Genomic DNA, 55,247 nt, shown 5'->3' with positions numbered 1-55,247 from the left:
TCGCCACGACCGCGTTGACGGCGAACGGGTCGAGACCGAGCAGCCGTACGGCCGCGCTCGCGGGTCCGCTGATCGCGAGATACGCCACCGCCATCGCCGCGTCGAAGGGCACTCCGATCAGCGCTCCGGCCACCACCGGATGATGCGGTCGCGGGGTTTCCTTCAACAGCTGGGACAGCACCGGCGACGGCCAAGCCGCCTTGCCCGCCCTTGCCGTCCCGCGGCCTTGCGCACGGGACGCCTCGCGCTGGGCGAGCGACGGCGTCCTGGCGTCGAGTTCGACGTCGAGCCGCCGCCAGTGTCCACTCTGGACATTCCGCGCGGCGGCGTGCGCCGACGCGGCGGCGAACACCGCGGCCAGCGAACCGGCCGTGCGCAAGCGTCCGGACAGGAACCCCGGCAGATCGCGCTCATGCGTGATCAGCTTCCGGGTGACGGCTTCTTCGAGTCCGCCGGAGTGGACGTGCCCACCCCCGGGGAACCGGGAGTCGGCGATGATGAGCGCGGCGAGGTCCATCAGAACAAGAAGTACCTTTGCGTCATCGGCAGTTCGGTCACCGGCCGCGGCTCGATCAGCTCGCCGTCGACGTGCACGGCGAAGCTGTCCGGATCCACCCGGATGTCCGGCGTCGCGTCGTTCAGCACCATGTCGGCCTTGCCTCGCGAGCGCGTGTTCGAGATCGGCACGAGCTTCCGCGTGATACCGAAGCGCTCCGCCACCCCGCTTTCCAGTGCTTCCGGTGCCACGAAATGGAAACCGCTCGCGGCGGCGACCACCGGGGCCGCGCCGAACATCGGCCGCGCGAGCACCGGCTGCGGCGTCGGGATGGACGCGTTCGCGTCGCCCATCGCCGCCCACGCCGGGAAACCGCCCTTGAGCACCACATGCGGCCGGACACCGAAGAACTTCGGCTCCCACAGCACGAGATCCGCGAGTTTCCCGACCTCCACCGAGCCGATCTCGCGGTCCATGCCGTGCGCGATCGCGGGATTGATCGTGTATTTGGCGACATAGCGACGAGCCCGCAGATTGTCGGCCGCGCCGTCGCCGGGCAGGGTGCCACGCCGCCGTTTCATCACGTGCGCGGTCTGCCAGGTCCGGATGATCACCTCGCCGATACGGCCCATCGCCTGCGAATCCGAGCTCATCATGGAGATCGCGCCGAGGTCGTGGAGGACGTCTTCGGCCGCGATGGTCGTCGGCCGGATCCGGCTTTCGGCGAACGCCAGGTCCTCGGGCACCGACGGGTTCAGGTGGTGGCAGACGACGAGCATGTCGAGGTGCTCGTCGAGGGTGTTCGCGGTGTGCGGACGCGTCGGGTTCGTCGACGACGGCAGGATGTTGGGCAGCCCGGCGACCTGGATGATGTCCGGCGCGTGCCCGCCGCCCGCACCCTCGGTGTGGTACGCGTTGATCGAGCGGCCGCGGATGGCGTCCACTGTGGACTCCAGAAAGCCCGCTTCGTTCAGGGTGTCGGTGTGGATCGCCACCTGGACCCCGGACTCGTCGGCGACGGTGAGGCAGGCGTCGATCGCGGCCGGGGTGCTGCCCCAGTCCTCGTGCAGTTTGAACCCACCCGCACCGGCGGCGAGCTGTTCCCGGAGTGCCTCGTGCCGGACGGTGTTCCCCTTGCCCAGCAACAGGACGTTGACCGGCTGGCCGTCCATCGCCTGCAGCATCCGGCCGAGGTTCCACGCGCCGGGGGTGACGGTGGTGGCCTTGCTGCCTTCGGCCGGGCCGGTCCCGCCGCCGACGAGGGTGGTGAGGCCGGACGCCAGCGCGGTCTCGGTCAGCTGCGGGCAGATGAAGTGGACGTGGCAGTCGATCCCGCCCGCGGTGAGGATCTTCCCGTTGCCGGACAGCACCTCCGTGGACGGGCCGACGACCAGCGCGGGGTCCACGCCGTCCATGATGTCGGGATTGCCCGCCTTGCCGATGCCGACGATCCGGCCGTCGCGGACGCCGACGTCGGCCTTGACGATCCCCCAGTGGTCCAGGATCACGGCGCCGGTAATGATCAGATCCGGCGCGCCTTCGGCCCGGGTCGCCATCCCCTGGCCCATGGACTCGCGGATGACCTTGCCGCCGCCGAACAACATTTCGTCGCCGCTGCCGGACGGCCCCATACTGCGGTCTTCGGTGACTTCGATCAGCAGATCGGTGTCCGCGAGGCGGATCCGGTCGCCGGTCGTCGGGCCGAACAGTTCGGCGTACCGCTCGCGATCGATCGACGGCATCAGTACCCCGTCCGCAATCCGGGCACCGCGCGGTTCCCGGCCAGCGGGACGAGATCGACTTCGCGTTCGACGCCCGGTTCGAACCGCACCGAGGTCCCCGCGGGCACGTCGAGCCGATGTCCACGCGCGGCGTCGCGATCGAATTCGAGTCCCGGATTCACCGCCGCGAAATGGTAGTGCGATCCGACCTGGACGGGCCGGTCGCCGAGGTTCCGCACGAGCAACCGGACCCGCGGCCTGCCCGGATTCAGCTCGACCGGCCCATCGCCGGTGATGATCTCCCCTGGTCGCACTCGCGGCCCTCCCTAAACGATCGGGTCGTGCACGGTGACGAGCTTCGTGCCGTCCGGAAAAGTGGCTTCGACCTGCACGGAATCGACCATCTCCGGTACTCCGCCCAGTACCTGCGCCCGGGAGAGCACCGAACGCCCGCTCGCAACGAGCTCACTCACCGTCCGGCCGTCGCGGGCGCCCTCCAGGACGTGGTCGGTGATCAGCGCGACCGCCTCGGGGTAGTTCAGCAGGACCCCTCGTTCCAGACGTTTGCGCGCTACGTCCGCCGCGACGTGGATGAGCAGTTTGTCCCGCTCCTGGGGGCTCAGGTGCATGGGAAAGGTCTATCACCGGAAACCGCCCGCCGCCGGTTCTCGAAACACAGGATTTACCTCGGCCCCCGGTACACGGAAAGTGAACGGAACCGTAACTCTTCGCGTACGAGCACCGATTTCACTGAATCGTTCTCGTAATCGTGACCGAAAGCACCACATCTTTCGATTGCCCCGCGCCGCGACGTGGAGCAAAGTTTGTCCATCCGTGCGATGAGGCGCGCCTTCGCTGCGTGCAACCCGTCCACGCATGAAACACAAAGCCGGGGAATGCGCATCGAAAGGTTTCACCACAGTGAGTGCCTCCACGATCAGCACCAAGCCGTCCGACCAGGTCGACGACGGTTTCCGACCCGGTCTCGAAGGCGTGGTCGCCTTCAAGACCGAAATCGCCGAGCCCGACCGTGACGGTGGCGCGCTGCGCTATCGCGGTGTCGACATCGAGGATCTCGCCGGCAAGGTGACCTTCGGTGACGTCTGGGGACTTCTCGTCGACAGCCGCTTCGGCCACGGGCTACCGCCCGCCGAGCCGTTCCCGCTGCCGGTGCACACCGGTGACGTCCGCGTCGACGTCCAGGCCGCGCTGGCCATGCTCGCCCCCATCTGGGGCTACCGGCCGCTGCTCGACATCACCGACGACGAAGCGCGCGACCAGCTGGCCCGCGCCTCGGTGATGGCGCTTTCGTACGTCGCCCAGTCCGCTCGCGGCATCGGGCAGCCCGCCGTCCCGCAGACCAGGGTCGACGAGGCGAAGTCGATCACCGAACGGTTCATGGTCCGCTGGCGCGGCGAGCCCGACCCGGCCCACGTCAAGGCCATCGACGCCTACTGGGTCTCGGCCGCCGAACACGGCCTCAACGCCTCCACCTTCACCGCCCGGGTCATCGCCTCGACCGGCGCCGACGTCGCCGCGGCGCTGTCCGGCGCGATCGGCGCCATGTCCGGCCCGCTGCACGGCGGCGCGCCGGCGCGGGTGCTGCCGATGATCGAAGAGGTCGAGAAGACCGGCGACGCGGTCGGCCTGGTCAAGGGCATCCTGGACCGCAAGGAACGGATGATGGGCTTCGGGCACCGCGTGTACCGCGCGGAGGACCCGCGGGCGCGCGTGCTGCGCCGCACCTGCCAGGAGCTCGGCGCGTCGCGTTACGAGGCCGCCGCGGAGCTGGAGCAGGTGGCGCTGAAGGAGCTGCGCGAGCGGCGTCCGGACCACCCGATCGAGACCAACGTCGAGTTCTGGGCGGCCGTGATCCTGGACTTCGCCGAGGTGCCGCCGCACATGATGCCCGCGATGTTCAGCTCGGCGCGCACCGCCGGCTGGGCCGCGCACATCCTGGAGCAGAAGAAGACCGGGCGCCTGGTGCGGCCGTCGGCCAAGTACGTCGGCCCCGAGCCGCGGAAGCCGGAAGAGGTCGAAGGCTGGGACCTGGTGATCAAGCAGTCCTGACAAGCGCTACGAACGGGCCGTTCCTTGCGAAATTTGCCAGGAACGGCCCGTTCATAGCAGCTGCGGGACCGAAGAATCGTGGGCGGCGGTCGCCGAGAGCATGGCCGTGAGCTGGTCGACCAGCCAGCCGTCCAGCACCTCGCGTGGCACGGCGCGCTCCTGCAGCCAGCTCAGCAGCGAACCCTCCACCACCGCGGTCCAGCAGCGCAAGGTCAGCAGCACCATAGGCGAGGGCTCCGACACTCCCAGCGCGTCGAGGATCAGCTCGACGGCCCGGTTGCGGACCTCGTCGATCGCGGCGTCGGTCTCCGAAGTCGCGATCACCGAGCCGCTGCGCAACAGCGCGACATAACCCGCTCGGTAGTGATCGGCGACGTCGATCAGCCCGCGGACGGCGGCCCGCAGCCGGGTTTCGGGCGGGCCTTCTTCGAGTCCGGCCAGGCCGTCGATGAGCCCTTCGGTGACCGTCTTCAGCGCCTCGACCTGCAGTTCACGCAGGCTCGAGAAGTACCGGTAGAACAGCGGCCGCGAAACCTCGGCGCGGGCGATGATGTCGTCGACCGTGACGAGTTCGGGCGCGCGCGAGCCGAACAGGTCCAGCGCGGCGCGGATCAGGTCCTCGCGGCGCGCTTCGGGCGACATCCGGCGAGGGCGCCGGGTCACGGGGTGACGTCCAGTTTCGCCGCGGCCCGCAGCAGTCCGGGGGTGAGCCGGGAGAGGACGAGCGCGGCCTTGGCCTCCGGCGTCGACGGCTGGATCGCCTTGTCCTTCTCGACCGCGCGCAGGATGTCGCGCGCGACCTTCTCCGGGCCGAAACCGCGTTTCGCGTACAGCTTGCTGCTCGACTTCTGACGCCGCTTCTGCTCGATCTCGTCGACGCCGACGAAACGGGTGGTGCTGGTGATGTTCGTGTTCACGATGCCGGGGCAGATCGCGGTGACACCGATGTGCTCGGCGGCGAGCTCGGCCCGCAGACAGATGCTCAGGGTCAGTACGGCGGATTTCGTGGTGGCGTAGGCGGAAAGGATCTTCGACGGCAGATAAGCGGCGGCCGAAGCGACGTTGACGATCTGGCCGCCTTCGGCCCGCTCGCGCATCTGCTCGGCGAAGACGCGGCAGCCGTGGATGACGCCCCACAGGTTCACGTCGATGAGGCGTTCCCAGTCCTCGACCGTCGTGTCGAGGAACGGGCCGGACAGGCCGATCCCCGCGTTGTTGACGACGATGTCCGGGACCCCGAACTCCTCCTTGACCTGATGGGCGAACTTCTCGACCGCCTCGGCGTCGGAAGAGTCCACTGTGTACTCGCCGACGGTGGCGCCCTTGTCCCGCAGGAGTTTCGCGGTGTCCGCCGCGGCCGAACCGTTGATGTCGGTGATGATCAGGTCGGCGCCCTTGTCCGCGAACGCGAGCGCCGTCGCGCGGCCGATCCCGCTGCCGGCGCCGGTGACGACGACGAGCTTGTGCGCGAAGCCGCCGGACCGGGCGCGTTTGAGCGCACGACTCTCCTCGCCGCCTTCGACGTGGTCGATCAGCTCGGCGGTGGCGTCGGCGATCACCTGGGGCTTCTCGCGGACCACCCAGTGCGTGCCGACGATCCGGCGGATCCGGAGGTCCGGCGCCCAGCGCTCGATCTCGGTCTGCAACGGCGTGGTGACGAACTTGTCGCCGGTGGGCGCGAGCACCTGCACCGGGATCTCGGCGGGCCGCGGTCGTGGCCGGGAAAGGCGGGTGAACATGTTGGCGCGGTAGAGGTTGAGTCCGTACAGACCATCCGAAGTGGACGGCGCCGCGGCCGCCGGGTCCATCCGGCCGATGAGCGCGCCCATCGCGCCGGTGCGCCAGAGCAGCTGCGGGATCAACGGGATCTGGAAGCCGAGGATGTAGGTCGAATGCGCCCCTTGGACGAGGGCGTTCTTGAGCCTTTTGGGGCTCGGTCGCACCTGCGCGCGGAACCACGCGCCGGCGTGGTCGAGGCTCGGCCCGGAGATCGACGTGAACGACGCCAGCCGTCCGCGCAGCCTGTCGCCGGTGACCGAATGCCAGGTCTGGATGGAGCCCCAGTCGTGCGCGAGCAGGTGGACCTTACCCTCGGGCTGAACCTCGTCGACGACCGCGGCCAGGTCATCGGACAGCTGGTCCAGCTTGTAGGACGCACGTCCCGAAGGCTTGTCCGAACGGCCCGCGCCGCGGACGTCGTAGACGACGACCCGGTAGCGGCGTTCCAGCTGGGCGGCGATGCCGTCCCACATGGACCCGTTGTCCGGGTAGCCGTGGACGAGCACCACCGTGGGCGCGTCGTCGACGCCGGTCACCCGGACCGAAAGGCGGACACCGTCGCTGGCCGTCACCCACTTGTGAGACATGCTGTCATGTTAGACAACTTGTCAATAAGGCCGCTTTTTCAGGATCAGGCGCCCGATGGTCCACGCCGTGTCGATCACCAGGATGAAGGTCCAGATCCGGCCGATGTTCAACAGCCAGTGACCACTGGAGTTCCAGTACCAGTCGGCAGGGCGAGAGCCGCCGAACAAGGCTTCGACGGGCCAGCTGTAGCCGGCGAACGTCAGCGCCACCTGCGCGACGACGTACACCGCGACATGGACCGTCCAGTTGCGGAGCGGGTTCGCGCGCTTGTTCGGCTCCTCCGTCACCGATTCGGCCGCTTGCGAACTCTCCTCGACCGTGCAGATCACCGGACTTTCCTTTTGTGACACCGTTTTTCGTGGTTCCACGGGAAACTCCGCAACTCCGACACGCCGTACGGCGCCGCGAACCACAAAGGATCCGAAGAGCAGGAGAGCCGCCGCGCCGAAGCAGGCGACACGCCATCCGGCGTCCGAACCGTAGAGCTGCCCCGCCCCGAAGGTGCCGATCGTCGCTCCGAGTAGCGTCGCGCTCTCGTAGATCCCCATCGCACGGCCGAGACTGAGCCCGGCCGCCTCGGCGACCACCGCCTGCTCCACCGGAATGGCTGCCGCGAACGCCGCCGCGGACAGCACCCACATGACCGCGAGTACCGGCGGACTCGGCGCGAAGGACAATCCGACGGCGAAGATCGCGCTCGCCACCATCGCCAGCGCGAGCACCCGCGTCCGGCCGACCTTGCGGACGAAGCCGTGCAGGTAATCCGGCAGCAGGCTGTACACGATGAAGCCGGGGATGAACACCGCGGCGATCTCGCCGAGTTGCAGCTGATGCCCGCGTTGCAGGTGCATCGGGAGCAGGAGGGCGACCCCGGCCTCGGCCATCGCGGTCAACGCGACGAGCCCGAGCATCGGGCGCATCCTCTTGCCCAGTTGCAACAGCCGCGGCGCGCCTTCTTCGCGTACGGGCGCGGATTTCGCGTTCAGCAGGACCACCGCGGCCACCGCGCAGGCCGCCGCGCCGAGCCAGAACACGCCCCGGTAGTCGATCCAGGCGATGGCGGCGAGCGCGACCACGAACGCGATCCACGTCCCGCCGCCTTCGGCCGCGAACAGCTTGCTGAACGCGCCGTCGTCCCTCGCGAGCCCTTCCCCCACGCGAGCCCGCAACGCGACCCAGAACAGCGCGCCGCCCGCGCCGCCGAGAACCGCTGCCAGATAGGCGATCCCGATCCCCGGTGTCACCGCGTAGACCACAAAGGACAGTCCATAGAGGACAGCGCCGACGGCGGCGATCCGACCGCGGTCGAACCGGTCCGCGAGGGAACCCGCGATCGGCCGGACCACGAACGACACCAGTGTCTCCAGCGCCGTCAGCGCCCCGACCTCGGCGGCCGACGCGCCGAGCTGGCTCCCCACCCACAACGGCAGGAGGAAATCGAGAACCTCCGCCGGTCCTTTGGTCAGCGCGGCGGCGAGCTGGTTCTCCTCCGCCCTGCGTTTCTGCGCTACTTCATCCACCCAGTACCCCCTGTTCGAATACGACTGTATTCTAAAGGGCGTCGGGCGGGCAAGCGAAGCGGAGGGGTGACGCAGAGTAAGAGCTGTGTGGAAATAGGGACGCTCAACGTCTCTATTTCCACACACCCCCTCGCGATAGGGACCGTGTGGATTTCAGTGCGTTGGACGACCTGAAAACCACACGGTCGCGGTCCGACCGCCACGGGAGAGGAGGATGCGTCCGTGCCGAAGATCGTGGACCGCGCCGAACGTCGCCGCGAGATCGCCGGCGCCCTCCTGCGCATCGTCGCACGCGAGGGCGTCGAGGCCGTGAGCGTGCGTTCCGTCGCCGTCGAAGCCGGAGTGTCCGCGGGCGCGGTGCAGAAGTACTTCTCCACCAAGGAAGACCTGTTCCGGTTCGCCCTCGACATGACGAGCGAGTTCCTGGAACAGCGCTGGAACACCCTCGATCAGTCCGGCAACCTGCTGGACCTGCTGCTGCGCCTGCTGATCGAGGCGATGCCGCTCGACGAGCAGCGCCGCGCGGAGGTGATCGTCATCAACGCCTTCACCGCCCGCGCCGCCGTCCGGCCGTCGTGGGCCGAGTTCATCCGCACCGGCTACGACGAACTCGCGGAGATCACGACGCAGTACCTCTCGAAAGCGCAGTCGGCGGGCCATGTCCGCGACGACCTCACGGCCGCCGACCTGGCCGATGCCGTCCTCGCCCTCACCGACGGCTTCGCGAACCGGATGCTCACCTCCGCCGACCCCGCCGCACTCCTTCCTTCCCTCGAAACCTCCGTACGCACCCTGCTCACTCCCCGCAATTAGTCACCTACTTGCGCCAGGTCAGACGAGTTACGCACAGGCGTGGGCCGTTGTGGACAACTGAGCCGAAGTCGATCTTGGGACGGCCTTGGTGTCAGCGACGGATGTCATCGTCGGATCATGTCCAGAAGCCACTACGCGGAAGTCGCCGACTTCAGCGGTCCCTTCCTTGGCAGCCGCGCCATCAGCGAAGGTGACATCACCCGTTCACAGCTCCGATCGGGGCCCTACAACCGGCTGTTCCAGAACGTCTACGTGCCGATCCGCATCCCGCAGGATCATGTGCTCCGGTGCAAGGCGGCGATCCTCGCCGCACCCTCCGGCGCGGTACTGACCGGCTGTTCGGCCGCGACAGTGCGCGGTTTCCCGTTCGCCCTCGACAACGATCCGGTCGAGTTCGTCATACCTGAGGAGGAAGGGTTCCATTTCCAGCGTGGGATGTACTTGAAACGATCCCGGTTGATCGGTGAGGATTTCGAGCCTTGGCGAGACGGCCGGATCGCGAGCCCGCTGCGCATGACCATGGACATCTTGTCCAACACCCGGCTCCATCGCTCGTTTCCCCGGGCGGTCGGTCTGGTCGACGCGCTGCTTCATGCCGGATTCATCGAACGCGAACAGCTCGAAAACTACCTCGGGCATCGTCACGACCACGGCATCGTCAGGGCGCGGAAGGCGCTGGCGCTTTCCGACGCGAGAGCCGAATCCATCCCCGAATCCGAGGTCCGGGTCTGGCTGTGGATTCACGACATCGAGGCGGAACCGCAGGTGGAGGTGTACCGCGATCGACGGTTCCTCGGACGCCTCGACCTCGCGATCCGGAAGGCGAAACTCGCCATCGAGTACGACGGCGCTTGGCATTTCGAAGGGGAGCAACCCCACTTCGACTCCGAACGACGGGCACTCATGGAAGCCGACGGCTGGAGATTCGTCGTGATCACGAAAGAGGAGCTGTACGGGGATCCGAAGGGCATGGTCGCTCGCGTCAAGACCGCACTCCGGGCCGGCCGACGCAAGTAGGTGACTAATTGCGAAGCAGGGGGTACACCGGTGTCCATCGATCGGTTGACAACCGGGTTCAGTCCAGCGGACGTCCCGCGCGACCGGGCCCGCACAGCACGATCGAGGTATGAAAACGGCAGTGAGAGTGCGCGGCCTGCGCAAGGAGTATCCGGGCCACACGGCCGTCGGGGGTATCGATCTCGACATCGAGCAGGGCGAAGTGTTCGCGCTGCTCGGCCCCAACGGCGCGGGCAAGACGACGACGGTCGAGATCCTGGAGGGTCACCGCGAACGGACCGAAGGCGAGGTCGACGTCCTCGGCGAGGATCCCGGCACGGCGGGCCGGGCTTGGCGGGCGCGGCTCGGGATCGTGTTGCAGACGGCCAACGACGCCGCCGAACTCACCGTCGCCGAGACGGTCCGGCATTTCGCCCGCTATTACCCGAATCCCCACGACACCGATGAAGTGATCGAGAAGGTCGGACTGACCGAGAAAGCCGGCGCCCGCGTCAAAAGCCTTTCCGGCGGGCAACGGCGTCGTGTGGACGTCGCGCTCGGGATCATCGGGCGGCCCGAGCTGGTGTTCCTCGACGAGCCCACGACCGGGTTCGATCCGGCGGCCCGCCGCCAGTTCTGGGAACTGATCAGGAATCTCGCCCGCGAAGGCACCACGATCCTGCTCACCACCCACTATCTCGACGAGGCCGAGGCGCTGGCCGACCGCGTCGCGGTCATCACTCGCGGGGAGATCGTCGCCGAAGGGACGCCGCAGACGCTCGGCGGCCGGGCGACCGCGGAGGCCACCGTCCGCTGGACCGACGAGCGCGGCGGCCACCAGGAGCGCACCCACTTCCCGGCCAAGCTGATCCGCGAGCTCTCCGCCGACGGCCGCGAGCCGCCGGAGCTGACCGTCCACCGCCCCACCCTCGAAGACATCTACCTCGACCTGATCGGAGAAGCCCGATGAGCACGCTGACCCTGCCGGGCACCTTCTCGCTCGGTCTCGCCCGGGGCGCCGCGGAGATCAAACAGTTCTTCCGCATCCGGGAGCAGGTGATCTTCACCTTCGCCTTCCCGTCGCTGCTGATGATCCTGCTCGGCTCGATGCTGAACACCTCGATGCCCGGCATGGCGATCACCACCGGCCAGGTGCTGGCCGCGGGCATGATCGGCTCCGGCATCGTCTCGACGTCCTTCACCAGCATCGGGATCAACCTCGCGTCCGATCGCGAGCTCGGCGCGCTGAAACGGCTGCGTGGCACGCCGATGCCTGCAGCGTCCTACTTCCTCGGCAAGATCATCCTGGTCGGCTTCACCAGCATCGCGCAGGTGGTGCTGATGTCGATCGTGGGCAGCCTGCTGTTCGATCTGGAACTGCCCACCGATCCGGCGAAACTGCTGACCGCGCTTTGGGTCTTTCTCCTCGGCATCACCGGTTGCACGCTGCTGGGGATCGCCCTCGGCTCGGTCACCAGGACGGTCAGCGGCGCGGTCGCGGTGACCAACCTGATCTACCTCGCGCTGCAGTTCATCTCCGGGGTGTTCGTCACGCCGATCACCACTCTTCCGAAGGTTATGGTCGACATCGCTTCGTTCTTCCCGGTGAAGTGGATCTGCCAGGGCTTCCGCTCGGTGTTCCTGCCGGCCGAAGCCGCGACACAGGAGATGGCGGGGACATGGGAACTTCCGATGGTGGCACTGGTGCTGACGGCGTGGTGCGTCGCGGGGTTGCTGCTGGCGAAGCTGACGTTCCGCTGGTCGAACGAGGGCAGGTGAACGCCTGGGAGCGGTTCTACTGGCTCTGGGAAGTCCTCTTCGGGGTCACCTTCGTCGCGACGACGGCCTTGGTCCTTCTCGAAGACGGGGCGACGACGGGCAAAACGGTCGCGCTCCTGTGCCTGGCCGGGCTCGGCGTGACCTACCTGGTCCGGGGACGCCGCCTCGTCAAAGGCCCGGATTACGACCACACACCTTGGTTGTTCGCCGGGGTGATGATGCTCTTCACACTGGGGGCCGTGTTCGCGTCGGGCACCTCGAGCTTCGTCCTGTTCCTGGTCTGCCCCGTGCTGTACATGACGATGCCGACGAAGACCGCGTCGATCCTCACCACGGCTGCGGTGCTGTCGAGCCCGGCTTCCCTGCTCGTGCGGGGCGGGCTCGACGAACAGCCGGTCTTGCTGCCGATGACGGCGATCCTGATCATCTTCAGCCTCCTCGCCGGCCGCTACACCACCCAGATCATCCAGCAGAGCAAGAGCAGGGCGGCGCTGATCGAACAGCTGAAAGCCAGCCAGGCGGAGGTTTCCCGGCTCTCGCGGGAGGCGGGGACGGCCGCCGAACGCGAGCGCATGGCCCGCGAGATCCACGACACGCTCGCGCAGGGCTTCACCAGCATCGTCACGCTCACCCAGGCGATCGAGTCCGAAATGGACACCGATCCGAAGGCGGCCCGCCGTCACCTGGAACTCGCGGCCCGGACGGCGCGGGAGAACCTGGCGGAGGCGCGGGCGATGGTCGCGGCGCAGGCACCGTCGGCGCTGGCCGCCGCTTCGCTGGAAGAAGCGTTGCGCCGTCAGGCGGAACGGCTGACCGAGGAGACCGGTATCGAGGCGTCGATCGACGTCGACGGCCCGCTGCCCGCGCTCCCGATGGCCACCGAGGTCGTCCTGTTGCGAGGAGCGCAGGAGGCGCTGAGCAACATCCGCAAGCACTCCCGCGCCACCACGGTCTCGCTACGTCTGTCCGTTGTAGACGGACGAGTCCGCCTCACCGTGACCGACGACGGCGCCGGATTCGACCCCGTGGCGCCCGCCGGCGGCTTCGGTCTGCCGGGGATTCGGGCGCGCACCGATCAGGTCGGTGGCATCGTGAGACTGACGAGTCGGCCCGGCGCGGGGACGACGCTGGAACTGGAGGTGCCCGCGTGATCACGATCATGCTGGTCGACGATCACCCCGTGGTGCGGGAAGGCCTGCGCGGCATGCTGGAGGCCGAGCCGGACCTGAGCGTCGTCGGCGAAGCGGGCTCCGGCGACGAGGCCGTCGCGCTGAGCCGGGTCAAGCAGCCGGACGTGATCCTCATGGACCTGCGGATGCCCGGTCTCGACGGCGTCGGCGCGACGCGGAAGATCCTCGCCGACCGGCCTGGCCAGCGGGTCGTCGTGCTCACCACCTACGAGACGGACGCGGACATCCTGCGCGCTGTCGAAGCAGGCGCCTCCGGGTACCTGCTGAAGGACGCTTCGCGCGCGGAGCTCGCCGGTGCGATCCGTGCCGCGTCACGCGGCGAGACGGTGTTGGCGCCTTCGGTGGCCGGGAAGCTCGTGAACCGCGTGCGCAACCCGACGGCATCGCCGTTGTCGGCGCGCGAGATCGAAGTGCTCCGGCTGGTGGCGCGGGGAAGCACGAACGCCGAGATCGGCCGGACGCTCCACATCAGCGAGGCGACGGTCAAGACCCACCTGCTGCGCACGTTCGGCAAACTGGACGTTTCGGACCGCACGGCCGCTGTGACCACCGCTATGCGACTGGGCCTGCTCGGGTAGGCAGAATGCGTCCCATGCTTGCCTCGACCGAATTGGCGCTGCTACGCCGCCTCGCGCACGAGCAATCCTCGTGCCGCGCCCCGTCGATCGTCGCCGCCGTCGTCCGCGACGGGGAACTCGCCTGGTCAGGAGGGCGCGGACGCGTCGACGGCGAGACACCCGGCGCCGACACGCAGTACCGGCTCGGCTCGATCACCAAGACACTCGTCGCGACGGCGGTCATGCGGCTGCGTGACGAAGGCAAGCTCGACCTCAACGACCCGCTGGAGCAGCACCTGCCGGGCACCGCGTTCGGCTCGGCCACCATCGCGCAGCTGCTGTCGCATACCTCCGGGCTGACCGCGGAATCGCCCGGCTCCTGGTGGGAGCGCACGGTCGGCGCCGACTGGGACGCGCTCGTCGAGAGCCTCAAGGACGGCGCGACGCGGCTGCGGCCGGGCAGCAAGTTCCATTACAGCAACGTCGGCTACGGCGTGCTCGGCGAGCTGGTCGCCCGCCACCGTGGTCAGTCGTGGCTCGACGTCGTCCGCGCCGAGATCCTCGGCCCGCTCGGCATGACCCGGACGTCGCCGCATCCCGAAGGCGCGCACGCGAGCGGATTCGCGGTGCACCCCTTCGCCGATCTCCTCATGCCGGAGCCGTCGCCGGACGCGGGCGCGATGGCACCCGCCGGGCAGCTGTGGTCGACGATCACCGACCTCGCCCGCTGGACGTCGTTCCTCGGCGGCCACACCGGCGGCGTGCTCAGCGAGCAGACCGTCGCGGAGATGCGCGAAATGGTCACCGTGGACGACGGCGACGCCTGGACCACCGGGTTCGGCCTCGGTGTCATGCTGGTCCGCACGGAGGGCAGGCGGCTGGCCGGGCACACCGGGTCGATGCCGGGGTTCCTCGCCTGCTCGCTGGTCGACGCGAACGCGGGCATCGGCGCGCTGGTGCTGACGAACTCGACGGCGGGCGTCGGCATCACGCAGCTCTGCCTCGACCTGATGAAGCTGACCGAACAGCACGAGCCCGCCATGCCCGCGGAATGGCAACCGTCCACTGTGGACCCGAAGCTGCTAGAGCTGACCGGGCTGTGGCACTGGGGGCCGACGCCGTACCACCTGCGCCTGCTCCCGGGCGGCCTGTTCTCCCTCGCGCCGACCGACGGCCCCGGCCGCGCGTCACGGTTCGCACCGGTGGGCGAGGACACCTGGGTCGGGCTCGACGCCTACTACGCGGGCGAAACGCTGCGAGTCGGGCGGGACTCGGCGGGGAAGCCGAACCACCTCGATCTCGCGACGTTCATCTTCTCGCGGACCCCGTTCGACCCGGCCGCGCCCATCCCGGGCGGCGTCGACCCCGAGGGCTGGCGCTAACGAAAGCGGATGGCGGCGGTCGTGAACTCACGGCCGCCGTCCGCGCATACGAGGACGTCGCCGTAGTAGGCATCGCCGACGACCCACATCCGGCGCGTTCCGCGCAGTGATTGGGCGAGTTCGTCCGCACAGTCCTCGATGACGAACTTCGCCGGACGGCCGTCGAGAACGACCCACCCGCGCGCGGTCTCGGCGTGCGGGTCCAGCGTGGCGGTGGCCAGCGCCCACGGCCCGAGTACCACGTCGAGGACACGTTCACGGCGGCGGATCGTGTACCGCAGCGCCGCCCACCACTGGCGGATCCTCGGCGAAGAGCGCTCCCCCGGGAGGTCTCCGTGCATCCAGGGCGGCAGGCCCGGGACGAACACGAGCACGAGCGCGCCCACGAAACCGACGATCGCGCCGATCGTGGCGGTGTCGTCCCAGTCGCGGAAGATCCAGTGCCCGCCGAGCCCGAGGAAGTACAGGAGCAGGAAACCCCATCTAGGTCTCCACGGGCCGGGCATCAGGCCGCCGGGGTGTGCCCGACCGCCGCGCCGACGGCCGCGATGAACTTGCGGGCGATGCGCTTGCCCTCGCCCCAATCGACGAAGCCGAACTTCAAGCTCGTCTGGATCGCCAGACCGGAGCCCTCCGTCGTCCGCTCCACCTTCACGGTGACCGTCTGCCCGTAGCTGAAGAAGCCGAGCTTGGTCGAGAAGGTGACATACCCGGCCGCCGCGTCGTAGAACGGGGCCTGCCCCTTGACCGCGTCGACCCCGTTGGGAAGGGCCTGCCACAACGCCTCGGGGGGCACGGGGAAACGTTCGTGCACTGTCGCCATGAAGCGAGAAGCTACCCGCCGGTCGGCGCTGCCGGGAGCCGGTCCGCGAATCCCACATGCCGGACAGGCCGCACCGACTTTCAGCAGGCCCGTCCCGACCTGAGAGACTGGGCACATGACCGACGCACCTGAGTTGACCCTCCCCGCGGACCTGAAGCCTGCCGATGGCCGCTTCGGCTGCGGACCGTCCAAGGTCCGTGACGAGCAGCTCGCCAACCTGGCGAAATCCGGTGCCACCTACCTCGGCACCTCGCACCGTCAGAAGCCGGTGAAGTCCCTCGTCGGCCGCGTGCGTGCGGGTCTGTCCGAATTGTTCTCCCTGCCCGAAGGCTACGAAGTGGTCCTCGGCAACGGCGGGACGACCGCATTCTGGGACGCCGCCGCCTTCGGGCTCGTGCGGGAACGTGCGCAGCACTTCACCTACGGCGAGTTCTCCTCGAAGTTCGCCACGGTGACCAAGGGCGCCCCGTTCCTCGCCGACCCGATCGTCGTCAAGGCCGACCCGGGCAGCGCACCCGAGATCGCCTACGAAGCCGGCGCCGACCTGGTCGGCTGGGCGCACAACGAGACTTCGACCGGTGTCGCGGTGCCGGTGCGCCGCCCCGAAAACCTCACAGCAAGCGATGACGCGTTGATCGCCATCGACGCCACCTCCGGCGCGGGCGGCCTGCCGGTCAAGGCCGAGGACTTCGACGTCTACTACTTCGCGCCCCAGAAGTCCTTCGCCTCCGACGGAGGCCTCTGGATCGCGCTGGCCTCGCCCGCCGCTGTCGAGCGCATCGGCGAGATCGGCGCGAGCGACCGCTGGATCCCCGAGTTCCTGTCGCTGACCACCGCGCTGGACAACTCCCGCAAGGACCAGACGTACAACACCCCGGCGGTGTCGACGCTGTTCCTGCTGGCCGACCAGATCGAGTGGATGAACTCGAACGGTGGTCTCGAGTGGACCACCTCGCGCACCCGCGACTCGTCGACCCGGCTGTACGAGTGGGCCGAGAAGACCGGCTACACGACGCCGTTCGTCAGCGACCCGTCGCTGCGCTCGCAGGTCGTCGGCACCATCGACTTCGCCGACGAGGTGGACGCTTCGGCGGTCGCGAAGGTGTTGCGCGCCAACGGGATCGTCGACACCGAGCCGTACCGGAAGCTGGGCCGCAACCAGCTGCGCGTCGGCCTGTTCCCGGCCATCGACCCGGACGACATCACGAAGCTGACCCAGAGCATCGAGTACGTCGTCGAGCGCCTGGGCTGAGCTAGCTAGCTGTCCGTGAAGGCCTCCTTGAGGGACTCTGGGTCCCTCAAGGAGGCCTTCACGGACAGCAGCACCAGCAGTAGCAGAAGGCCGTACAGCACGAAGGACTCCGTCGCCAGCCACCAGCCGAAGCTCCCGGCGGGCCGCGGCGCGAGCCACATCGGCGCGATGACGAACAGCGCCACCGTCACGGCCGCGAGGGCGTAGGAAACGACCGATCGCGCCCAGATCAGCAGCGCGAGGATCGGCACGCACCAGATCCAGTGGTGCGTCCAGGACACCGGCGACACCAGCAGCCCGCCGATCGCGCACGCCGTCAGCGCGAACACCGGCTCCGCGACGCGCACGATCACGAACGCGGTCAGCGCGACCACGGCGATCGAGGCCAGCACCCACACGACGTCTTCCGCCGAGCCGAGCCCGAACCGCGCGAGCATCCCGCGCAGCGATTGGTTGCCGACGTAGCCGCGATCGCCGATCCGGCCGGTGTCGAAGAGGATGTTCGTCCAGAACTTCGCGGACGCGGCCGGCGCGACCAGGAACATCAGCGCGCCCGCCCCGAGGAATCCGGCCACGACCCGGGCCGCGGAGCGGAAGTCCTTGCGGAACAGGAAGAACAGGATGAAGAAGGCCGGGGTCAGCTTGATCGCCGCGGCGACGCCGATCAGCAGGCCCTTCGTGCGGGCGCGGCCCGGCAGCAGGGCGTCGAGGACGACGATCAGCATCAGCAGCGTGTTGACCTGGCCGAAGCCGAGCGTCGAGCGGACCGGCTCCATGATGCCGCCGACGGCCTGCGCCCCGATCGCCGCCAGGACGGCGATGGCGCGACCCCTTACCGCGGTTCGGTCGGCGAGCGAGCCGTTGAGCGTCGCCACGAAGACGTACACGACGATGCCGCCCGCGATGATCGACGCGAGCCCGACCAGTCGCGTGGCCAGCGCGGCGGACAGCAGCGTGCCGGGCAGGAACACCGCGGCCGCGAACGGCGTGTAGGTGAAGGGCAGCCAGCCCCCGTGCGTCTGCACCCACGCGCCGTAGGGGTCACCCGACTCGACGAGGAGCCGCGCGCCGCCGATGTAGACCTCGAGGTCCTGGCCGTCGAACACCTTGAGGGTGAACAGCACGCCGACCACGACGACTTCGAGCGCGATCAACGCCCCCGCGAGTTTCCGCCCCGACAGTCCCACCAGCACCCGGCGAGATTACCCACCGCTACCCCGCAATTCGGCACCTGGTTGCGGTAGTACGCGCTGCGCACTTTCGCAACCAGGTGCCGAATTGCGTGGTCAGGCCAGGGCTTGGGTCGGCGGGAGCCGCGCCGCGCGCATCGCCGGATAGGCGCCGGCGACGGCACCGACCAGAGCCGAGACCCCGACCCCGCCGAGCAGGGCGCCGACGGGGAGCACCGCCGGCCAGCCCTGGCTCAGCGCGTACCCCGACGTCACCAGCACGCCGACCAGGACACCGGCGATCCCGCCGAGCCCGGACAGCAACACCGACTCGGCCAGGAACTGGCCTCTCACCTGCCGTTTCGTCGCGCCGAGCGCGCGACGCAGGCCGATCTCCCGGCGTCGTTCCAGCACCGAGATCACCATCGTGTTGGCCACCCCGACGCCGCCGACCAGCAGCGCCACCCCGCCGAGCCCGAGGAACAGCGCGCTGTAGGTGTCCTCCGTCAGCTTCTGCGCCTCCAGCGCCTCCGACGGACGGCGCACCTCGACCTCGTTCGGCGCCTCCGGGTTCATCGTCTGCGCGAGCACCGAACGCACGTTCTCGACCTGCGCGTCCTTCGCCCGCAGGTACACGGTGGTCGGATGCCCCTCGAAGTCGAGGAGCCGCTTGGCGGCGTCCCAGCCCACCAGTACCGAGCGCTCGATCTCGGGCGCCAGCGGCGTCGGCCCGAGGATGCCGCCCACGGTGAACCACTTCCCGTCGATGAACACCTGCGGCGGCTTGGCCGGGTCGATGTGGTCGATTCCGAGCCGCGCGGCCGCGACCGACCCCAGCACGACGACCGGGTAGTCGCGAGTGGCGTCACGGAGGAACTGCCCGTCGCGGACGGCCCCACCGATGACGTCGAGAAGGTCCGGGGTCGCCGCGTAGACACCGAGACCGGACGTCTCGTCCTTGTCGATCTTGTCGGTACGCCGCACGGTCGCGCTGGTGATCCCGGTCGCGGAGGCCGCCGTCACCGGGGCGATCCGCTTCGCCATCGGCACCGCGCTGTCCGGCAGGGTCGCGTCGCCGCCGAACATCGTCTTGCCCGGCCCCGCGGTGAGCAGGTTGGTCCCGAGCGCGGCCAGCTGGTCTTGCAACGCCTTCGCGCCCGACGCCGGTATCGCGAGCACCGCCACCATCGCGGCGATCCCGATCCCGATGCCGAGCGCGGACAGCACCGCCCGCATCGGCCGCGTCCGCATCCCGTGCGCGCCGAGATTCAGCACGTCATGCGGGCCGAGCCTGGCCGGATTCGGCGTCGGCGTCTTGTCGGCGACGGGCGCGCTCACACCAGCACCCCCGTCCCGGTGTCGAGCCTGATCCGGCCGTCCCGCAGCTCGATGCGCCGCGGGATGCCCGCCGCGATCTCCCGGTCGTGCGTGATGATCACGACCGTCGTCCCCTGCGAGCTCAACGTGGCCAGCAGATTGAGGATCGCCGCCCCGTTGCCCGTGTCGAGGTTCCCGGTCGGCTCGTCGGCCAGCAGGATCGACGGCGAGTTGACGACCGCCCGCGCGATCGCCACCCGCTGCCGTTCCCCGCCGGAGAGCTCGTTCGGGAAATGGCCGGCCCGATGCGCGAGACCGACCCGGTCGAGCGCGGCCAGTGCGCGCTCATGCCGTTTCCGCCGCGGCACCCCCGCGTACAGCAGCCCCGTCGCGACGTTGTCGACCGCGCTCACCCCCTCGCTGAGGAAGAACTGCTGGAACACGAACCCGATCCACCGCGATCGCAGCGCGGAAAGCTTGCGGTCGGGCAGTTTCGCCACGTCGTGCCCGCGCAGTTCGATGACGCCGCTGGTCGGCCGGTCGAGCGTGCCCATCAACTGCAGCAGGGTCGACTTGCCGGAGCCGGACGGGCCGACGATGGCGACCATTTCTCTGTCCTGAATGGACAGGGAAACCTCGTGCAGTGCCCGGACCCCACCGGGATAGGTACGCGAGGCGCCGCGCACGTCCAGCACCGGGGTCATGAGGTCGTCACCACCCGCATCCCGGCGACGAGGCCGGCACCGCTGATTTCGACGCGGCCGCCGGAGAACAAACCGGTCTTCACCGCGATGAGACGCCGGTTGCCGCCTTCGTCGACCTCGACGGCGTATCCACCTTCGGCGAGCGCGAGCAGCGCTCCGACGGGAACCGCCAACACTCCATTGTGGACTTCCTTGGTGAAGCGCACGGACACGGGCGTCGAATCGAGCGATCCGACGGCGGCGGCATCGTCCAGCTTGATCTTCACCTTGATCTTCGGCTTGCCGTCGTCCTGTCCGGCGCTGTCCTTGCCGGTTTCCGCGACCTTGCCGACCTCGGTGATCGCACCGGTCGTGCGCTTGCCGCCGGTGATGTCGACCCCGACCTTGTCCCCCTCCTTCGCGATGGCCTGTTTGGCGGCGTCGAGCTTGACCTCGACGAGGCGCTCGGTGCCGGTGTACTTCAGGAGTTCGCCGCCGCCGGGACCGCCGAGTTGCGCGGTGACCTGCGAAACCCGGATCTCGCCGGGCGCGAGGACGACGTCGCCCTGTCCGAACGCCCCGGTCTGCTCCAGGCCCAGCGACTTCTGCCACTTCTTGAGCGCGGCGGCGGTGGCCGAGGTGAACTTCTTGTCCGGGGTGCCGAAACCGCCGAAACCGAGCGCCTTCAAGTTCTCTTCCAGCTGCTTGACGTCCGGGCCGTCCGCGGCCCCCTCCGCGAGGTCGCGGAAGAACGGCAACGTGCCGTAGAACAACGGCACCGGTTTGGCGTCGACGCCGTACACGGTCTTGCCCCGGGTGAGCACCGCACCCGCGTCCGGCAGGGACGTGATGGTGCCCTGTTTCCGGCCGGCGAGGGAGTTTTCCGCACCGTAGCCCAGAGTTCCGTTCGCTTCCTCTTCCTCCTGCAGGTCGGTCTTCTCGACCTTCGCGGTCTCGACCGGCGGCGGCGCCTGCCCGACCTGCTGGGCCTCCGACGTGACCCTGGTCAGCACGACCACGGAGATCGTCCCGACCACGACGACGAGTACCGCCGCGATGACGAACCAGCGCGTCCGGCGCGAACGCCGTGCGCCGCCGGGTCCTTCGTGTTCGCTCATTTCGCCGGGGCCGCCCTCATCGTCATGCCGAGACCGCAGGCCTTCGCCGCTTCTTCGAACTTCTTGGGATCACCGCTCGCGTCGCCCAGCGCGATGGCGGCGCCCTTGCCACTGGGCTCGGGATCCGGGAAATCGATGCCGTGCTCGCGCATGCACTTGGCTTCCTTGCGCATCTTGTCGAGCTCTTCCGGCGTGGGCGGCTTGATCTCGCCACCGTTCGGCAGCAGCTTCCGGCACGCGTCGCTCGCGGCCTTCATCTTGTTCTCGTCCGGCCTGCCTTCGCCCGCCTCGATGGTGATCGAGTTCTGCCCGTCGCCATTGGTCTGGGGGTCCGGCATGTCGATCCCGTGCTCGCGCATGCACTTCGCGAAGTTGCGCATCTTGTCCTCGTCGGACACGTTGTCGGCCTGCTTCCCGTCACCGGCGGCGCCGGGCGCCTGCGGCGACGAGATCGAGGCGACCTTGTCGCCGCCGTCCCCGCCACCGCCACAGCCGGCCACCAGCGCGAGGACCGCTCCGGCGATCAGTACCGCCATCGGTCGTTTCCGCATCGCTGCTCCTTCGGTCGTCTTGGCGCACCGATTTCTACGGAGCGGGCGATTCCGGCGCGGTAAGCGAAGTCGCTTATGCCGCGCTTACCGTCCCAGTCAGCGGAACAGCCCTACAGCGAGGAGACGTGTTCGAAGTCGTAACTCGCGTGCTTGGAGCCGGATCACGCAGTTACGGCTCCGATCACGTGAGTTACGACTTCAAGCACGCGAGTTACGGCTCCGAACACGCGAGTTCCGTCTTCGACGCCACCCATCGGCTGATCCACGCTCACCGGAGCCGGCGATGTCGCGAAAGCCACTTTCGGGACATCTGACGTCCCCAAAGTGGCTTTCGCGACACCACAGATCGGCACCCCTTGGCGTGAAACGGGACTTCCGCCGCCCGCGCTTATCCCGCGCTTACCTCCCTCCGGGGCAGACTGGGCAGGTGAGAGTGCTGGTGGTGGAAGACGAGCGGCTGCTGGCGGACACGATCGCCGAGGGCCTGCGACGGTTCTCCATGGCCGTCGACGTCTGCTACGACGGCGCGCAGGCCCTGGATCGGGTCGGCGTGCACGGCTACGACGTCGTCGTCCTCGACCGGGATCTCCCCCTCGTGCACGGCGACGAGGTCTGCGCCGCGGTGATCGGGACCGGCGGCGAGGCGCGGGTCCTCATGCTGACGGCCGCGGCCGACGTCAACGACCGGGTCGCCGGGCTGGGTCTCGGCGCCGACGACTACCTGACGAAACCGTTCGCGTTCGCCGAACTCGTCGCGCGGGTGCAGGCGCTGTCGCGGCGCGCGCGGCCGGCGCTGCCGCCGGTACTGGAGCGCGGCGGCGTGGTCCTCGACCTGCCCCGGCACCAGGCGTCGCGCGACGGCCGGTTCCTTCCCCTGTCCCCCAAGGAGTTCGCCGTACTGGAAGTGCTCATGCGCGCCGAAGGGACCGTGGTCAGCGCGGAAGACCTGCTGGAGAAGGCCTGGGACGAACACGCCGATCCGTTCACGAACGCCGTCCGGGTGGCGATGATGACGTTGCGGCGCAAACTCGGTGAACCGCCGCTGATCGAGACCGTGCCCGGCGCCGGCTACCGGTTCGGATCGTGAAACCGCTCCGGCTCTCCGTCCGCACCAAGCTGACGGCGCTCTACGGCGGCGCGTTCCTGCTCGTGGGGCTCGCCCTGCTCATCGTCAACTACCTGCTGGTGAGTTCGACGCTGCCGGATACGGCGTCGTTCGCGAGCGACGCCGCCGGCATCGCGGTCCAGCGCGCGTACCCCATGGACACCACGGCCTTCCTTCCCGTGGAGCGCGCTCAGGCCACCCAGCTGGTCGCGACCTCGATCACCGAATACCGTTCGGATGTCCTCTCGACCCTGCTGTGGCAATCACTGGTGGCGCTGGCGATCGCCGGCGGCCTCGCGGTACTGCTCGGCTGGCTGATGGCGAGCCGGGTACTGCGGCCGCTGCACGCGATCACCTCCACCGCACGGAAACTCGAGGTCGAAAACCTCGACCGGCGTATCGATCTCGACGGCCCCGACGACGAACTCAAGGAACTCGCCGACACCTTCGACGGCATGCTCGACCGGCTCGCCGTGTCGTTCGACAGCCAGAAACGCTTCGTCGCCAACGCCTCCCACGAGCTGCGGACCCCGCTCGCGGTGCAGCGCACGCTGGTCGAGGTGGCCATGGCCGATCCCGACGCGAGCCCCGAGGTCCGGAAACTCGGCGAACACCTGATCTACACCAACGAACGCAGCGAACGGATGATCGAGGGCCTGCTCGTGCTCGCCCGCAGTGACCGGGGCCTGGCCGCGCGCGGGCCCGTCCGGCTGGACGAGGTCGCGGCGACGGTGATCCGGTCGGCGTCGGCCATGGCCGAGGAAGCGGGCGTCACGGTGGAGTCGAGGCTGCGGCCGCGGACGGTGTCCGGCGATCCCGTCCTGCTGGAGCGGCTGGTCACGAACCTGGTGCACAACGCCATCACCTACAACCGCGAGGGCGGCTGGGTCCACGTCGACATCGGCGTCGATCCGGCGCTGGTCGTGCGCAACACCGGCCCGCAGGTGCCGCTGGACGCCGTGCCCGCGCTGTTCGAACCGTTCCGGCGGTTGTCGGGCGACCGCACCGGCGACTCCCGCAACGCGGGGCTCGGGCTGTCGATCGTCCGGTCCATCGCGAAGGCGCACGGCGGGACCGCGGGCGCCGAGCCCGGCGGACGCGGCGGCGGACTGGCCGTCCGGGTGCGCCTGCCGTAGATTCCCCCGATCGTGACTGTGCGTGTCCGGCGCGTCACGCGGCGAGCCGCCCGTCGCTCCCGCAGAATTCCCCTTGCCGTCATGAACAAAATAGTGAGCAGGACACATGACATCGGCGCGCCTCACACGTCAAGGCGACGCGCCGTTTTAACGTGGACACCCACAATGGTGAAGAATCGGGGAGGCGAGAATGCGAGCGCTACGGGTGGTCGGGCTGCACGAGGACGGTAAGTCCATCGTGTGCGAAGACCCGGCGAGCCGCACGCGCTTCCTGCTCCCCGCGGACGAGAGGCTGCGAGCGGCGGCGAGGGGTGACATCACCCGCCTCGGCCAGATCGAGATCGAGTTGGAGAGCCAAATGCGGCCACGCGAGATCCAGGCACGAATCCGGGCCGGTGAGTCCGTGGAGCAGGTCGCGAGCAGCGCCGGCGTCACCGTGCAGCGCGTCGAGCGGTTCGCGTACCCCGTCCTCCTCGAACGATCCCGCACCGCCGAACTGGCCCAGCGGGCGCATCCGGTCCGCGAGGACGGCCCCGACGTCCAGACGCTCGGCGAGGTCGTGGCGCACTCCTTCGGGCAGCGCGGCCACGACTACAGCCAGGCGACCTGGGACTCCTGGCGAGGCGACGACGGCAAGTGGGTCGTCGTGCTGAGCTGGAAGGCGGGACGCTCGGACAACCGCGCGCACTGGGCGTTCGCGCCCGGCGCGCACGGCGGCACCGTGCAAGCCCTCGACGAGAACGCCGAAGTCCTGCTCAACCCCAACGCCTACCGCGCCCCGCGCACGGTTCGGGCGCTGGACCCCGGCAAGGAAGCCGCCGTCCAGCCCACCCTTGATTCGGCCCCCGAAGAGCCGGTCGCGAAGGTGATCGACGCGCCGATCGCGGAGCCCGAAGAAGAGACCGAGCCACCACTTCCGGCTGACGAGCCGGAGGAAGTGGCCGAACCCGCTCCACGGGCGAAGGGGAAGAAGAACCACCCCATCGTCCCATCCTGGGAAGACGTCCTTCTGGGCGTCCGATCACAACGAGGTTGAATCCGCACGTAATGGCCCCTTCCGGTGGAGGGGCCATTACGTGCGTCCGGGGACCTGCGCGATCAGGGATTTCGGCGCAACGAGGCAATACGCGTCGGTGACGATCCGCCCGATCTCGGCCCAGTCGACGTCCACGTCCAGCCGCACTCCGAGCCACCCTCGATGCCCGACATACGGCGGACGGAAGAACCGCTCCGGCTCGGCGCCCACCAGCTCCTCCTGCGCCCCCGGCGGCGCCGGGCACCAAAACGCGACCTTGTCGTCGTGATGACGGTCGGCGTACATGACGAACGTCTTCTTGCCGCGGACGAACCACGTCGGCTCGCCGTGACTGAGCCGCTCGGAGGTCTCCGGCAACGCGAGACACAGCCGTCTGAGTGAATCGAGCGGGTCACCGGTCATGGATCTCAGTATCGTCGGCATCCTCGGGCCAGGGGGATTCATGCAGGATTGGTACGCACGCGCTGTCCGATTGCGTTTACAGGTTTTCACCGGTACGCCGTACACACATGTCTCACCGATGGAATGGCGGATCGATCCCGACGCTCTCCGAGGTATCGCCCACAGCCGCGGTTACCTGGAGATCGCGCCGATGTTCCAAGGCTGCCTGAGCTTCCAGTTCGCGCCGCAGCACGTCCAGCCGGTCCCTGCCTTCGACGGGCCGGACAGACCGGACAAAGACCGCGAACGGTGGCTGCTGAACCACCTCAGCGGCTCCGACCGGATCTGGATCAGCCTCAAGCACGCGAACCTCTCCGCCCGGCGTGTCGCGGAGGTCGCCGAGACCGAAGGCCTGCGTGTCGCGGCCGACTTCACCGATCCGAGCGACCGGGTCCTCCTGCTCAGCCGGGATCCGTCACCACCGCGGCTTCCCCTGCCCGCACCCACGGGACTCCGGTTCCGCTACGCCTGGCTGAACTACATCGCACCCGTCACCGTCTTCGTCCTTCTCGGCGCGGCGGCGGCGATCGTCGGAATGCCGTCGGGCCACGAGGCCCCCATCGTCAGCCTCCTGTTCATGGCGGCTTTCGCCGGCGCCATCCCGGCCGCGTTCACCACCACCCTGTTCCCGCGTACCACCCGCGTCGGCTGGCTGGCCCGGGAATTCGACGGCAGCCCGCACGTGCAATTCGCGATGCGCTCCTATCAGATCCCGGCCGACCTGGTCGTGCAGATCGCCGCGTACCACGGTTATGAGCTTTACGGGCAGTCCGCGACACAGGCGGGCGGGCCGAGTCTCAGTTTCTACAAACGCGTGTGACTCGGTTACCCTCGGCGCCGGGGAGGGTGATCATCGGTGTATCTGTCGCAACAGGGCATCCAGCCGGTCTCGCTGGGCGTCGAGTGGGCGTGCCGACTGGGCTCACTGCGGTATCTGCACTTCGACGGCCGTCCCGTCGTCCATGTCTCGCCCTCGATATGGGCAATGGATCCGCAGGTGATCCGGCAAATGGCCGCCGATCGGCGGTATATCGAAATCCCGCCTTCCGATCCGAGCCTCCTGGGTTTCCAGTACGCGCCGGACAGCTTTCCGGGGCGCCTCTATGACCATTGGCAGCCGAAACCGGACCCCGCCGGGCAACGCGCCCTGCTCCGGCGGATCCGCGGCGAAAACGAGGTTTGGCTCAGCCTTCGGCACGTGAGGCTGGCTCGCCGGTACGTCGCCGAACTCGCCCATCAGAACGGCATGGTCATCACCCGGGAACTCGTGACCAGTGCCGACAGGCTTCTCCTGCTGCAGCGCGACCCGGCCGCACCGCCCCGGCACCGAAGCGGGTTCTACCCGGGCTCCCCACAGTTTCCCCTGTTCACCGGCGTGATCGCGGCTCTGCTGTGCGGCGTCCTCATGCTCGTGGGCAAGCTGACCCCGCACGAATGGCTGTTCTACCTCGGCGTTGCGCTGTTGCTCCCCGCAATCGTGGTCGCCGCGCTCTGGATTTACCTGGTGCCGCGTTCCACTCGCGTGGGGTGGCTCGCGAACCGGTTCACCGCCGGAGACCCGGCAGTCCACGTCAACACGATCGTCAGCGGACTCGATCCCGAGCTCGCGGCGCAGCTGGCCGCCGGTTTCGGCTACTTCTACACCGCCTGGCGCCGGGGCAAATACGAATGGCAGAACGAAATCGTCTTCGTCCGGGGAACGCGGATGAACGAACGATCGTCGGATTCCGGAACGGTCGAACGGCCCTGAGCCCTTCGACACCGATTCACAGGGGAGGACGGCATGGCCGGGTACGCAGTGAAGATCGCCGAGCTGGGCAAGCTCATCGGTGATCTCGAAACCGGCGCCGGCCGGATGGCGGACGCGAACAGGAAACTCGCCGGCGGAGGCGTATGGGGTGCGCTCGGCAACCCGGATCTCGCGAAATCCGGCATGGAGTTCGAGGAAGCCTGGGAATTCGGCATCGGAAGGCTCGGTGAAGCCGCGGAAGGCGTCACCGAAAGGCTGAAGACCGCTCAGCAGAAGTACCGGAAGATGGAAGAAGAGTTCGGCGAGGGCCTCGGCAAGCTCGGTGACCTGATTCCCGATCCTGCCGACGGCCCGCCGAAACCCAGTGGCACCGGTGGCCCCGATCCCTCGTCTCGATTTCCGCTCGGTGACGACGGCGGCCCGGTCGGCGGTGGCTACACCGGCGGCATCACCGACATCCTCGGAGGCGGCAGGTGACCGGGAACCCGTACCCCGCGCTCGGCTTCGACCCGGCTCCCGGTGACGTCGGGGGCGTCGGCGAGCTGGCCGAGAAGTACCGCACGGTCAGCCGCGACCTCGAAGAGGCCGACACCATGCTGCGCCAGATCGTCACCAAGCAGGGAATCTGGACCGGTGAAGCGAGCGAAGCGTTCGCTCGCCGGCTCGGCCCACTCCCCGAGTACTTGGACGGCGCCGCGCGGTCCATGGCGCAAGCCGCGTACGCACTCGAAGGCTGGGCTCGCGACCTCGGGGAAATGCAGCGTCGAGCAGCGGACTTGGAGCGCCGGGCCCAGGCTGCCGCCCAGGCCGCCGAGCAGGCTCGTGCCAACCCGGACTTCGCGCTGGCGAGCCAGACGTTCACCGACCAGCAGTCCCTGCAGATCGCGCAGGCGCTTCTCGACAACGCCGGACGTCAACTCCAAGCGGCCATCGACGGCTGCACGGAGGTTCAGGAAGCCGCAAAGGAGCTGTTCGCCCAGCACACCTCGGTCGCCGCTCGCGTCGCGGACTTGCTCCGGAAGGCGAAAGAACTCGCCCCCGACGAGCCTGATCTCCTGGACGACGTCGTCGACGCGGTCACCGGCGTCGTCAAGGATCTGGTCAATCTGACCGCCGACGTGGTGGACGCGGTCTGGGACGCCGTTCAAGACAACGCCGAGGTCCTGTCGAAGGTCTCGGACGTCGTGGGCGACGCGGGCAACCTCCTGGGCCTGGCCGGGGAGTTCATTCCGCCACCTGCTGGTGACGTCGTCTCCGCCGTGGGGACCAGCCTCGGGGTCGTCGCGACCGCGGGTCACGCCACGGCCGCCTTCGCCGGGGCCGACGTCTCGCCGGAGACGATCGCGTTCGACCTGGCCGGGGTGGCCACCTCCGGCCTGGGCGCCCTTTTCCCGAACAGTCCATGGATCAAGCCCCTGGGCCTGGGTTTGGTGGGCGCGCAGTTCCAGACCGACGCGGGTACCGAAGTGGCCGGGTTGAGCTTCGAAGGCCCGATCGACGACTTCAAGAACTACTGGTGGCCCAAGGACGCCGGGCAAGCCGCCATGGCATCGGCGTCGATCTTCAACGGGCTGCCCATCCTGTGGGGAGCCGTCGCGGTGGGCAACGCCGCCGAGGCGGGGGTCGCCGCGGACAACACCCCGGAGCGACGACGTGAACGCGCGGAAGACAAGGCTTGGAGCTGATCCATGACCTCGACCGAGACCGGCCTGCTCCTGGATCTGCCGCCCGGCTTCATCGGCATGCCGGTGACGGCCGACGACGGAACGAACGCGGGGATCGCGAAGGCCCTCGGCCAGAAGGTGGCCGAGGCCACCGGGACGGATGCCGAAGAGTTCAGTGCTCACCTGAGGTCGTTGACCCCTTACTTCAAGAAGAACGGCGTCTGCCTGTTCGGCAGGTTCGCCGTCGGCGAAGGCCCTGAGCACGTGGCCACACTGGCCCTCGGGACCGTCCGCTTGCCGTCCGTCCGCACCGGGCCGGCCGAACCGGACGGCGAAGTGATGACGAGTGCGTTGCTGAACGTCTATCGGCGAAATCACCCGCAGGCGGACGTTCGTGCGGTCCGGCTACCGCTCGGTCCCGCGCTGGCGGCGATCGAGGTCGGCGAATTCCGGCTTCCGCCCGAGCTCACCGGACGGGCGGACCAACTGGTCCAGCCCCGGATCAAGGCGGAGTTCCAGGTTCCACTGCCCACCGGCGACGGCGTCGTGATCCTTGCGGTGACCGCGGATTCGATGGAGGCGTGGCCCGCGGTCGCCGAGGCCGCGTCCCGCGTGGCGCGAAGCCTTCGCCCGGGCACCACGGAGGAATGACCATGGCGGATCTCAGCAATCCCCAGCTGATCGAGGAAATGCGCTGGCAGCTGCGCGAGATCGAGGCGCGCAAGGCCGAGAACGCCAAGGCGCTGGCCGCGGTGGGTGAGGTGACCGAGGTGACTTCCCCCGACGGGGTGGTGACGGTGACCGTCGAGCCCGGCGGGGTGATCGGCGAGGTCCGGCTCACCGACAAGGCGCTGGCGTCGACCGCGAGCGCACTCGGCGAGGTCATCACGGCGACCATCCGGCGGGCGCTGACCGGGGAGCCCGCGCCGCGGCCGGATCCCGTCGAGGATGACCACGACGAGCCGATCGACACGGTTTTCGATCTTTAGAAGACGACGATCAGCACGCCGATCCACGCGATCACGATGCCCGCCGCCGCGCCGAAGGAAGCCCATCGCACGATCGGCACCCGACGCGCGAGCCACAGCGACGGCGTGATCCCGGCGGTCACGACGGCGGACGCGAGCAGCGCGAGCCAGCCGTTGGTCTCGCGCGCGAGGGTGTTCGCCAGTGCCAGCATCGCCACGACGACCAGGGCCGCGGCGAACGCGGAGACGGTCAGCCCGGTCAGCCACGGTGTCGGTTCCCCGGCGGGGTCCGGCGTGCCGAAGAGCCGCCGGGCGAGTTCGTTGCGGGGTGCGGGGGCGGGTGGGTCGATGATGACGCCGTCACCGGAGACGGGATCGACGAACCGCACCGACGTGCCCATCGTGGCGGCGACCCGCTGGGCGAGCTGGCGGCCTCGCTGGGAGACCACGGAAGCCGCTTCGGTACCGGTGCCGCCGACGGCGGACGCGACCCTGGCCCATTCGTGCAGCGCCTGAGCGAGATCCGAACCGATCGCGAGTGAATGCGGGTCCACTTCGCGCGCGCGTTCGCCGCCCGGACCGGCCAGCACCGCGCGTCCCTCACGGATCCGCAATTCCATCGGTTCTCCTCGTGATCGCTCGGGTGCTCACGATAGCGGTGGACGGGTCTCGTAGAACGCGATCGCGCCCGCCGTGGCGACATTCAGCGAATCGACGCCCTCCGGCATCGGGATCCGCACCGCGACGTCGGCGGCGGCGATGGCCTCCTCGGTCAGGCCGGGGCCTTCCGCGCCCAGCATCAGCGCGACCTTCTCCGGCGTCTGGTCCCGCAACTGGCGCAGCGAAACGGAATCCGCACGAGGAGTGAGGGCGGCGATACGGAAACCGCGTTCCCGCAGCGATTCCAGGTCGCCGGGCCAGGAACCGAAGGTCGCGAACGGCACGCGCAGCACGTGCCCCATCGAGACGCGGACGCTGCGCCGGTACAGCGGGTCCGAACAGCCGGCGCCGAGCAGGACCCCGTCGACGCCGAGCGCGGCCGCGTTGCGGAACAGCGAGCCGAGATTCTCGTGGTCGCCGACACCTTCGAGCACCGCGAGCACGCGGGCACCGTCGATGACCTCCTCGACCGTCGGCGGCGGGACCGGCCGGTCCGCGACGGCCAGGATGCCCCGGTTCAGGTGGAATCCGACCACATCGGCCATCGTCTCGGCCGAAGTCACATAGCCGGGGACGTCGACACCGTCCAGATCGCCGCCCAGTTCGCGGAATCGCCGTTCCACGCCGAGCAGGGAACGGACCGGATAGCGGGACTTGAGCAGGCGCTCGACCACGACGGTGCCTTCGGCGATCACAAAGCCACGCCCACCCGGCCTATCGGGACGCCGATCGGCTGTGGACAAGTCGCGGAAATCGTCGAGCCGCGGGTCGTCGCGGTCGTCGATGGTGATCAGTTCTGCCACCAGGAGAGTGTGTCATCCGCCCGCTGCGCGCCGTTTGCGTCCGATCGCCTGCGGGTAAGTAGTACGAATGGCGGTATTTTGCTTTCGGTTAACCCCTGGTGACAGAGAGCACCAGTTTGGCCGCTAGCCGGGCGACAGCGATGCGTGAAACCGTTGGGCCGCCTGGCAGTCCCGCCTGGATCCCGCGGAGCGTGGCCAATGAGGAGCTCGACGAACATGGGTAAGAATCTTTCGGCGGACCCCTCCGAGCCGCAGGATCGCGGCCGCTATCGCCGAAAGGTCCAGCGCTGCCTCGACACCTTGGCCCGTATGCTCACCGACGGAAGCTTTTCCTTCCCTCGCAAGAACATCGGCCTCGAGGTCGAACTCAACCTCGTCGACGCGGAGCTGCGCCCGTCGATGACGAACACCACGGTGCTCGAAGCGCTGAACGACCCGTCGTTCACCACCGAGCTCGGCCAGCACAACCTGGAGCTCAACGTGCCGCCGCGGCCGCTGGCCGGCGAGTCCGCGCTGCAACTGGAGGACGATCTCCACGCCTATCTGGGCGCCGCCTCCCGCAAGGCCGAGGAATCCGGCGCCTCCCTGGCGATGATCGGCATCCTCCCGACGCTGCGGCACGAGCACTTCGACCAGAAGTGGCTGACCAACAACGCCCGGTATTCGCTGCTCAACGACCGGATCTTCGCCGCGCGCGGCGAGCGCACCGTGCTCTCGATGGAGGGCTCGCCGCTCCCCGGCCGTCAGCCCGAGCGGCTGCGCAGCTACTCCGAATCCATCCTGCCCGAGGCCGCCTGCACCTCCGTTCAGCTGCATCTGCAGGTCGCGCCGGAGGAGTTCGCGGCGCATTGGAACGCGGCGCAGGCGCTGGCGGGCGTCCAGGTCGCCGTCGGCGCGAATTCGCCGTTCCTGCTCGGCAAGGCGCTGTGGCACGAAACCCGGATCCCGCTGTTCCTGCAGGCCACGGACACCCGGCCCGAAGAACTGAAGAACCAGGGCGTGCGGCCGAGGGTGTGGTTCGGTGAGCGGTGGATCACGTCGATCTTCGACCTGTTCGAGGAGAACGTCCGGTACTTCCCCGGCCTGCTTCCCGAGACCGACCGCGAGGATCCGATCGAGGCGCTCGACTCCGGGCAGGCCCCGAAACTCACCGAACTGAGGATGCACAACGGCACCGTCTGGCGCTGGAACCGGCCGGTCTACGACGTCGTCGACGGCCTGCCGCATCTGCGGGTGGAGAACCGCGTGCTGCCCGCGGGCCCGACCGTCGTCGACATGGTCGCGAACGCGGCCTTCTTCTACGGCGCGCAGCGGGCGCTCGCCGAGGCCGACCGTCCTGTGTGGACACAGATGTCGTTCCAGGCCGCCGAGGAGAACATGTACGCGGGGGCGCGCCGGGGTTTCGACGCGCAGCTGTACTGGCCGGGTATCGGCTGGATCCCGCCGGACGAGCTGGTACTGCGGGTGCTGCTGCCGCTGGCGCACGAAGGGCTACGCCGATCGGACGTCTCGGACGAGGCGAGAGAGCGCTATCTGGGCATCATCGAGCAACGGTGTCTCACTCGGCGGACCGGCGCGGCGTGGCAGCGGGAGTACGTCTTGCGCGCGGAGGAGCGCGGCGCCGAGCGCGAGACGGCGCTGAACCGGATGCTGGGCCGGTACCTGGAGCTGTCGGCCACCGAGACGCCGGTGCACACCTGGTCGCTGGAGGCTTAGAGTTTCCCTCCAGGGAGGTGGCTCGTGCCCAAGATCATCGGCCGGTCGCTGGAGGAGCACCGGCGCGAGGTCCGCAGCAGGGTGTTCGACGTCCTGCGCGGGCAGCTGTACGAGCGCGGATTCGACGCGATCACGCTCGCGGGTGTCGCCGCCGAAGCGGGCCTCGGCCGCACGGCGATGTACAACCACTTCCCCGACAAGGAAAGCCTGCTGGTGGCCTTCGTCGAGGACGAGGCGACCCGGTACGTCGAACGGCTGACGGCGGCCGTCGCGACCGCGGACACCCCGGTCGAGAAGCTTTCGACCTTCGTCCGGCTTCAGCTGCGGGTGCTGGCCGAGTACCACCTGCCGCCGGGGACGGCGCTCGCGTCGGCGCTGGCGCCCGCCGCGTACCGGCGGATCAGCGCGCACGCCGATCCCATCACCGGCCAGTTGCGCGAGATCCTCGCCGAAGGGGTGCCGGACGAGGACCCCGACGTGCTGATCCCGATGATCACCGCCGCGCTGGGCAGCCGTCAGGTGGTCGACGTGCCACCCGAACGGCTGGACGACGCGATCGAAGGAGCCGTCCGCTTCGTGCTCAGAGCGGTCGGGATGACCGGGAAACCAGAAAAATTAGGGTAGCCTAACCCGCAGTTGTGCCTTACGCTCTTTCTGACAGCATGTCAGATCGATGCTTGGAGGCTCTGTCCATGCCGGTGACCACCGACGTCGAATCCGGGCCGTTCTCCGCGACCCTGCGCGCCTCCACCCTGCCCGCCCACGAGCGGGCCAACCACTCCGAGTACATGAACGCGCTGCTCGGCGGCGAGCTCACGCGCGACGGGTACACCCGGCTGGCGATCCAGTACTACTTCATCTACCAGGCCATCGAGCAGGCCGCCGACCAACTGGCGAAGGACCCGGTGGCGGGCAAGTTCGTCTTCGAGGAGTTGCGGCGGCTGCCGAGCCTCGAACGCGACCTCGAACACCTCGTCGGCCCGGACTGGCGCGAGACCGTCCGGCCGCTGCCCTCGACCGAGCGCTACGCGCGGCGCGTGGCCGAGGCGTCGGACTGGTCCGGCGGATTCGTCGCCCATCACTACACGCGCTACCTCGGCGACATCGCCGGCGGCCAGGTCATCCGGCGGCTGCTGGAGCGCAAGTACGAGCTGACGGACGCGGGTTCGCTGTTCTACCACTTCGATCAGCTGGGCAGCGCGCCCAAGTTCCGGGACAACTACCGCGAGCAGCTGAACTCGGCGCCGTGGACCGAGGACGAGCGCGCGCGGCTCATCGAGGAGGCCATCGTGGCCTTCGAATGCAACATCGCGGTGTTCGACGAGCTGGCGAGTGAGCTGGACGAGTACCGGGCCGCCTGACCTCGTGCCGGTCGCGGGGTAGGGCAGGCCCCACCTCGCGATCGGCGGCCCGCCGGATCCCTTCTCCTCGGGGAAATCCCTAACTTTCGGGATATGTTCCGGATCGCGGCCACCGCCGCCCTGCTGACCGTCGCGACGGCCCTGAGTGCCCCGGCCGCCCAGGCCGCGACACCCACCAGCGTCTTCGACGAAATCCTCCCGCGAAGCCTTGCCGAGCATCACATTCCGGGTGCCGCCGTGGTGGTCGTCAAAGGCGGCGAGACCGTGTTCTCGGCAGGCTACGGGGTGTCCTCAGTGGACACTCAGGCCAAGGTGGACCCCGCACGCACCGGGTTCCTGATCAACTCCGTCGGCAAGTCGATCGCCGCCACCGCCGCGATGCAGCTCGTCGAACAGGGCAAGCTGGCGCTGGACGCCGACGTCAACACGTACCTGAAGTCGTTCAAGATCCCCGAAACCTTTCCCGGCCGGCCGGTCACCCTGTTCTCCCTCTTGACCCACACCGCGGGTTTCGAGGACCGCGTGTACCGGATGTTCACGCCACGGGACGAAAAACTGCCGACCCTCGCCGAGCACCTCGCGAACGAGATACCCACCCGCGTCCGCCCGCCCGGCGATATCGCCATCTACTCGAACTACGGCTTCGCGCTGGCCGGGCATCTCGTGGAACTCGCGTCCGGGCAGTCCTATGCGGACTACGTGCGGCAGCACATCTTCGAACCGGCGGGAATGAAGGACAGCAGCGTCGCCCAGCCCACCCCGGACGTCCCGCTGGCGACCGGCTACCGCTGGGACGGGTCCGCGCAGGTCGTCCCGCCCGCCAACTTCGGTCCTGAACCACCCGCCGGTGACGGGAACGTCGCCACCCCGGCCGACATGGGCCGTTACCTGTCCGCGAACCTCGTCCCCGGCGTGTTCAGCCGCTCCCTGCTCGACCAGCTGCACGGCGCGCGGTTCCGCAACGACCCCCGACTGCCCGCGATGGGGTTCGGCTTCTCCGAGCGGTATCTGAACGGCCTGCGCATGGTGGAGAAGACCGGCGACTCACCGGGCTTCTTCAGCGTGCTGGAGCTGATCCCCGATAAGAACATCGGTGTGTACCTGGCGTTCAACGGCGGCGCGTTCTCCGGCGACGCCGCCGCGGTGACCGCCGAGGTGCTCAAAGCCTTCGTCGACCGGCTCCAGCCCGTCACTCCCGTTCCCGCGCCCGTGACGCTGCCGGGAGACGTCTCACGGTTCGAAGGCAGCTACACCAACACCCGGTTGGACTACGACAGCTTCACGAAGGTTCGTGCGCTCGCGGGCGGCGTCACAGTGACCGCCGACGGCGATGGAGCGCTGACGACGTCCGGCCTCGGCGAAGGGACCCGACGGTGGACACACACCGACTCGGGGTTGTTCATCGACGCGGCGGGCGAGCGGCTCGCGTTCCGCGAATCCGGCGGCGAGATGCTGCTCTTCGCGGGTGACGACCCGAACTCCTCCTACCAGCGCACGTCGTGGCTCGGATCGTCCTCCACCCACCTGCTGATCCTCGGTATCGCGCTGGTGCTCCTGCTGGGCGCGCTGGCGTGGTGGCCGATCCGCGCGTTCGTCCGGCGAGGCCGTGAGCGGAACCCGTCGGGTGCCCGGTTCGCGACCGTCGCCGCCTGGTCCGCGGCCCTCGCGGTCCTGCTGTTCACGGGCGGTTTCGCCCTCCTCATGAGCGACCTGAGCGCCGCGGCCGTCGCACTGACCTCCGGGCACTCTCCCTTGCTGAGCGTCACGCTGCTCCTGCCGAACGTCGTCCTGCTCCTGACCGGCGCGGCCGTCGTCTGCACGGCGCTCGCGTGGCTCCGCCGCTGGTGGTCCACCCCCGCCAGGATCACCTACACGGTGGTTTCCGTGGCCCTGGCGGCCTTCCTCGGGGTGATCGCCTCCTATCACCTGGTCGGGCTGCCCTACCTCGCTTGATGACCGCCGTCACATCGCCTTGACCTCCAGCTAACTGGAGCTAGCAGGGTGGGTTTCAGGCGGTGGCCCCACCGGGTACAGCCGCTACGAACGGGTCGTTCCACCTGGGGAGAAACGCGGCGCCCCCGGTCGCCGCAAACGGGTGAAGACGACTAAGTTCGTCCTTGGAAACTTGTGTCGAAGACAGAAGGAGGGCCGATGGCCCGCTACGTGCTCCCCGATCTCGACTATGACTACAGCGCTCTGGCGCCGCACATCTCGGGCGAGATCAACGAGCTGCACCACAGCAAGCACCACGCGACCTACGTCAAGGGCGCGAACGACACGCTCGACAAGATCGCCGAGGCCCGCGAGGCCGGCAACTTCGGCGACATCGTCGGCCTGCAGACCACGCTGGCGTTCCACCTCGCCGGGCACGCCAACCACGTCGTGTGGTGGAAGATCCTCTCCCCGGAAGGCGGCGACAAGCCGACCGGCGAGCTGGCCTCCGCGATCGACGAGGCGTTCGGCTCCTTCGACAAGTTCAAGGCGCAGTTCACCGCGGTCGCCACCACGATCCAGGGCAACGGCTGGGCCGCGCTCTCCTGGGACCCGATCGGCAAGACGCTGATCACCCAGCAGCTGCGTGACCACCACAACAACCTGGTCCTGCCGACCACGCCGATCCTGCTGGTCGACGTGTGGGAGCACGCGTTCTACCTGGACTACAAGAACGTGAAGCCGGACTACGTCAAGGCGCTCTGGAACATCTTCAACTGGGCCGAGATCTCCAAGCGGTTCGACAACGCCGTCGCCGGTGGCAACGGCCTGCTGCTCGGCTGACCTCTCGTCACAAAGCGGGGCTCTCCTTCACGGAGGGCCCCGTTTTTCGTTTCTTGACCTCCAGCGAAGTCGAGGTGTCAAGGTGGACTCATGGACGTCGCCGCATACCTCGACCGCCTCGGGCTCGACCGTCCCGCCACCGCGGACGTCGCCGCGCTGCGGACACTGCAGGACCGCCACCTCGCGGCGGTCCCGTTCGAAAACCTGAGCATCCACCTCGGCGAACCGATCGTCCTGGACACCGAGGCGCTGTTCGACAAGATCGTGCTCCGGCGCCGCGGTGGCTTCTGTTACGAGCTGAACGGGCTCTTCGCCGCCTTGCTGCAGGAGCTGGGGTTCGACGCCGGGTTGAGGTCGGCGAAGGTGTTCCGGCCGGACGGCACCCTCGGGCCGCCGTTCGATCACGCGGTCGTCCACGTCGAGCTGGAGGAACCTTGGCTGGCCGACGTCGGCTTCGGGAAATTCAGCCGGTTCCCGCTGCGACTGGCCGCCACCGAGGCGCAGGCCGACCCGGAAGGTGAGTTCCTGGTCCTCGACGCACCCCACGGCGACGTCGACGTCCTGCTCGACGGCGCTCCCCAGTACCGGATCGAGCGGCGGCCGCGGGCGCTGGACGAGTTCGTCCCGACCGCGTTCTGGCAGTCGACGTCGCCGGAGTCGCATTTCACGCGGGGGCCGACCTGCTCGCTACCGGCCAAGCACGGCCGGGTCACGCTGGCGGGTGACAAGCTGATCGTCACCACCCACGGCGGCCGCGAGGAGACCCGGCTTTCGGGTGACCTGGAGATCCTGGACGCTTACCGGAAGGAGTTCGGGATCGAACTCGACCGGGTGCCTTGACCTGATCGGCGTGGTCATCGACCATGAACCCTCCGGAATGAACGAAGCCCCGCCTCCGGGGGTGACCCGGTTGCGGGGCTTCGTCCGTTCCCGAACTGACTGCCGCTCCCACCACGAAGCGGACATGTATGAGGTTAGCCTAACCTCATCTTCCCGGACAAGGGGTTCGGCCGAGAGATGCCGATCTCACTCTTCCGGGTGACGGCCCCAGAGTCTGGGCAGGGCTTTCGCCCGCCCATGCGGCCGTCGTGGTGAACGACGTCGAAGCGGGGCTCGCGGCGGAGATCCGCAGCCGTTGGGTGCGCCCACTGTGGCATTGGAGACGCTGAGAGTCCCCAATGCCACATTGGGCGCACCGAATCGAACCCGTATGAGGTCCGGATACGCGAAACCCGGCCCACCCGCGAGTGTGGGCGTTTCGCCGGACAGCGAGCCTCCGACGGGCTAGCTTCACCCCGTGGCCACCCCGAACGACTACCGCGCCATCGCGCGCAGAACCGACCGTCCGATGTGGATCTGGGCGGGCTGCGCGCTGGTGAGTGTCCTGCTGCTGTTCGGCGTGGGTATCGCCGTCGCGATCACCCTGCTGAACCGGGACGACACCGGCACCGAAGCGGAGCTCCCCGAAGTCTGGCCGTCCAAGTCCGGACAGGCGCTCCGCCCGGTCCTGATGCCGACGGGCGAGATGATCGCCGCGCTGACGGCCGAAACCGGTGCGCAGGTGCTGTGCCAGGCGATCCCGGAGCAGCGCTGGGAGGAGATCCTCGGCGACCGTACGCTCCGCGAGGCGGGCCGGTCCTGTCACGCGGTCACCACGAAACTCGACGTCAGCGCGCAGATGGTCCCCGCGCTGCCCGAGGACACGAGCCGGGGCCTGCCCACGAAGACCACGGTCGCCGGCAAGCTCGCGGTCATCGCCACGGACAAGGACGGCACCAGCCTGAGCGTGGAACTCGTCGACGTCGCGCCCCGCAACGGCGCGTCGCCGGTGCTGTACGTTTCGCTCCGCAGCAGGATCGTCAAGGGCCCCGAAACCGAAGCGAAGGCGAGGGCACTCGCCGAAGCGCTGATCGCCGGCGTGACACCGCCGGGCCCGAAGTTGCCGAAAATCGGCGAGGACGGCGAGATCGCCCTGGAGAAGACCGAACCGGGCCCCATCAAGGACCGGCCGCTTCCGGTGATTTCGTGGCTGCTGTGCGGAGAACTCGGCCGCGCGCTCGGTGTGCCCGCCGACAACGCGAAGCCGACCTTCTTCGCCGCGTGCGAGCTGAACGGCGTGACCGCGGACTACAGCGAGCTGTCCACCGTCGTCACCCCGACCACGACCATCGCCGGACTGCCCGCCCAGATCGACGGACGAGGCCTCTTCGTGCAGCTCACCGGCGATCCGGCCGGGCAGACGCTCAAGTTCAAGGGCACCGGCGATCTCGTGGCACTCGCCGAGAAGATGGTGCCGCCGCTGCTCGGCCGCTAAACCCGGTAGTTCGACAGCAGGTCGCCGAGCAGCGTCTCGTACGCCTTCCGGTCGAACCTCGCCCCGGTGAACCCGTCCTCGTCCAGGCCGTCGAACGGCTCGTAGTCGGTTTGCCAACCGAGGGTCCGCCATTCGACCACGTCGTCGCCGAAGACGACCTCGACGCTGTACGCGCCACAGCCGAGGTCACCGCACGCCGGGCACACCAGCAGCGCAACCCTGCCGTCGTCGAAATCACCCGGCAGTTCGCCCAGCAGACGGCGAAGCGTCTCGACAGCGGCCTCACGCCACACGTCGTCGTCCAGGAACAGCGGTGTCTGCTGCTCCGGCATCTCAGAAACCATCGTGCGCAGCGCGACGCCGTCGATCGTCCAATCGAGGAAGCGGGCCTCGCCGTCGGTCCACCGAGTCACCGACGGTTCGACGCCGAGTCTGTTCACACCCGCTCCCGCTTCAGCACCCGCAGACCGTTCCCGAACCGCCGCACCGGCAGGCTCACCCCGCCGCGCCGGATCAGCACGACGGCACAGGCTATCGCGGCGAGCGCCGAGACCGCGCCGCCGATGTAGAACGGCGAGCGGCCGCCGAAGGCGTCGGCCATCCAGCCGGTCATCGGGCCGCCGATGGGGTTGCCGCCGATCAGGACCAGTACGTACAGGCCCATCACGCGGCCGCGCATCTCCGGGCTGACCGCGGTCTGCACCAGCGCGTTCGCCGTGTTCAGGAAGGTGATCGTGGCGAAGCCGAGCGGAATCAGCGCGAGGCCGAAGGTCAGGTAGGTCGGCATGAAAGCGGTGATCACCTCGAACGCGCCGAGCAGGAACGCGGAGATCAGCAACAGCCGCACCCGAGGACCGCCGCGGGTGTTGCGGCGGGCCGACATCAGCGCGCCGGTGAAGGTGCCGACGGCGACCAGTGTCGACAGCAGGCCGTAACCGTCGGCGTTGGTGTGGAAGACGTTCGCGGCGACGATCGGCAGCGACGTGAAGTACGTGATGCCGAACGTGCTCACGAAGAACACCAGCACCATCACGGTCATCAGGTCGCTGCGCCGCCGCACGTACCGCAGCCCCTCGACGAGCTGCCCCTTCTCGCGCGGGATGGCCGGGCCGCGGAAGAGCTTGTCCGGGTTCATCATCACCAGCGCGGCGATGACGGCGCCCGTGCTCACCGCGTTCGCCATGAACAGCCAGCCGGTGCCGACCCAGGTGATCGCGAAACCCGCGATGGCCGGGCCGACGATCCGGGCCATGTTGAAGATCGAGGAGTTGAGCGCGACGGCGTTGGTGACCTTGTCCCTGCCGACCATCTCGGCGACGAACGACTGCCGCGCGGGCACTTCCAGCGACGCCGTCACGCCGAGGGTGAAGCAGAGCAGGTAGACGTGCCAGAGCGCCGCGATCCCGCTCAGATCGAGCGCGCCGAGGACGACCGCCTGCGCCAGCACGGCGATCTGGATGCCGATCAGCAGCCGCCGCTTGTCGACGCGGTCGGCCAGCACCCCGGCCCACAACGAGAGGAACAGCGTCGGCAGGAACTGCAGGGCGACCGCGATGCCGAGCGCGATCGGGTCGTTGCCACTGAGGGTGAACACCAGCCAGTCCTGCGCGATGCGCTGCATCCAGGTGCCGATGTTCGAGATGACCTGGCCGGTGAAGAAGAGCCGGTAGTTACGGACCTTCAGCGAGGAGAACATGCTCCCGCGCGGCTTCTCGGGCGCGGGAGGCGGTGGTGGAGCGGGTTCCCGGGTAACGGTGTTCTTGGAAGGACACTGTGTTTCGTTACCCGTGGTCGTCACCGCTGTTAGTTCCCCGCCATCCTGTCGATGATCTCGGAGGCGCGAGAGAGCACTTCACGTTCTTCGGCGCTCAACTCCGCCAATTGCTTGTCCAGCCAGATCTCCCGCGCGGTGATCTGCTCGATCACGTAGGCCCGGCCGCGGTCGGACAACTCGACGATGGCCTGGCGGCCGTCCGTCGGATGCGGCCTGCGCTCGACGTAACCCATCTCCTCGAGCGCGGCGATCACCCTCGTCATCGAGGGCGGCTGGACGCCTTCCTTCGCGGCGAGCTGACCGGGGGTCAGCGCACCGCATTTGTGCAGCGTCGACAACGCGGACACCTGGGTCAGCGAGATGCCGTCACCGGCACGCTGGGCCCGCAGCCGTCGATTCAGCCGCACCACCGCGAGACGCAGGCGGCTCGCCAGTGAGCGCTCGTGCGTGTCTCCGGACATATAGTTAGCATACCTCACGATCGGATCAACGGCCCGTGAGATCGCCCACGGGTGACATAACCGCTGGTCAGTTGAACGCGGCTTGGATGGGACCGACCGCGAAGTAGGCCACGAACATCACCGCGATACCCCACATGAGCGGGTGCACGCCCTTGGCCTTGCCGGTGACCGCGCGGATGACGACGTAGCTGACGAAGCCGGCGCCGATGCCGTTGGCGATCGAGTAGGTGAACGGCATGACCACGATGGTCAGGAACGCGGGCAGCGCGACGGTGAAGTCGGCGAAGTCGATCTCCTTGACCTGGCTCATCATCAGCGCGCCGACGACGACCAGCGCCGGAGCGGCGGCCTCGACCGGGACGACCTGATAGAGCGGGGTCAGGAACATGGCCGCGATGAAGAGCACCCCGGTGACGACGTTAGCGAGCCCGGTCCTGGCGCCCTCGGCGATACCGGACGCGGACTCGACGAAGACGGTGTTCGAACTCGAAGACGCGAACCCACCCGCCACCGCGGCGGTGCCGTCGACGAACAGGGCCTTGCCGACGTTCGGGAGCTTGCCGTCCGGCGGGAGCAGGCCACCCTCCTTCGCCAGGCCGGTCATCGAGCCCATGGTGTCGAAGAAGTCCGCCAGCACCAGGGTGAACACCAGCAGCACGACGGTGATGATCGGCAGCCGCGTCCAGGCGCCGAAAGAGATGTCGCCGAGCAGCGAGAGGTCCGGCACGCCGAGGACCTGGTCGGGCAGCGCCGGGTAGCCGAGGTTCCAGCCCTGCGGGTTGACGCCCTTCGACGGGCCGACCTTGGTGATCGCCTCGATGACGATCGCCAGCACGGTCGAGGCGAGGACACCGATCAGGATCGCGCCCTTGACCCGCTTCGCCACCAGGATGCCGGTGATGAGCAGGCCGACGACGAACACCAGCGTCGGCCACGACGCGATCGAACCGTTGATGCCGAGCCCGACCGGCACGGTGGTCTTCGCGTCGTCCGGGACGCGGCGGACGAAGCCGGCGTCGACCAGGCCGATCAGGCAGATGAACAGGCCGATGCCGACCGCGATCGCGGATTTCAGCGGCGCCGGCACGGCGTTGAACACCGCCGTCCGGATACCGGCGAAGACCAGCAGGACGATGACCAGGCCCTCGATCACCACCAGGCCCATCGCCTCGGGCCACCTCATCTGGGAGGCGAAGGTGACCGCGATCAGGCTGTTGATGCCGAGCCCCGTGGCGATGGCGAACGGGTAGTTCGCGACCAGCCCCATGACGATGGTCAGCACACCGGCGACCAGCGCGGTCACCGCGGCGACCTGGGGGACGGGGAGGATGTTGCCGAGGACGTCCTTGTGCGCACCCGCGTCGTCGGCGGAGAAGCTGCCGAGGATCAGCGGGTTCAGGACCACGATGTAGGCCATCGTGAAGAAGGTGACGACCCCGCCGCGGATCTCCCGCCCCGGTGTCGAGCCGCGCTCGCTGATCTTGAAGAACCGGTCCAGTGTGGACCGGGTGCGCTGCTCCGCCATCGCTTACCACCCTTCGCCCGTTGCCGGGTACCCTTCCCCACGTGGGCGAATCGATCAATTCCGGGGAAGTAAACGGTTCATTGCGGCCAACGCCGGAACTGCCGAAGCGGCTGACCGACCTGACGCCGGTCGTGATCGTAGGTACCTCGCTCTGGGCGGTCGCGACCGTGGTCCTGTTCTTTGTGACCGACGGCATCTGGGTGCAGACCGCGTTCTCCGGCCTCGTGCTCGGCTTCATCGGCCTCGCGATCATCGCCTGGCAGCGCGCCGCCGCCCGCCGGGGCTCGAAGGGCGCCCAGCACCTCTAGCCCCCCACCCCCGCAATTCGTCATCTACTTGCGACGTGTGCGCTTCGCACCCATCGCAAGTAGATGACGAATTGCGTCAGTTCAGGAGGGCGGAGGGCGAGGGGTCGTCGAGCAGGGCCGTGAGGACGTGCCGGTCGGCCCAGCGGTCGGTGGCCCAGGCGAACGCCCGGCCGAGGCCTTCGGGGGTGTCGGCGGCGTGCAGCCTGCCGTCGGACCACCAGGCGACCTCGTGCTCCGCGTCCTCGAAGGTCACCGTCAGCGCCTCGTGCAGCAGCACCCCGCCCTCGGGCAGTTCGACGCCCAGCTGATCGGCGGCCGATCGGAGCGCGGACAGCTCCGCCCACGGCACGAATTCGCCGTCTTCGGTGACCTTGGCGTCGAGACCGCTCGCCACCGGCAGGTCCAGCAATTCCGCCAGCGCGGCGGCGCCGCTCGCCGCGACGACCATCCGCTCCGGCGTCAGCACGGCGGCGAACCACGGCACGTCGAGCACGACGGCGTCGCGAGCGTCGACGGCAGAACCGTCCGCGGCGCGGACACGATCCGGCGGCGTGACGTCCACTGTGTACTCGGCGAGTGCCGCGTGCGCCCGGGAAGCGAGTCCAGGACTCACCTTGCGCTCGGGATCACCCAGCCGCTCCAAGAGATCTTCGACGTCTTCGGCGTCCGTCCCCAACTCCGTCCGAACCCCGGCGGCGAGCAGGATCTCCTTGCTCAGCCCCGAATCCGGGACGACGTCGTAGAGCCCGGCCAGCGTGGACGCTTCCGGCATCCGCCAATCGAGCGGCGCGTGCCCGTCCAGGAGCGCGTACCGCGCGAGCCACCAGCCGGTGTGCCCGCCGGGTTCGGTGAGGGCACGCCAGGTTTCGGGACGGGACGCGAGCAACCGCAGCGCCTCGGGCCAGGCGTCGTCGCCCACGAGGTCGAGATCGCGTACGGCGAGCACCCGTGACGGCGGACGCTCCAGCGAATCCCACCAGTCGTGCTCGTCGGGCAGGCCGTGCTCGGGTTCCAGCGGTTCGTCGTCGGTGATGATCGCGAAGGAATCCAGCACGCCGACCGCGACGAGCGTGGCCGCCGGCCAATCCTCGGCGAACTCCTCGTCCAGTACGGACAAAGCGCCGTCTTCTTCGAACACTTCGGGATCGAAGATGTCGCCCAGCGGCGACGTGGGCAGGACGAGTTCGTCCGCGCGCCGCCAGCCGTCCTCACTCGGCAGGGCCAGCGCACCCGCCCATTCGGGGGCTTCGTCGCCGACCTCCGCGATCAGGCGGAGCACCGCGCCCGCGAGGGCCATACCGTCCAGACCGGACCGGACGTCTTCGGCGCTGCGTTCGACGGCGGCGCTCAGCGCGTCGGCTTCGAGCAGGTCACCCGCCTCGGCGTGCTTGGCTCCCAAGCGTTCCAGCAGCGGATGCGCCGCGGCCGGGTGCACGAGCCGCAGGCCGATGATGTCCACATCGGACAGAAGTTCGAGCAGTTCCGCCGAGCCGCCGACGAGCAGTGCGTCGCGAACACCCGGCAAGGTACGGCCGTCCGACATCGGCACCGGCAGCGCGCCGAGGTCGTCCTTGGTGAGGTCGTGTGCTTCGAGTGCCGGGAGCAGCACGTCGTAGAGCGAACGCCACCACGAGGGCTCGCGCTGCGCCCCGGTCAGCAGATCGATGGCCTCGGCGGGCGAAAGCGACTGCGCGCCGACGGCGCGAAGGTCCACACCGGACAGTGAAGTCAGCCCGGGCACGAGGTCCGCCAGCAGCGGCGCCAGGCCCGGCACGTCCACCGACAGGACACGCGTCCGACGCCCCGGCAAGTCGTCACCTGATTGCGCGGGAAGCCAGGGCGAATCGGCGAGATTTTCGAGGATGGCCTCCCGCAGCGTTCCGTCCACAGTGGAACGCGGGAAGCCCGCGCCGGGTACGAGCGCCAGACGTTCCTTGCCCGGCAAGGAACGGACGAGTTCGACGTACTCCCGCGCGGCGTTCTTCAGCGCCGCCGTCAGCTCCGGACCCGGCAGCGCGCGGCGGCGGGACGGCTCGATCGGCAACGTCGCGATCAGCCTGGCAGGCAGGGAAAGCTCGTCGTCGGTGGGCGTCGGCGCGTGCAGGACGTCGTCACCGAGCGGCCGGGGCGAACCGGCCCCGTCCAGCGGGACGGCCCAGACGACGTCGCCGCGATGGACCTGCCAGTGCTCGGAACCGTCCGGCGACGCGAGCTCGACAACGCCGTCACCGAGCTCGGACCGGCGCCAGGTACCGCCCTCGACCTCGATGCTTTCGAGCCAGGACAGGGTGAGCAGGAGATCGCCGATGTCGTTCTTCAGCTCCGCCAGCAGGGCCTGGCCGTCGACGCCCTCGCGCAGCGGAAGCCGGACCTCGGTGGTGAAGTCTTCGGGCACGGGAGGTTCGGCGTCGGCGACCGGCCACGGAAGCCGGAGCACGGGAACGTCGCCGGTGCGGCCGGCTTCGGCGCGCGTGCGCTCCGCGGAGAAGGCGACCCCGCCGGTCACCGAAACGATCCTCGGCTCGGCGGAAACCGTGAGTACGGCGGCGAACCCGACGCCGAAGCGACCGACGGTCTCCTCGCCCTTGCCGGAAGCACGAAGGGAGGCAAGGGATTCGACCCCGCGGGCGTCCAAAGGCGCGCCCGTGTTGGCAAACCTCAGTTCACCGTCCACGATGGACACCCGGAGCCTGCCGCGTTCACCGGCGGCCAAGGCGGCATCCGCGGCGTTCTGCGCCAGCTCGACGAACAGCCGGTCACGGTAGCCGCCGACCCGAAGGTCGTTCTCGGTATTCGTGTCCTCGGTGAACCTCGTCGGCGAATCCGCCCACGCCCGCAGGACGGCGGCGCGGAGCCGCTCGGTGCCGAACGGGTCAGTGCTCACTGGCGCTTTCGGCCTCGACCTGTGCTTCGTCGGCGGTCTCCTGCACGGCGGCCTCCGGCTCGACCTCCGGCTGGACCTCGGCGGTCTCCGGCGTCTCGGCCACCGGGGCCTCGGACTCGTCGACGACCGTGGCCTCGGCGGGCTCGGGCTCGGCCTCGGCGGGTGTCTCCGGCGCGGGCTCGAAGTCGATCAGCGAGTCGTCGTAGACCAGTTCCGCCACCGGCACCGACGAGGTCACCTCGACCTCGATCTCGGAATGCGCGCCGCAGCCGTACTCGACGTCGACGACGTGGCCGTCCGCCGGGGAGATGTCGTTGGTGCACGCGCCGAAGGCCGCGCTCAGCGACCCGGCGAGCGGCACGAAGAACCCGCAGCTTCCGCAGACGTCCGGCGCGCTTCGCGCCATGTCCGACCGCGGGCCGAACTCGCCGCTGTGCCAGCGGGCGGCGGCGTCGAGCCTGCCGTGCCGCGACAGCACGTGGACCCGCCCGAGACCGGCCTCCATGGCGACCTCTTCGACCGCGGGGTCGTCGGACTCCAGGTACGCCGGGACGAGCCGCGGATCGTCCTTCTCCACCGGGAAGATGTCGCCGACGCCGAGGTCGCCCGCCTGGACGCGGCGGTCCCACGGCACCCACGCCGGGGCGACACGCGCTTCCGGGCCGGGGATCAGCACGACCTCGCTGACCGTGATCGGCTCTTCCTCGCCGGCGAGCGCGACCGTGACCGACCAGCGCCAGCCCCGATAACCCGACACGGTCGCCTCGAACAGGTGGCTCGCGGAAACCGCGTCCTCCCGGTCCACGCCGACGTGCGCGCCGACCTGTTCGGCACCGGCGTCCTCCAGCACCGCCGCACGGGCGAGATCGACCGCCTCGGCGAGTTTGCGCTGGATGGAGCCGTCGTCCAGGGTCAACAGCAGGGTCATGCCCCCATTCTGCCGCACGCGATATCGCGGTCCGTGTCAGGCTGTCCGCGTGCGCACGCTGATGACCCTGTCGCTCCTGCTGGCCGCCGTCCTCGGTGGCTGCGCCGCCGCGCCGGTGAGCGACGCCGCCCCGCCCGCGCCCGAGAAGCTCAAGGTGCGGGTGGTCTCGACGCTGCCCCACGACCCGGCCGCCTTCACCCAGGGCCTCGAGTTCTCCGGCGAGACGCTGTACGAGGGGACCGGTCTGGTCGGCAAGTCGTCGATGCGGGCCGGGCCCGCGGGCGCGGCGCCGTCGGTCCGGCAGGACCTGCCCGGCCTGTTCGGCGAGGGCATCACCGTGCTGGGGGCGACGGCCTGGCAGATCACCTGGAAGGACGGCGTCGCGATCGAACGCGACGCCAAGACGCTGGCCGAGCTGAGGCGCGTGAAGTACACCGGCGAGGGTTGGGGGCTGTGTCACCGCGACGGGCAGCTGGTGATGAGCGATGGGTCGTCGAAGCTGACCTTCCGCGACCCCGTGACCTTCGCGCCGACAGGCGGCGTCGAGGTGGGCCGGGACCAGCTGAACGAGCTGGAATGCGTCGGGGGCTCCGTGTACGCGAACGTCTGGCAGACCGACCGGATCCTGCGCATCGACGCCGCGACCGGGCGGATCACCGGCGAGATCGACGCGTCCGGGCTGCTCGCTCCCGGGGAACGGAGCTCCGCCGACGTCCTCAACGGCATCGCGGCGGTGCCGGGGACCGACGAGTTCGTGCTCACCGGCAAGCTCTGGCCAAGGATGTTCCGCGTGAAATTCGTCCCGGCGACCTAGAAAGCAGTGGTGAACGCGCGAAGCGAGACCCGCGTAAGGCAGGATTGAAGCGTGGGAATCTTCGGCTCGAACTCTGGCCCCGACGGCACGCCTTCCGGCAGGCCGGGCAAAGAGCGTGGCCGCAAGAGCAAGCGGAAGTGGACGCCGGAGCCGGGGGCCGCCCAGGCGCGCAACTGGTCCGCGCCGCCGCCGACCCGGGTCGACCAGCAGCCGGTGCCGCCACCGCCACCGCGCGCGGCCCGTCCGCAGCCCCAGTACCAGCCGCATCCGGCCGGGCCGACCGCCGACGAGGCGCGCACCAGCGCGATCCCGATGGGGCACCACCAGCCACCACCGCCGCCGCCCCGGACCCCTCCCCGCGGCGCGCGACCGTATCCGGATCCTTCGCAGCGGCAGACCGAACCCGTCCGGCGTCGTCCGGGCGGGTTCTACGACGAGCACCCGCCCGGCAGCGGCGAGTACGAGCACTACGACACCGGCGGTTACGCGGGTGAGCCGCGCGTCGCCCAAGAGCAGCCGCACGAGCACCCGACGACCGCGGCCCCGCCACGCGCGGGCTCCCTGCCGAAGATGCCGAAGAAGATCACGGTCACCCGGGTCGCGGCGATGCGCAGCCGTCAGCTCACCGGGCAGGCCGTCGGAGCCTTCCAGCGCGCGACAAAGGCGGACGGCGCCGACAAATCGGGCCTGACGTCGCTGACGTACGCGGTGATGCTGAACTACGCCAGCGACGCCGCCATGGCGATCGCGCTGGCCAACACCTTGTTCTTCGCCGCCACCAGCGGGGAGAGCAAGGGCAAGGTCGCGCTCTACCTGCTCATCACGATCGCCCCGTTCGCGCTGGTCGCCCCGGTGATCGGCCCGGCGCTGGACAAGATCCAGCGCGGCCGCAGGCTCGCGATGTGCGTGTCTTCGGCGGGCCAGGCGCTGATGGCGATCGTGATGGCGCTGCACTTCGACGACTGGCTCCTGTACCCGGCGGCGCTGGGCATGATGGTGCTCTCGAAGTCGTTCACCGTGCTCAAGGCCGCCATGACCCCACGGGTGCTGCCTCCCGAGATCACCCTTTCGAAGACGAACGCGCGGCTGACCGTGTTCGGCCTGATCGCCGCCGGCGCGTTCGGCGCGCTGGCGAGCGGGGTCAACGCGATCTGGGGTTCACAGGGCGCGCTGTGGTTCACCATGCTGATCTGTGTCGCCGCCGCGGTGCAGTCGATGCGCATCCCGTCCTGGGTCGAGAAGACCGAGGGCGAGGTGCCGGCGTCGCTGTCCGCGCATCCCGAGCGACGGGTCAAGAAGCAGCGGCAGCCGATGGGACGGCAGATCGTCGTCTCGCTGTGGGGCAACGGCACCGTCCGCGTGCTGACCGGCTTCCTGATGATGTTCTCCGCGTTCGCGGTGAAGGCGCAGGCCGAAGGAAGCGGACAGAGCCCGTTCGAGCAACTGCTGCTGCTCGGCATCATCGGCGCCGCGGCCGGTGTGGGCGGTTTCCTCGGCAACGCGCTGGGCTCGCGGCTGCACTTCGGCAAACCGGATCAGGTGATCCTGGCCTGTGTCGGAGCCTGTCTCGGCATCGCGATCATCGCCACGGTGGCGGCGGGGCTGGCGACGGCGGCGATCGTGGCGCTCGTCGGCGCGACCGCGAGCGCGCTGGCGAAGATCAGCCTCGACGCCGTCATCCAGGAGGATCTGCCGGAAGAGTCGCGCGCGTCGGCGTTCGGGCGGTCGGAGACCGTGCTGCAGATGTCCTGGTGTTTCGGCGGTGCCGTCGGCCTGCTGCTGCCGCCGACGTACTGGATCGGCTTCCTGGTGCTTTCGATCCTGCTGGCCTTCGGGTTCACGCAGACGTTCATGGTGCGGCGCGGCACTTCACTGATCCCGGGCCTCGGCGGCGACCGGCCGCTGCGCCCGGAGCCGACCAGCGAATCGCCGATCCCCTCGCAGCCCGGTGACTCCCGGTGGCGGCCGGGCTCGTAATCTTCACCGTATGCGGCGACTTCGTATTTTGGCCCTACTCGCGGCGGGTGGTTTCGTGGTGGCCGGTTGTGCGGCCCCCGGCCCCGAAGAGGTGACCTTCTTCGCCGACGGGAAGACGGTGAACGTCGCGCCGCTGGCGTCCTGCGACATCAAGAGCGCGCAGTGCACCACCCGGCCCGACGCCGCGGGCAAACTGCGCATCCGGCCGGGGAAGCCGGTGCAGATCTCGGTGCCGAGCGCGATCGCGGAGACGCCGTGGAAGGTCACGGTGCAGTACGTGAACGGCAAGGGCGAGCCGCAGGAACTCAAGCAGGACATCATCACGTCGCTGGACCGGTTCGCCTACACCGTGACGACGCCCCGGCCCGACGACCAGATCCTCGTCGTCGAGGTCGCGCAGGCTTCGGTGATCAGCCAGACCGGGCGTCCGGAGGACGCCGAGGCGGTCACCACGGCGATCTGGTCGCTGCAGGTCGAGCCGCCCGCCGCCTGAAGTCCGTGAAGGCCTCCTTGAGGGACCCAGAGTCCCTCAAGGAGGCCTTCACGGACTCGGGGGCGGATCAGGGATCGAGGTCCCGGGCGACGGCGCGCATGATCTCGGCGATCTGCTTCGTGTTCTTGCGGTCCGGGTAGCGATTGCGCCGCAGGTCCGGCTGCACCTTCAGCTCGAGCAGCTTGATCATGTCCTCGATGAGCCCGTGCAGCTCCTCGGCGGGACGGCGGCGCGCCTCGGCGACCGACGGCGGCGGGTCCAGCAGCCGGACGGAGAGCGCTTGCGGGCCGCGGCGGCCGTCGGCGACGCCGAACTCGAGGCGCTGCCCGGCCTTGAGTCCTTCGACGCCCTGCGGCAGCGCGGCTTTGCGGATGTAGACGTCGGCGCCCCCATCCTGGGTGACGAAACCGAAACCCTTCTCCGCGTCGTACCACTTGACCTTGCCGGTCGGCACTTCCCTCACCAGTCCTTTGCTGTCCTGCTCACAACGAACGCGCCCGGGGCGTACCCAGGGCGCGCGTCCCATAAGCGTATCTCGCCACACGCCCTGTGGAGAAGCGGATACCGGCGGATACCCTCTGCTTCATGGAGACCGCAGTAAAGGAGGCCGCTGTGGCCGTCCCCGAAAAGCCCGGCAAACCGATCCTCATGCGCGTCGGCATCGGCCTGTTCGCGCTCGGCATGATCGCCGTCACAGCGGTGTTCGTCCTGTTCGCCGCCGGACTGGAGAACCTGCCGGTGTGGCTGTCCGCCGCGGCGGGCGTGATCACTCCGCTGGGGCTGGCCCTCGGACTGATCGCCCTGATCCGCGAGGCTCGCCGAAAGAGCTGAACCAGCCGGGGAACTCGGTCAGCGAGTCGAACACCACGTCGGCCCCTTCCGCGAGCAGCTCGTCCTTGGTGCACGGACCGGTCGTGACCCCGACCGGGACCGCGCCTGCCGCCAGCGCGCCGCGGATGTCGCCGAGGTGGTCCCCGACGTAGACACGGGCGCCGTGCTCGATGAGCGCGGCGGCCTTCTCCGTCGACCACAGCTCCCCGACCAGGACGTCGACCTCGAAACCGAGCGCGTCCAGGTGGAGTTTCGCGTTGGGCCCGTACTTGCCGGTGACGACGACCGTGCGCCCGCCCGCCTCGCGAACCGCGTGCAGGGCTTCGGCCGCGCCGGGCATCGCGACCGTCACGGGCACGACCGTGTCCGGGTACATCGCGCGGAAACGCGCCACCAGTTCCGGGATGCGCTCCTCCGGTGCCCCGAAGCCGCGCAGGCTGGCGTCGAGGGGCGGCCCGAGGTTCGCCGCGAAGAACTCGCCGTCCAGCGGCAGGCCGGACTCCACGCCGAGCGCGTTCATCACCGCGACCATGCCCGGCCGCGGATCGATCAGTGTCATGTCGAGGTCGAACCCCACGTTGATGCCCACCCGGCCACGGTAGCGGCCACCACCGACTGATTTACATCATCTGGCCGCCCGTCAACTTCTTTGACATGGACGCGATCTGTGTCAAGCTGGGAATGTGGGCGAGATCACGAGCTTCTCCGATCGGACCAAGGCCTCTCTGCGGGAGGCGCTGCTCGACGCGGCCACCGAGCTGCTCACCGAACGCGGCTACACGGCCTTGCGGATGGCGGACGTCGCCGCCCGCGCCGGCGTGAGCAGGCAGACCGTCTACAACGAGTTCGGCACCAAGGCCGCGCTCGCCGAGGCCGTGGTCCTCCGGACGACGGCTGAGTTCCTGGAAGGCATCCGGCTGCGTGTGCAGGACGCGCCGGACCTGCGCGCCGGGATCCGCGAGGCCGTCGTCTACACGATCGAGCACGCCCGGGAGAACCGGCTCGTCGCCACCACGCTGGGCACCGAAGCGGGCGAGGACCTCCTCCCCCTGCTCACCACCAAGGGCGAGCCCATCCTCGCCGCGGCCACCGAGGTCGCGGCCGGGCAGTACCGGGAGTTCGAGCCGTCACTCTCCCCGGAATCCGCCACGCTGCTGGCGGAGACCGTCGTGCGGCTTTCCCTGTCCCATCTCGTCATGCCGACGCATCCGGCCGACGAGGCGGCGGCCTCCGTCGTCGCCGTGCTGGCGCCCGCGATCCGGGCGCTGACCACCGATTCGTCCACAATGGAGTGACACGAAGGGTACGTCATGACCGATACGCTCTCCGAACTGCGGACCGGTTTTTCCTCATTGCGCAAGGGCGGGCTGAACTGGGACTCGTTCCCGCTGCGGCTGTTCGTCAAGGGCAACAAGAAGTTCTGGAACCCCGCCGACATCGACTTCTCCCGTGAACGCGAGGGCTGGGACTCCCTCAACCCGGAACAGCAACGGTCGGCGACCTATCTGGTGGCGCAGTTCATCGCGGGCGAAGAGGCGGTCACCGAAGACATCCAGCCGTTCATGCGGGCGATGTCCGCGACGGGCCGCTTCGGCGACGAGATGTACCTGACGCAGTTCTGTTTCGAAGAGGCCAAGCACACCGAGGTGTTCCGCCGCTGGATGGACGCCGTCGGGCTGACCGGGGATCTGCATCCGTACGTCGCGGAGAATCCGCACTACCGCAAGCTTTTCTACGAGGAGCTGCCGCAGTCCTTGCGCGCGCTGGAGGACGATCCCAGCCCGCTCAACCAGATCCGCGCGAGCGTCACCTACAACCACGTCATCGAAGGCAGCCTCGCGCTGACCGGGTACTACTCGTGGCAGCTGATCTGCACGCAGCACGACATCCTGCCGGGAATGCAGGAACTGGTGCGCCGCATCGGCGACGACGAACGCCGCCACATGGCCTGGGGCACCTTCACCTGCCGCCGTCACGTCGCCGCGGACGATTCGCTGTGGGACGCGGTGCAACAGCGGATGGGCGAATTGCTTCCCCACGCGCTGGGCATGATCCAGTGGGTGCAGGACCAGTTCGAGGAGATCCCGTTCGACAACGATCCCGAGGAGATCATCCAGTACGCGGCCGACCGGGCGCAGCGGCGCCTCGGCGCGATCGAGTCCGCGCGCGGGATGCCGGTGGAGCAGATCGACCTCGACTACTCGCCGGAGAGCCTCGAAGAGACCTTCGGCGAGGAAGACGCGAAGGCGATCGCCGCGGCCGCCACCACGGCGGCCTGATCGCGCGTGAAGGCCCCCTTCCCTCGGCTGAGCCGAGGGAAGGGGGCCTTCACGGACTTACCCGGCGGGCCAGTAGACGGCGCGCGTGCGGCCGTTCTCGTTCTCGGACACGCCGATGATCGTCCCGTTCGGAGCGATGTGGGTGGCGACGCTGTAGCCACCACCCGGCAAAGCACCGAGCACCGTCCGGGTGCCGTCGGCGGCCCACTTCGCCGCGATGTTGTTCTCCAGGCCCACGACCGTCCCCAACCGGTCGATGTCGTAGCCCAGTCCGCGTTCGGTCGAAAGCGTCGTGCGGGTTCCCGCCCGGTTCCACTTCGCCGGGCTCTCCGTACCGAACACCAGGTAACCGCCACCGGCGGCGGCACCGGCGTTGTTGACCGCCTTCGCCCAGGCCGGCCCGCTCTCCGGGTACTCCAGCCAGGTCATCCGCCCGTCGCGCTCCCAGCGCACGGGTTTGGGGTTGCCGTTCAGCTCGGCACTTCCGACGATCACGCCGAAGTCGTTCATGTCCTCCGGGGTGCTGTACGGATTGCCGGGGGAAAGATCGGTGATCGCGCCGGCGAGGTTCCAGCGCACGACATGGTTGTTCCCGGCGGCGTCGGAAGCCGTCCCGGCGACGGTCCGGCCGTCCGGGGTGATCCATTCCGCGGTGGCGTAGGCCCCGCCGGGCAGGCCGCCGAGGTCCACCACCGTCCCGTCCGGATTCCACCGCACGGCGTGGATCTTCCCGTCCGCGGCCCGTCCGGCGCCGACGACGACCCCGCCGTCGGTAATCGCGTTCGCGATCGCGTGATCCCCGCCGGGCAGGTACGGCAACGCGGTGACCGTGCCGTCCGGCGCCCACCTGACCGCCGTCTGGTTCCACGTCGCGGCCTTGAGGGCCCAGCCGACCGCGACGCCGCCGCGGTTGACGTCCGTCGCCTTGCTCTGGTCGCCGCCGAGGCCCGGCAACGCGGAGATGCGCCCCTGCGCGTCCCATTTCGCCGCGTGGTACTTGATCTGGCCGTCCAGCGGCGTCGAGGAGCCGACCATCATGCCGCCGTCGTTGACCGCGTTGACCATGCTGTACTGATCCCCCGGCAGGGCTCCGAGGTCGATCGGGGCGATCGCGCCCGGAGTGGCCGCGGCCACTCCGGGCGCGATCAGCGGCAGGATGGCGAGCGAGACACCCAGGGCAAGAACTCTTCCGCTTCGCTTGAGTTTCATTTTTCTCCCCTTCGCGGCGGTTCGGATCCGCCACGAAGGGAACACGCACCGGGGTTGTGACAGGTTGCCCTGAAGTGTCAGGCGTGCTTCGCCGTCGCCGCCTTCTCCAGCCCGAGGATGCTGATCGACTCCGCCCGCATCTCGACCTTGCGCACCTTGCCGGTGACCGTCATCGGGAACTCGTCGACGACGTGGACGTAGCGCGGGATCTTGTAGCGCGCCAGCTTTCCT

At 69.0% G+C, this 55,247-nt stretch carries 59 protein-coding genes (2 of these 59 running past the window's edge); 32 read left to right on the top strand and 27 right to left on the bottom strand.

The genetic code is table 11. The annotated features are described in order from the left end of the window. The 4 genes in view from CVV72_RS33680 to CVV72_RS33665 are tightly spaced (at most 12 nt apart) and all read right to left on the bottom strand, a layout consistent with a single transcriptional unit that may run on beyond the window. On the bottom strand, positions 1 to 517 hold the 5' portion of the coding sequence (locus tag CVV72_RS33680) for an urease accessory protein UreF (RefSeq protein ID WP_219147989.1). It extends 158 nt beyond the left edge of the window; only the first 517 of its 675 coding nucleotides appear in the window; its start codon is at positions 515 to 517; the stop codon falls past the left edge of the window. Then, positions 517 to 2,238: an urease subunit alpha gene (locus tag CVV72_RS33675; RefSeq protein ID WP_219147988.1), complete on the bottom strand. Its 1,722-nt coding sequence runs from the start codon at positions 2,236 to 2,238 to the stop codon at positions 517 to 519. The genes CVV72_RS33680 and CVV72_RS33675 overlap by 1 nt, the downstream gene beginning before the upstream one ends. Continuing rightward, complete coding sequence (locus CVV72_RS33670; protein WP_219147987.1) at positions 2,238 to 2,531, bottom strand: urease subunit beta; 294 nt, start codon at positions 2,529 to 2,531, stop codon at positions 2,238 to 2,240. Before CVV72_RS33670 ends, CVV72_RS33675 begins: the two co-directional genes overlap by 1 nt. 12 nt (positions 2,532 to 2,543) lie before the next feature. Then, a complete protein-coding gene (locus CVV72_RS33665; protein ID WP_037317886.1) occupies positions 2,544 to 2,846 on the bottom strand; it encodes an urease subunit gamma in 303 nt (100 codons plus the stop codon). A 292-nt stretch (positions 2,847 to 3,138) separates the two neighbouring features. On the opposite strand from CVV72_RS33665, the gene CVV72_RS33660 reads away from it, so the two are divergent. Further along, a complete protein-coding gene (locus CVV72_RS33660; RefSeq protein WP_219147986.1) occupies positions 3,139 to 4,287 on the top strand; it encodes a citrate synthase 2 in 1,149 nt (382 codons plus the stop codon). A gap of 51 nt (positions 4,288 to 4,338) precedes the next feature. Here the strand turns inward: CVV72_RS33660 and CVV72_RS33655 are convergent, their stop codons facing one another. Genes CVV72_RS33655 through CVV72_RS33645 form a run of 3 tightly spaced genes read right to left on the bottom strand, consistent with a single transcriptional unit; the run spans position 4,339 to position 8,174 of the window. Next, entirely contained in the window at positions 4,339 to 4,929 is a 591-nt protein-coding gene (locus tag CVV72_RS33655; RefSeq protein WP_219147984.1) for a TetR/AcrR family transcriptional regulator, read from the bottom strand. A 17-nt stretch (positions 4,930 to 4,946) separates the two neighbouring features. Further along, on the bottom strand, positions 4,947 to 6,638 hold the full coding sequence (locus CVV72_RS33650; RefSeq protein WP_219154297.1) for an SDR family oxidoreductase: 1,692 nt from the start codon (positions 6,636 to 6,638) through the stop codon (positions 4,947 to 4,949). A gap of 36 nt (positions 6,639 to 6,674) precedes the next feature. Beyond that, entirely contained in the window at positions 6,675 to 8,174 is a 1,500-nt protein-coding gene (locus CVV72_RS33645; protein WP_219147982.1) for an MFS transporter, read from the bottom strand. Between the two features lie 222 nt (positions 8,175 to 8,396). Between CVV72_RS33645 and CVV72_RS33640 the strand changes: the two genes are divergently transcribed. From CVV72_RS33640 to CVV72_RS33610, 7 genes are all read left to right on the top strand, one after another. After that, positions 8,397 to 8,987, top strand: a complete 591-nt coding sequence (locus CVV72_RS33640; RefSeq protein ID WP_219147980.1) for a TetR/AcrR family transcriptional regulator — start codon at positions 8,397 to 8,399, stop codon at positions 8,985 to 8,987. Between the two features lie 117 nt (positions 8,988 to 9,104). Beyond that, on the top strand, positions 9,105 to 10,004 hold the full coding sequence (locus CVV72_RS33635) for an endonuclease domain-containing protein (protein WP_219147978.1): 900 nt from the start codon (positions 9,105 to 9,107) through the stop codon (positions 10,002 to 10,004). Between the two features lie 109 nt (positions 10,005 to 10,113). Further along, positions 10,114 to 10,953 (top strand): ABC transporter ATP-binding protein, encoded by an 840-nt coding sequence (locus CVV72_RS33630; protein WP_255632348.1) that lies wholly within the window; start codon positions 10,114 to 10,116, stop codon positions 10,951 to 10,953. Continuing rightward, complete coding sequence (locus CVV72_RS33625; RefSeq protein ID WP_219147976.1) at positions 10,950 to 11,762, top strand: ABC transporter permease; 813 nt, start codon at positions 10,950 to 10,952, stop codon at positions 11,760 to 11,762. Before CVV72_RS33630 ends, CVV72_RS33625 begins: the two co-directional genes overlap by 4 nt. Then, a complete protein-coding gene (locus tag CVV72_RS33620) occupies positions 11,759 to 12,913 on the top strand; it encodes a sensor histidine kinase (RefSeq protein WP_219147974.1) in 1,155 nt (384 codons plus the stop codon). Before CVV72_RS33625 ends, CVV72_RS33620 begins: the two co-directional genes overlap by 4 nt. Next, positions 12,910 to 13,530, top strand: coding sequence for a response regulator transcription factor (locus CVV72_RS33615; protein ID WP_219147972.1), 621 nt, complete (start codon positions 12,910 to 12,912; stop codon positions 13,528 to 13,530). Before CVV72_RS33620 ends, CVV72_RS33615 begins: the two co-directional genes overlap by 4 nt. 14 nt (positions 13,531 to 13,544) lie before the next feature. Further along, positions 13,545 to 14,891, top strand: a complete 1,347-nt coding sequence (locus CVV72_RS33610; RefSeq protein WP_219147970.1) for a serine hydrolase — start codon at positions 13,545 to 13,547, stop codon at positions 14,889 to 14,891. On the opposite strand, the gene CVV72_RS33605 is transcribed toward CVV72_RS33610, so the two are convergent. Then, positions 14,888 to 15,397 carry a hypothetical protein gene (locus tag CVV72_RS33605; protein ID WP_219147968.1) on the bottom strand — a complete coding sequence of 170 codons (510 nt, stop codon included), beginning with the start codon at positions 15,395 to 15,397 and terminating at the stop codon, positions 14,888 to 14,890. The genes CVV72_RS33610 and CVV72_RS33605 overlap by 4 nt on opposite strands. After that, on the bottom strand, positions 15,397 to 15,714 hold the full coding sequence (locus CVV72_RS33600) for a hypothetical protein (protein WP_219147966.1): 318 nt from the start codon (positions 15,712 to 15,714) through the stop codon (positions 15,397 to 15,399). The genes CVV72_RS33605 and CVV72_RS33600 overlap by 1 nt, the downstream gene beginning before the upstream one ends. Positions 15,715 to 15,829: 115 nt before the next feature. Between CVV72_RS33600 and serC the strand changes: the two genes are divergently transcribed. Further along, complete coding sequence (gene serC / locus CVV72_RS33595; protein WP_219147964.1) at positions 15,830 to 16,966, top strand: phosphoserine transaminase; 1,137 nt, start codon at positions 15,830 to 15,832, stop codon at positions 16,964 to 16,966. Positions 16,967 to 16,971: 5 nt separating this feature from the next. On the opposite strand, the gene CVV72_RS33590 is transcribed toward serC, so the two are convergent. From CVV72_RS33590 to CVV72_RS33570, 5 genes are all read right to left on the bottom strand, one after another. Further along, positions 16,972 to 18,159, bottom strand: a complete 1,188-nt coding sequence (locus tag CVV72_RS33590) for a glycosyltransferase 87 family protein (protein WP_219147963.1) — start codon at positions 18,157 to 18,159, stop codon at positions 16,972 to 16,974. 93 nt (positions 18,160 to 18,252) lie between these two features. Beyond that, positions 18,253 to 19,473 (bottom strand): ABC transporter permease, encoded by a 1,221-nt coding sequence (locus CVV72_RS33585; RefSeq protein ID WP_219147962.1) that lies wholly within the window; start codon positions 19,471 to 19,473, stop codon positions 18,253 to 18,255. Beyond that, the gene (locus CVV72_RS33580) at positions 19,470 to 20,156 is read right to left on the bottom strand and encodes an ABC transporter ATP-binding protein (RefSeq protein ID WP_219147961.1); all 687 of its coding nucleotides are present in this window, start codon (positions 20,154 to 20,156) and stop codon (positions 19,470 to 19,472) included. Before CVV72_RS33580 ends, CVV72_RS33585 begins: the two co-directional genes overlap by 4 nt. Next, complete coding sequence (locus tag CVV72_RS33575) at positions 20,153 to 21,253, bottom strand: peptidoglycan-binding protein (RefSeq protein WP_219147960.1); 1,101 nt, start codon at positions 21,251 to 21,253, stop codon at positions 20,153 to 20,155. Before CVV72_RS33575 ends, CVV72_RS33580 begins: the two co-directional genes overlap by 4 nt. Further along, positions 21,250 to 21,804 (bottom strand): hypothetical protein, encoded by a 555-nt coding sequence (locus tag CVV72_RS33570; protein ID WP_219147959.1) that lies wholly within the window; start codon positions 21,802 to 21,804, stop codon positions 21,250 to 21,252. The genes CVV72_RS33575 and CVV72_RS33570 overlap by 4 nt, the downstream gene beginning before the upstream one ends. Positions 21,805 to 22,231: 427 nt before the next feature. Between CVV72_RS33570 and CVV72_RS33565 the strand changes: the two genes are divergently transcribed. From CVV72_RS33565 to sepH, 3 genes are all read left to right on the top strand, one after another. After that, the gene (locus tag CVV72_RS33565; RefSeq protein WP_219147958.1) at positions 22,232 to 22,891 is read left to right on the top strand and encodes a response regulator transcription factor; all 660 of its coding nucleotides are present in this window, start codon (positions 22,232 to 22,234) and stop codon (positions 22,889 to 22,891) included. Then, the gene (locus tag CVV72_RS33560; RefSeq protein WP_219147957.1) at positions 22,888 to 24,045 is read left to right on the top strand and encodes an ATP-binding protein; all 1,158 of its coding nucleotides are present in this window, start codon (positions 22,888 to 22,890) and stop codon (positions 24,043 to 24,045) included. The genes CVV72_RS33565 and CVV72_RS33560 overlap by 4 nt, the downstream gene beginning before the upstream one ends. A gap of 190 nt (positions 24,046 to 24,235) precedes the next feature. Next, positions 24,236 to 25,081, top strand: a complete 846-nt coding sequence (sepH, locus tag CVV72_RS33555; RefSeq protein ID WP_034308455.1) for a septation protein SepH — start codon at positions 24,236 to 24,238, stop codon at positions 25,079 to 25,081. A gap of 36 nt (positions 25,082 to 25,117) precedes the next feature. On the opposite strand, the gene CVV72_RS33550 is transcribed toward sepH, so the two are convergent. After that, a complete protein-coding gene (locus CVV72_RS33550) occupies positions 25,118 to 25,483 on the bottom strand; it encodes an MmcQ/YjbR family DNA-binding protein (protein ID WP_219147955.1) in 366 nt (121 codons plus the stop codon). Positions 25,484 to 25,601: 118 nt separating this feature from the next. Between CVV72_RS33550 and CVV72_RS33545 the strand changes: the two genes are divergently transcribed. Genes CVV72_RS33545 through CVV72_RS33520 form a run of 6 tightly spaced genes read left to right on the top strand, consistent with a single transcriptional unit; the run spans position 25,602 to position 29,925 of the window. After that, entirely contained in the window at positions 25,602 to 26,342 is a 741-nt protein-coding gene (locus tag CVV72_RS33545; protein WP_255632347.1) for a hypothetical protein, read from the top strand. A 36-nt stretch (positions 26,343 to 26,378) separates the two neighbouring features. Then, a complete protein-coding gene (locus CVV72_RS33540; protein ID WP_219147954.1) occupies positions 26,379 to 27,272 on the top strand; it encodes a hypothetical protein in 894 nt (297 codons plus the stop codon). A gap of 33 nt (positions 27,273 to 27,305) precedes the next feature. Next, entirely contained in the window at positions 27,306 to 27,749 is a 444-nt protein-coding gene (locus tag CVV72_RS33535) for a hypothetical protein (protein WP_219147953.1), read from the top strand. After that, positions 27,746 to 28,957 (top strand): putative T7SS-secreted protein, encoded by a 1,212-nt coding sequence (locus CVV72_RS33530; RefSeq protein ID WP_219147952.1) that lies wholly within the window; start codon positions 27,746 to 27,748, stop codon positions 28,955 to 28,957. Before CVV72_RS33535 ends, CVV72_RS33530 begins: the two co-directional genes overlap by 4 nt. Positions 28,958 to 28,960: 3 nt before the next feature. Further along, the gene (locus CVV72_RS33525; protein ID WP_219147951.1) at positions 28,961 to 29,587 is read left to right on the top strand and encodes a hypothetical protein; all 627 of its coding nucleotides are present in this window, start codon (positions 28,961 to 28,963) and stop codon (positions 29,585 to 29,587) included. Between the two features lie 2 nt (positions 29,588 to 29,589). Further along, positions 29,590 to 29,925 carry a YbaB/EbfC family DNA-binding protein gene (locus CVV72_RS33520; protein ID WP_219147950.1) on the top strand — a complete coding sequence of 112 codons (336 nt, stop codon included), beginning with the start codon at positions 29,590 to 29,592 and terminating at the stop codon, positions 29,923 to 29,925. Here the strand turns inward: CVV72_RS33520 and CVV72_RS33515 are convergent. Beyond that, positions 29,922 to 30,524 (bottom strand): DUF2537 domain-containing protein, encoded by a 603-nt coding sequence (locus CVV72_RS33515; RefSeq protein ID WP_219147949.1) that lies wholly within the window; start codon positions 30,522 to 30,524, stop codon positions 29,922 to 29,924. The genes CVV72_RS33520 and CVV72_RS33515 overlap by 4 nt on opposite strands. 27 nt (positions 30,525 to 30,551) lie before the next feature. Continuing rightward, on the bottom strand, positions 30,552 to 31,367 hold the full coding sequence (locus CVV72_RS33510) for an RNA methyltransferase (RefSeq protein ID WP_219147948.1): 816 nt from the start codon (positions 31,365 to 31,367) through the stop codon (positions 30,552 to 30,554). 216 nt (positions 31,368 to 31,583) lie between these two features. Between CVV72_RS33510 and CVV72_RS33505 the strand changes: the two genes are divergently transcribed. The 7 genes from CVV72_RS33505 (at position 31,584) to CVV72_RS33475 (ending at position 39,533) form a co-directional block, all read left to right on the top strand. Next, the gene (locus CVV72_RS33505; RefSeq protein ID WP_219147947.1) at positions 31,584 to 33,083 is read left to right on the top strand and encodes a glutamate-cysteine ligase family protein; all 1,500 of its coding nucleotides are present in this window, start codon (positions 31,584 to 31,586) and stop codon (positions 33,081 to 33,083) included. A gap of 24 nt (positions 33,084 to 33,107) precedes the next feature. Next, positions 33,108 to 33,707: a TetR/AcrR family transcriptional regulator gene (locus CVV72_RS33500; RefSeq protein WP_219147945.1), complete on the top strand. Its 600-nt coding sequence runs from the start codon at positions 33,108 to 33,110 to the stop codon at positions 33,705 to 33,707. A gap of 68 nt (positions 33,708 to 33,775) precedes the next feature. Beyond that, positions 33,776 to 34,444 (top strand): heme oxygenase (biliverdin-producing), encoded by a 669-nt coding sequence (locus CVV72_RS33495; RefSeq protein WP_219147943.1) that lies wholly within the window; start codon positions 33,776 to 33,778, stop codon positions 34,442 to 34,444. 93 nt (positions 34,445 to 34,537) lie between these two features. Beyond that, positions 34,538 to 36,397: a serine hydrolase gene (locus tag CVV72_RS33490; RefSeq protein ID WP_219147941.1), complete on the top strand. Its 1,860-nt coding sequence runs from the start codon at positions 34,538 to 34,540 to the stop codon at positions 36,395 to 36,397. 198 nt (positions 36,398 to 36,595) lie between these two features. Beyond that, a complete protein-coding gene (locus CVV72_RS33485; protein ID WP_016337537.1) occupies positions 36,596 to 37,219 on the top strand; it encodes a superoxide dismutase in 624 nt (207 codons plus the stop codon). A gap of 90 nt (positions 37,220 to 37,309) precedes the next feature. After that, positions 37,310 to 38,059: an arylamine N-acetyltransferase gene (locus CVV72_RS33480; protein ID WP_219147939.1), complete on the top strand. Its 750-nt coding sequence runs from the start codon at positions 37,310 to 37,312 to the stop codon at positions 38,057 to 38,059. A 457-nt stretch (positions 38,060 to 38,516) separates the two neighbouring features. Continuing rightward, entirely contained in the window at positions 38,517 to 39,533 is a 1,017-nt protein-coding gene (locus CVV72_RS33475; protein ID WP_219147937.1) for a hypothetical protein, read from the top strand. Here the strand turns inward: CVV72_RS33475 and CVV72_RS33470 are convergent. The 4 genes from CVV72_RS33470 to CVV72_RS33455 all read right to left on the bottom strand — a co-directional run bounded on the left by CVV72_RS33470 (position 39,530) and on the right by CVV72_RS33455 (position 43,293). Further along, the gene (locus CVV72_RS33470; protein WP_219147935.1) at positions 39,530 to 39,973 is read right to left on the bottom strand and encodes a hypothetical protein; all 444 of its coding nucleotides are present in this window, start codon (positions 39,971 to 39,973) and stop codon (positions 39,530 to 39,532) included. The genes CVV72_RS33475 and CVV72_RS33470 overlap by 4 nt on opposite strands. Continuing rightward, positions 39,970 to 41,229, bottom strand: a complete 1,260-nt coding sequence (locus CVV72_RS33465) for an MFS transporter (RefSeq protein ID WP_034308406.1) — start codon at positions 41,227 to 41,229, stop codon at positions 39,970 to 39,972. Before CVV72_RS33465 ends, CVV72_RS33470 begins: the two co-directional genes overlap by 4 nt. Before the next feature lie 107 nt (positions 41,230 to 41,336). Further along, entirely contained in the window at positions 41,337 to 41,768 is a 432-nt protein-coding gene (locus CVV72_RS33460) for a MarR family winged helix-turn-helix transcriptional regulator (protein ID WP_016337543.1), read from the bottom strand. Positions 41,769 to 41,835: 67 nt separating this feature from the next. Next, entirely contained in the window at positions 41,836 to 43,293 is a 1,458-nt protein-coding gene (locus CVV72_RS33455) for an NCS2 family permease (protein WP_219147933.1), read from the bottom strand. Positions 43,294 to 43,373: 80 nt separating this feature from the next. Between CVV72_RS33455 and CVV72_RS33450 the strand changes: the two genes are divergently transcribed. Continuing rightward, the gene (locus CVV72_RS33450; RefSeq protein ID WP_219154293.1) at positions 43,374 to 43,601 is read left to right on the top strand and encodes a DUF2530 domain-containing protein; all 228 of its coding nucleotides are present in this window, start codon (positions 43,374 to 43,376) and stop codon (positions 43,599 to 43,601) included. A 76-nt stretch (positions 43,602 to 43,677) separates the two neighbouring features. Here CVV72_RS33450 and CVV72_RS33445 read toward each other — a convergent pair whose 3' ends face one another. Together CVV72_RS33445 and CVV72_RS33440 are read right to left on the bottom strand one after the other, a co-directional pair. After that, positions 43,678 to 46,485 carry a sacsin N-terminal ATP-binding-like domain-containing protein gene (locus tag CVV72_RS33445; RefSeq protein WP_219147931.1) on the bottom strand — a complete coding sequence of 936 codons (2,808 nt, stop codon included), beginning with the start codon at positions 46,483 to 46,485 and terminating at the stop codon, positions 43,678 to 43,680. Next, positions 46,475 to 47,413 (bottom strand): DUF3027 domain-containing protein, encoded by a 939-nt coding sequence (locus CVV72_RS33440; protein ID WP_219147930.1) that lies wholly within the window; start codon positions 47,411 to 47,413, stop codon positions 46,475 to 46,477. Before CVV72_RS33440 ends, CVV72_RS33445 begins: the two co-directional genes overlap by 11 nt. A 49-nt stretch (positions 47,414 to 47,462) precedes the next feature. On the opposite strand from CVV72_RS33440, the gene CVV72_RS33435 reads away from it, so the two are divergent. From CVV72_RS33435 to CVV72_RS33425, 3 genes are read left to right on the top strand one after another with little or no spacing between them, the layout of a single operon-like run. Beyond that, on the top strand, positions 47,463 to 48,227 hold the full coding sequence (locus tag CVV72_RS33435) for a glutaminyl-peptide cyclotransferase (protein WP_219147928.1): 765 nt from the start codon (positions 47,463 to 47,465) through the stop codon (positions 48,225 to 48,227). Between the two features lie 51 nt (positions 48,228 to 48,278). Further along, a complete protein-coding gene (locus CVV72_RS33430) occupies positions 48,279 to 50,204 on the top strand; it encodes an MFS transporter (protein WP_219147927.1) in 1,926 nt (641 codons plus the stop codon). 28 nt (positions 50,205 to 50,232) lie between these two features. Continuing rightward, entirely contained in the window at positions 50,233 to 50,697 is a 465-nt protein-coding gene (locus tag CVV72_RS33425; RefSeq protein ID WP_034308387.1) for a DUF2771 family protein, read from the top strand. A gap of 67 nt (positions 50,698 to 50,764) precedes the next feature. Here CVV72_RS33425 and CVV72_RS33420 read toward each other — a convergent pair whose 3' ends face one another. Further along, positions 50,765 to 51,151 (bottom strand): cold-shock protein, encoded by a 387-nt coding sequence (locus tag CVV72_RS33420; RefSeq protein WP_016337551.1) that lies wholly within the window; start codon positions 51,149 to 51,151, stop codon positions 50,765 to 50,767. A 131-nt stretch (positions 51,152 to 51,282) separates the two neighbouring features. Here CVV72_RS33420 and CVV72_RS33415 point away from each other — a divergent pair, with 131 nt between their 5' ends. Continuing rightward, the gene (locus tag CVV72_RS33415) at positions 51,283 to 51,528 is read left to right on the top strand and encodes a hypothetical protein (protein WP_125683903.1); all 246 of its coding nucleotides are present in this window, start codon (positions 51,283 to 51,285) and stop codon (positions 51,526 to 51,528) included. Here CVV72_RS33415 and CVV72_RS33410 read toward each other — a convergent pair. Beyond that, positions 51,464 to 52,117, bottom strand: a complete 654-nt coding sequence (locus CVV72_RS33410; RefSeq protein WP_219147926.1) for an HAD family hydrolase — start codon at positions 52,115 to 52,117, stop codon at positions 51,464 to 51,466. The genes CVV72_RS33415 and CVV72_RS33410 overlap by 65 nt on opposite strands. Before the next feature lie 94 nt (positions 52,118 to 52,211). Here CVV72_RS33410 and CVV72_RS33405 point away from each other — a divergent pair, with 94 nt between their 5' ends. Together CVV72_RS33405 and CVV72_RS33400 are read left to right on the top strand one after the other, a co-directional pair. Beyond that, positions 52,212 to 52,823 (top strand): TetR/AcrR family transcriptional regulator, encoded by a 612-nt coding sequence (locus tag CVV72_RS33405; protein ID WP_219147925.1) that lies wholly within the window; start codon positions 52,212 to 52,214, stop codon positions 52,821 to 52,823. Positions 52,824 to 52,838: 15 nt separating this feature from the next. After that, positions 52,839 to 53,807, top strand: coding sequence for a R2-like ligand-binding oxidase (locus CVV72_RS33400; RefSeq protein WP_219147924.1), 969 nt, complete (start codon positions 52,839 to 52,841; stop codon positions 53,805 to 53,807). A 57-nt stretch (positions 53,808 to 53,864) separates the two neighbouring features. Here CVV72_RS33400 and CVV72_RS33395 read toward each other — a convergent pair whose 3' ends face one another. Beyond that, a complete protein-coding gene (locus CVV72_RS33395; RefSeq protein ID WP_219147923.1) occupies positions 53,865 to 55,016 on the bottom strand; it encodes a hypothetical protein in 1,152 nt (383 codons plus the stop codon). Between the two features lie 77 nt (positions 55,017 to 55,093). After that, positions 55,094 to 55,247: the 3' portion of an AMP-binding protein gene (locus tag CVV72_RS33390; RefSeq protein ID WP_219147922.1), read on the bottom strand. 1,505 nt of this gene lie beyond the right edge of the window; only the last 154 of its 1,659 coding nucleotides appear in the window; the start codon falls outside the window, past its right edge; the stop codon is at positions 55,094 to 55,096.

It is taken from the genome of Amycolatopsis sp. TNS106 (genome assembly GCF_019330265.1).
In the GTDB taxonomy this organism is placed as follows: Bacteria; Actinomycetota; Actinomycetes; order Mycobacteriales; family Pseudonocardiaceae; genus Amycolatopsis; species Amycolatopsis lurida.
Note: the sequence above shows the minus strand (reverse complement) of the source record. Positions and strands in the feature narration are given on the sequence as shown.

Excerpts from the sequence above, each read along its gene's own strand:
- CVV72_RS33520 (WP_219147950.1), top strand. The coding sequence starts at position 29,590 with ATGGCGGATCTCAGCAATCCCCAGCTGATCGAGGAAATGCGCTGGCAG.
- CVV72_RS33610 (WP_219147970.1), top strand. The coding sequence starts at position 13,545 with ATGCTTGCCTCGACCGAATTGGCGCTGCTACGCCGCCTCGCGCACGAG.
- CVV72_RS33415 (WP_125683903.1), top strand. The coding sequence starts at position 51,283 with ATGGAGACCGCAGTAAAGGAGGCCGCTGTGGCCGTCCCCGAAAAGCCC.
- CVV72_RS33490 (WP_219147941.1), top strand. The coding sequence starts at position 34,538 with ATGTTCCGGATCGCGGCCACCGCCGCCCTGCTGACCGTCGCGACGGCC.
- CVV72_RS33635 (WP_219147978.1), top strand. The coding sequence starts at position 9,105 with ATGTCCAGAAGCCACTACGCGGAAGTCGCCGACTTCAGCGGTCCCTTC.
- CVV72_RS33480 (WP_219147939.1), top strand. The coding sequence starts at position 37,310 with ATGGACGTCGCCGCATACCTCGACCGCCTCGGGCTCGACCGTCCCGCC.
- CVV72_RS33440 (WP_219147930.1), bottom strand. The coding sequence starts at position 47,413 with ATGACCCTGCTGTTGACCCTGGACGACGGCTCCATCCAGCGCAAACTC.
- CVV72_RS33625 (WP_219147976.1), top strand. The coding sequence starts at position 10,950 with ATGAGCACGCTGACCCTGCCGGGCACCTTCTCGCTCGGTCTCGCCCGG.
- CVV72_RS33545 (WP_255632347.1), top strand. The coding sequence starts at position 25,602 with ATGGAATGGCGGATCGATCCCGACGCTCTCCGAGGTATCGCCCACAGC.
- CVV72_RS33525 (WP_219147951.1), top strand. The coding sequence starts at position 28,961 with ATGACCTCGACCGAGACCGGCCTGCTCCTGGATCTGCCGCCCGGCTTC.
- CVV72_RS33580 (WP_219147961.1), bottom strand. The coding sequence starts at position 20,156 with ATGACCCCGGTGCTGGACGTGCGCGGCGCCTCGCGTACCTATCCCGGT.
- CVV72_RS33400 (WP_219147924.1), top strand. The coding sequence starts at position 52,839 with ATGACCGATACGCTCTCCGAACTGCGGACCGGTTTTTCCTCATTGCGC.
- CVV72_RS33605 (WP_219147968.1), bottom strand. The coding sequence starts at position 15,397 with ATGCCCGGCCCGTGGAGACCTAGATGGGGTTTCCTGCTCCTGTACTTC.
- CVV72_RS33665 (WP_037317886.1), bottom strand. The coding sequence starts at position 2,846 with ATGCACCTGAGCCCCCAGGAGCGGGACAAACTGCTCATCCACGTCGCG.
- CVV72_RS33455 (WP_219147933.1), bottom strand. The coding sequence starts at position 43,293 with ATGGCGGAGCAGCGCACCCGGTCCACACTGGACCGGTTCTTCAAGATC.
- CVV72_RS33655 (WP_219147984.1), bottom strand. The coding sequence starts at position 4,929 with ATGTCGCCCGAAGCGCGCCGCGAGGACCTGATCCGCGCCGCGCTGGAC.
- CVV72_RS33570 (WP_219147959.1), bottom strand. The coding sequence starts at position 21,804 with ATGCGGAAACGACCGATGGCGGTACTGATCGCCGGAGCGGTCCTCGCG.
- CVV72_RS33460 (WP_016337543.1), bottom strand. The coding sequence starts at position 41,768 with ATGTCCGGAGACACGCACGAGCGCTCACTGGCGAGCCGCCTGCGTCTC.
- CVV72_RS33575 (WP_219147960.1), bottom strand. The coding sequence starts at position 21,253 with ATGAGCGAACACGAAGGACCCGGCGGCGCACGGCGTTCGCGCCGGACG.
- CVV72_RS33495 (WP_219147943.1), top strand. The coding sequence starts at position 33,776 with ATGCCGGTGACCACCGACGTCGAATCCGGGCCGTTCTCCGCGACCCTG.
- CVV72_RS33535 (WP_219147953.1), top strand. The coding sequence starts at position 27,306 with ATGGCCGGGTACGCAGTGAAGATCGCCGAGCTGGGCAAGCTCATCGGT.
- CVV72_RS33505 (WP_219147947.1), top strand. The coding sequence starts at position 31,584 with ATGGGTAAGAATCTTTCGGCGGACCCCTCCGAGCCGCAGGATCGCGGC.
- CVV72_RS33485 (WP_016337537.1), top strand. The coding sequence starts at position 36,596 with ATGGCCCGCTACGTGCTCCCCGATCTCGACTATGACTACAGCGCTCTG.
- CVV72_RS33550 (WP_219147955.1), bottom strand. The coding sequence starts at position 25,483 with ATGACCGGTGACCCGCTCGATTCACTCAGACGGCTGTGTCTCGCGTTG.
- CVV72_RS33675 (WP_219147988.1), bottom strand. The coding sequence starts at position 2,238 with ATGCCGTCGATCGATCGCGAGCGGTACGCCGAACTGTTCGGCCCGACG.
- sepH (WP_034308455.1), top strand. The coding sequence starts at position 24,236 with ATGCGAGCGCTACGGGTGGTCGGGCTGCACGAGGACGGTAAGTCCATC.
- CVV72_RS33600 (WP_219147966.1), bottom strand. The coding sequence starts at position 15,714 with ATGGCGACAGTGCACGAACGTTTCCCCGTGCCCCCCGAGGCGTTGTGG.
- CVV72_RS33515 (WP_219147949.1), bottom strand. The coding sequence starts at position 30,524 with ATGGAATTGCGGATCCGTGAGGGACGCGCGGTGCTGGCCGGTCCGGGC.
- CVV72_RS33630 (WP_255632348.1), top strand. The coding sequence starts at position 10,114 with ATGAAAACGGCAGTGAGAGTGCGCGGCCTGCGCAAGGAGTATCCGGGC.
- CVV72_RS33465 (WP_034308406.1), bottom strand. The coding sequence starts at position 41,229 with ATGTTCTCCTCGCTGAAGGTCCGTAACTACCGGCTCTTCTTCACCGGC.
- serC (WP_219147964.1), top strand. The coding sequence starts at position 15,830 with ATGACCGACGCACCTGAGTTGACCCTCCCCGCGGACCTGAAGCCTGCC.
- CVV72_RS33395 (WP_219147923.1), bottom strand. The coding sequence starts at position 55,016 with ATGAAACTCAAGCGAAGCGGAAGAGTTCTTGCCCTGGGTGTCTCGCTC.